Origin of the sequence: Thalassospira sp. CH_XMU1458 (assembly GCF_037027205.1) — a bacterium.
GTDB classification, from domain to species: Bacteria; Pseudomonadota; Alphaproteobacteria; order Rhodospirillales; family Thalassospiraceae; genus Thalassospira; species Thalassospira tepidiphila.
The window spans coordinates 461192-518862 of record NZ_JAYMDW010000003.1; the positions used below are offsets into that span (position 1 = coordinate 461192).

Below are 57671 nucleotides of genomic sequence, written 5' to 3' on the forward strand. Positions count from 1 at the left end.
GCCGAACTTGATACCGGCCCGGCCCCGATGGCAGCGATGCCGATGCCGGTTCCGATGAATGTCTATTTCGGGTTCGACAGTGCCGCCATTGATAGCAAGGCGATGTCTGTTGTGAACGGTATTGTCGAGGCCTATGGCAAATATGATCCGAAAATGATCAGCCTTGTTGCCTATGCTGACCGTGCCGGTGATGCAATGTATAATGACATCCTTGCCAAGTCGCGTGTTGATGCGGTGGTCAAGGCATTGCGTGATGCGGGTGTTCCGGCAAGCAAACTTGCAATCAGCATCAGCGGTGAAGCCAATGTACCGGTTTCAACTGCTGACGGCGTGCCCGAACAGGGCAACCGCGTTGTGACGGTTACTTTCGAAGACGGCATGTAAGCACGTCGAACTAAAAAGGGGATTTCATCCATGCGTCTATTGATTGCACTTCTTCTGCCCTGGTTGCTTTTCTTTACCATCGGGCGTCCGATTGCCGGTGTTATCTGCCTGATCTTGCAGATCACGCTGATTGGTTGGGTTCCGGCAGCAATTTGGGCCGTTTATGCGCTCAGCCAGTATAACACCGACAAGAAAATCAGCAGCGCCATGGGTGGCGGTCAGGAATGATTGAAGCCGTTTGCCAAATGGCAAACAGCAACGATCCCGACAATAGAAGGCAGGCTTTCGAGCCTGCCTTTTTCTTTATCTGAGTAGATCCAGATCCTAGAACGCCGGGCAGATTGCCTAGTGCAGTTTACGGCGTACACCGCCGATAAACCGGCCAATCAGCCGGGAAATGATAAACCGGGTCAGAAAAAACGTCACTGCACTGGCAACAGATGGCCAATACCACGCCTGTATTTCCGGGCGCGTACTTTGATCAACCAGCCCGTAAACGATGGCCGCCAATGCCCCTGCTGCCAGAAAAGCCGTGCGACGCCGATAGCGGGCAATAAAAGGACCGAGGAGCCACATCGCCTAGTGCTGTCCGCCACCGATGTCACGTGCAAGACGGGCGGCAAAATCGTCGGTCATCCCTGATACGTAATCGAGAATGACCAGGTAAAGATCATAAAGCGACGCCCCGATGGGCATGGCATCATTGCCGATCAGTTCGCGGACCCGTCCGGTGCGATAGGAAATGTCGGCTTCTGATTGTGCGTGATGCACATCAAGGGCGGTTTTGCAGAATGTCTCGAGCAAGGTTTCAAGATGGGCAAAGGCGCCGACCTCGATCTGGACCTTGCGACGGTTGAGAATGATCTGTTTCTCGGAAAATGACTTGGCCTGCGCGATCAGGTTATTAAAGGGCCCCTTGGCACATGCCAGTAGATCTCCCTTCCATTCGCCAGCCAGAAGCGCCTCCTCGTTGGCGACAAAGGCATCAACCAGTGCATCAAGAACACCGGCAATGATTTTACCCCGCAGGAAGGAAATCTTGCGGCTGACATTGGGTTCACGGTTGTACTCGGCCGGCAGGTCATCAGTGATGCAGGGCAGCAGCATCTTTTCAAGAATAGCGAAATCGACAAGTTCCAGTTCAACGCCGTCCTCGATATCGATCAGGGCATAACAAACATCATCAGCAGCCTCGACCAGATAGACCAGCGGGTGACGGCAAAAGGCCTGATCGCCGGTGCGGATCAATCCGGTGGCATCGGCGACTTCTTCAAGCAGGCCGAATTCCTTTTGAAAGGCGCCGAATTTCTTTTTCTGTGGAAAAGGACTTCCAGCGGCTGACCACGGATACTTCAAGAAGCTTGCCAAGGTCGCATAGGTCAGGCGCATTCCGCCGTCATACAGACCGGTCCGTTTGTTGGTCAGAAGACGGAAACCCTGGGCATTGCCCTCATAAGTCGTCAGATCGGCAAACTGCGCCTCTGTCAGGCCTTCGGTGAATTTCGGGTTTGCGTCGACAAACCATTGGCGGATGGCATATTCCCCGGCATGACCAAAGGGCGGGTTGCCGATATCATGACAAAGTGCCGCTGCCTGCACGATGGCGGCCATATGGTCGGGCTCAATCGCGTCGGGCAGGCTGCCCTTTTCATGCAGGCGGTTTCCAACCATTAACCCCAAAGACCGGGCAACACAGGATACTTCCAGACTGTGGGTCAGGCGGGTGTGGACATTGTCATTTTCCGGCAGCGGATGAACTTGCGTTTTGCGTTGCAAGCGGCGAAAGGCCGCCGAAAAAATGATCCGGTCATAATCCTTGTGAAAATCGGACCGGCCAAATGTACCCACACTGGAATGACGCGACCCAAGCCGAGCTGGAGATAGCAATTGCTGCCAGTTCATCATCGCTGTCATCGTATTTCGCACCTTCCGGTCGGACTTCAGTTCTTGGATATCTGGGAAGTTTATGCCGGGTTTTGGTAAATAAGCATTTTAAATTCTGCACAAAACCAAAAGAAAACGGCGCATCTGATGATGCGCCGTTTTGCAAAGATCGGGCCTGTGGGGCGATTAAGCGCCCAGACCTTTTTCCATTACAAGATCAAGGCGACGGGCAAAGCTGACCGGATCGGGCAGGGCTTCGCCTTCGAGGATACGGGCCTGATCAAGCAACAGCAGGGCTGCGTCATGAAGGATCGGCGCCTTGGCATCCTTGGTGGCAACGTCAGACAGCTTTTTGATCAGGCTGTGCTTCGGATTGATTTCAAGGATACGCGGGCTGATTTCATCGACACGGTTGTGCTGTTTCATCAGGCGTTCCATGCGCAAATCCATGCCCATCTCATCGGCAATCAGACAACAGGCCGAACTGGTCAGGCGATCTGATTCCCGAACGTCCTTGACCCCGGTGCCAAGGGCAACCTTGATCGCGGCAATCAGGGCACTGACCGATGCCTCGTTTGCGGCATCATCCTTTTTCTCGTCCTTGGCGTCATCCTTGTCATCGGACTTGATGTCGTTCAGGTCGGCACCGCCACGGGTAACCGATTTGAAGTCTTTGCCATCAAACTGGCCAACCGACGGCATCCAGAATTCATCAACCGGATCGGTCAGAAGCAGGACTTCAATTCCCTTGGCAGCAAAGCCTTCAAGTTGCGGGCTGCGTTTAAGGGCGTCGATATCCTCGCCACTGATGTAATAGATCGCCTTCTGGCCGTCTTTCATCCGTTCGACATAGTCGGCCAGCGTCGTCCAGCCGTCACCATGGGTCGAACGGAACCGGGCGAGTTTGAGGATGCGGTCACGGTTGGTCTGATCTTCGTACAAACCTTCCTTGACGACCGAGCCGAAGTTTTCCCAGAAGGTTTCATATCCTTCCGCGTCTTTCTTGGCCGCGGTTTCAAGTTCGGACAGGACCTTTTTGGTCAGGCCGTTCTTGATCTTGGTCAGAAGCGGGTGGTCCTGCAACATCTCGCGCGAGACGTTAAGCGGCAGGTCCTGACTGTCGACCACGCCGGATACGAAACGCAGCCACGGCGGCAACAATTCGTTGGCACCTTCGGTGATGAAGACCTTGCGGACATACAGCTTCAGATGGCCTTTGCGCTGCGGATCATAAAGATCGAACGGGCGCATGGTCGGCAGGTAAAGCAGCCCGGTATATTCAATCGCACCTTCGGCCTGATAGTGGATGGTTTTCCACGGATCATCAAAGGCGTGCGAGGTGTGCTTGTAGAATTCCTTGTACTGTTCTTCGGTGATCTCGCTTTTCGGGCGGGTCCAGAGAGCGGATGCCGCGTTCAGCGTTTCATCACCGTCGCCCTTCATCAGGACCACCGGAATGCCGATATGGTCGGAATAGGTTTTGACGATATGACGCAGACGATGTTCGTCTGTGAATTCCTTGTTGTCGTCGGTCAGATGCAGGGTGATCTGCGTGCCGCGGCCTTCCATTTCGGCCTCGGCAATGGTGTATTCACCCTTGCCGTCAGATGACCATTTCCATGCCTGATCATCGCCGGCCTTGCGGCTGACGACTTCGACCTTGTTTGCGACCATAAAGGCGGAATAAAAACCGACCCCGAACTGACCGATCAGATCGACATCCTTGGCGTTGTCGGATTTCGAAACGGCATCAAGGAACTTCGCGGTACCGGAATTGGCAATGGTGCCCAGGTTTTCGACCAGATCTTCCTTGTTCATCCCGATCCCGTTATCGGCAATCGTCAGAACATTACGGACATTATCTGTCAGAAGGCGCACCTTGAAATCGGCATCGCCAGCGAGCAAATCCGGTTTGGCAATCGCTTCATAGCGTAGCTTGTCGCACGCATCCGAGGCGTTGGAGATCAGCTCGCGCAGGAAGATGTCCTTGTTGGAATAAAGCGAGTGGACAACGATATCGAGCAGTCGGCTAACCTCGGCCTCGAACCGCATTTTTTCTTCCGTCATGACCTCTTTTTTCTCCTTTGTTTCAAGCGTCTGTCAGCCTCCTCCGATATTGGCAGAAGGACCGACACCTTAACGGGGTGAACTTTAGATTCAGGACCTGTTAATTTTGCCGCCATGGTCAATCGGATTTGTACGGGTACGAGGAGAAAAACTGCAGGAAGATTGCCATCTTTCAAAGTTTTACGACAAAGTAGTCCGTGCCAATCCGTTTGATCCGTAGGACAACCATTATGTTTGAGAACTCCTGTGTCAAAACCCTTGTCCGGGGAGCCATCCCGCACAGCGGGCTTTTCCTCGGATTTCTCAAACATAATGGTTGCCATGACGACAAAATTAACAGGTCCTGAATCTAAACCGAGCTTGATATGCGTCAACGCATCTTGCAGCGCAAGTCTTGTATCCTAAGTATAAATATAGAGGCTTTAATAACAGGGGCGCACGCCACAGTCTTGAAGCGTTCCCGAAAGTTCCCGAGCAGCAAAAGTGCTAGGGTAATCGGCAGGGTGCAACGCCCTGTCTTGCGTCCAAGGCTTTACACAGGAGGCCGTACCATGAAGGTTCCCGTTCAAATCACCTACCGTGATGTTGATCAGTCTGATGCGCTGGACGAGCGCATTCGTTTCAAGGTGCAAAAACTGGAAGAAACCTTCGATCGCATGACCAGTTGTCATGTTGTAGTGGAACGCCCGCAGGCATCGCATAACCATGGAAACCGTTTTGCCGTGCATTTCGGCATTAATGTGCCGGGCAAGGAAATCATGGTGAAGCGCGACAGTGCTGACCATGCCCATGAGGATGTCTATATCGCGCTGAAAAACAGTTTTCAGGCTGCACGTCGACAGCTCAAGGAATATGCCGACAAGATGCGCAACCACTAAGGTTACTGAATAGGTTTGAAAAGGCAGGCGGGGCGACCGGATGGTCGCCCCGCTTTGTCGTGTGGTGGCACGAGGTGGTTGGAAAATGTATCAGCCCGACACCGCCGGGGTTGGGGCAGTTAAACAGTGCCGGACTGATACAGGGGTGAAGCGACCGGGGAAGTCGCTTCAGCCACGGAGAGAACGCGCGTTATGCAATCGCCTCAAGAAGATGGTGTTTGCCTTGCGGGTAACGCGCATCGCGTAACGCACCAGCCCACCATTTGAAATCGGTCATCATGTGATGAAGGGCGTTATTCGTACCTTCGAGGTCTTTTGGGCGACCGGTATCATCGAACTTGTCCCAGGCTTGGGCGAAGCTTATGACATCGCGCATGGTCACCGCGTGCAATTCGGCAAAGACAAGACGCAATTGTTCAACCGCGCGCAGGCCACCTGACATGCCGCCATAGGATACAAACCCGACGGGTTTGCGTTTCCATTGGTGTTTGGCGGCATCGATCAGAAGCTTTAGCTCGCCGGTAAAGCTGTGATTGTATTCCGGGGTGACGACGACAAAACCATCGGCCTCAGCCAAGGCAGTGTGAAAATGCGCGACCGCAGGGTGTTCAGCGCCAACATGGGCCGCAGGCAGGTTCAAAACAGCGGGATCAATCGTATCAACCGACAGATCCTGATCGGATTTCAGGGTTTCAACGACCCAGGTCCCGACCGTATCGCAAAAGCGGCCTTCGCGCGCACTGCCATAGATGACGGCGATATTAAATGTCTCTTTCACGGCGTTCTCTCCTTGCCAATTTCGCTTCAATGCGTAAGGTTCTAAAACCTCAACTAATGTTAAGGTCAAGCGCGTTTTGGAACTTTTTCAAATCAGGCAAGGGGAGCAGGGAAAATGGCAGAAAAAGGCGTGTTGCAGCGCTATCTGAGTGTTGGAGAAGTCGCAAGTCGTTGCGGTATTGCCGTTTCGGCGGTGCATTTTTATGAACGCAAAGGTTTGATCAGCTCGATCCGGACCGACGGCAACCAGCGCCGTTTTCATCGTGGCGTGTTGCGCAAGCTTGCCATCATCAAGGTCGCGCAGAAAACAGGTATTCCGCTGTCGGAAATCGGTGCGGCGCTCGATAAACTGCCCCCCAATACCGTGCCGACCATCAAAGACTGGGAAAAGCTTTCCTCGCAATGGCGCGATGATTTGAACGAACGGATCGAACAATTGACCCGTTTGCGCGATCAGCTGGGCAAATGCATCGGTTGTGGTTGCCTGTCGATTTCCGCATGCCCGCTATACAACCCCGGAGACACCCTTGGCAGTGATGGCCCGGGGGCAAGATTGCTTGAACTCACGGAAGAATAGGCGGGTTTGCGTGGTATCAGCGGTTTGGGCCGCGATACGCCAGTTTGATGCGCCTTGCGACGGCAGGCAGAAAGCTTGACATGGCGCTGGTTCGCGTGTTGAAAGGCCCAATGATTGCGATGGCCCGGATCATTGGGCTGTCGATTGGAAAAGTTTGATGCAGATTTCAACCCGAACCGGTCCTCGTATCCTTGCCATATTGGGGCCGACCAACACCGGCAAGACCCATCTCGCCATGGAACGGATGTTGGCACATACGACCGGGATGATCGGGTTCCCGTTACGGCTTCTGGCGCGCGAAAACTATGACCGCGCGGTCGCCAAGGTCGGCAAGGGCGCGGTGGCATTGATCACCGGCGAAGAACGTATTCTTCCGAAAACAGCGCGCTATTTCCTGTGCACGGTCGAGGCCATGCCGGTCGCCAAGCAGGTCGACTTCCTGGCGATTGATGAAATCCAGATGTGTGCGGACCCGGAACGCGGTCACGTCTTTACCGACCGGCTTTTGCATGCGCGGGGACGCCATGAAACCATGTTCATGGGGGCGGAAACCATTCGTCCGGTGATCCGTAAGCTGGTTGATAATGTCGAATTTGATCGCCGGGAGCGGTTTTCGACTCTGACCTATAACGGGGCCAAGAAAATCCAGCGCCTGCCAGCCCAGTCGGCGGTGGTGACGTTTTCAGCCCAGGAAGTTTACGCCGTTGCCGAACTGGTGCGCCGTCAAAAGGGCGGGGCGGCTGTGGTGCTTGGCGCACTAAGCCCGCGCACGCGTAACGCCCAGGTCGAGATGTTCCAGAATGGCGAGGTCGAACATCTGATTGCGACGGACGCAATCGGCATGGGGTTAAACCTTGATCTCAACCACGTGGCCTTTGCCGCGATGAGCAAGTTTGACGGCAAGTTCAATCGTGGCCTGACCGCGGCTGAAACCGCGCAGATTGCCGGTCGTGCCGGACGTCACATGAATGATGGCACGTTCGGGGTGACGGGAAATCTTTCGGGGATTGATCCCGACATTATCGAACAAATCGAAGAACACGAGTTCGAGCCGCTTGCAAAAGTGTTCTGGCGCAACGCGCGACTTGATTTTCGCACCGTGGATGCGCTGCAAAAATCGCTGCGCCGGCGGTCGGATGATCCGACCCTTATTTTGGCGCGCGAACCGGTTGATGAGATCATGCTTGATCATCTGGCGCGCAACGAGGATGTCGCACGCATCGCAACCGCCCCGGATCGGGTGCAATTATTGTGGGAAATCTGCCAGATTCCCGACTTCAGAAATATCCATACCGATGCCCATCCGAGGCTGCTAACATCTATCTATCGCTATCTTGCGAAACCCGGAAGCAAACTGCCCATTGACTGGTTGGGCGAACAAATCTTGCGTCTGGATCGTTATGATGGTGATATTGACCAGTTGTCATCACGTTTGGCAGGTATTCGCGTCTGGACATATGTATCGCATAAGCATCACTGGCTCGAAGATGCCAATCATTGGCAGGAACGCACGCGGGCCATTGAGGACAAGCTCTCAGATGTGCTACATGAACGCCTGACCCAAAGGTTCGTTGACAGACGGACCTCGGTTTTATTGAAAAGTCTCAAGGACAAGTCTGAACTCATGTCTACCATCACTGCGAATGGTGAAGTACAGGTCGAAGGTGAATTTGTCGGCCGTCTTGACGGATTCCGTTTCATTGCTGATGAAACCGATGCTGCTTTTGAAGGCAAGGCGATTGCCAGTGCCGCACGTCGCGCGTTGAGTGGCGAAATCGCCCAACGTGTTAAACAACTTGAAACTGACGAAGACGACAAGTTCGCAGTAAACGGCCAGCTTCAGGTGCTGTGGAACGGTTCGCCGGTTGGTGTACTGAAAAAAGGGGAGACGGTTCTGTCACCCGAAGTTCAGGTCATCGACAGCGAGTTCTTTGACGGTCCGACCCGCGAACGGGTACGCACCCGTCTGCAGAATTTCATCAATTCCCATATCGAAACGCGCCTTAAAATGCTGACCCGTCTGCGCGACTGTCAGCTGTCCGGGCCGATTCGCGGACTTTTGTTCCAGTTGAACGAAGGTCTGGGCTGTGTGCCGCGTTCGGAACTCGAAAGTCTGGTCAAGGACCTGTCGGACGAAGACCGCAAGGCACTTGCCAAGCTTGGCGTGCGTCTGGGTGTTGAAACCGTCCATGTGCTTGATGCGCTCAAACCGGACCCGGTTGAGCTGCGCGGCATTCTGTGGGCGGTTGCACGTGAACTTGACGCCCTTCCGGAACTGCCGCCGGCAGGCCGGACATCGGTTCCCAATGACCGTGCGAATTCCAAGGGCTTCTATCTGGCTGCCGGTTACATGCCGGTTGGCCCGCTTGCCGCGCGTGTCGACATGCTTGAACGTTTTGCCGCCCTTCTGCGTCAGAAGGCGCGTGAAAACGATGGCAAGGTGCGCCCGGATCCTGATCTGCTGTCGCTTTTGGGCTGCACAGTCGAACAGGCCGAAGGTGTGTTCACCGCCCTTGGCTGGCGCGCCGAGGTAACCAAGGTCAAGAAATCCGAGCTTGAAGCCAAGGAAGCCGAGAAAAAGGCCGAAGAAGCTGCCAAGGCAGCAAAGCCTGAAGCGGGCAAAGCCGAAGCTGAAACCGCAGAGGTTTCCGAGGCGGCTGCAACCGACGCCAAGGCTGATGCCCCGGCTGAGGAACCAGCAGCACCGGCAGAAGCAAAGGCAGAACCGGCAGAGGTTGCTGCCGATGCGTCGGCAGAAGCAACTTCGGAAACGCCGGCGGTTGAAACCGATGCCGATGGTGACGAGCTGGTCGAAGTCAAATACTTCGTCCGTGTTGATCGTCGCAAACGCGGTGGCGGACAGAACCGTGGTCAGCGCGGCCCGCGTCAGGAAGCCCGTGGCGGCGGCAAAGGTGGCCCGAAAGGCAAGGGCGGCAATCGTCCGAACCAGGGTGGCAAAGGTGGCCGCGGTGGCAAGCCCGGTGGTGGCCGCAATCAGGCGCCGGAAAAAGCCAACCAGATCAATGAAGATTCGCCGTTTGCCAAGCTTAAGGAAATGCTTGAAGCCAAGGGCTGATTGTTTCAGATATCATGTATCGAGCGGCGACCCTTGTGGGTCGCCGTTCTGCTTTCCAACTGTATAATATCCCGTTGATTTCAGGAAATCGGTGGCCGTGAAGGAACAGGCAGAGAAGCTTCGTATTGATAAATGGCTTTGGCATGCGCGGTTTTACAAAACCAGATCGCTTGCCAGCAAGGCATGCCAAGCCGGGCATATTGTTCTGAATGGTCAGTCGGTTTCCAAGGCCAGCGTCACGGTGGTTGCCGGTGATCGCCTGCAATTCTTTCAGGGGCCGCACCTGCGCGTTGTCGAGGTTGTCGCCCTTGGTGAACGACGCGGCCCAGCGCCGGAGGCCCAGGCGCTTTATGCTGATCATTCCCCGCCACGAACACCCAAAAAAGAAGTGGCGTCCGATATCCGTACCGCACCCTTGGCCGAACGCGATGCGGGGGCAGGGCGCCCGACAAAGGCAGAACGTCGCGCACTTGATCGTTTGCGCGGTGATGGCAGTAATGAATAATATATACTGGTATCGCTAATATATATCCGATAACTGACCCGCGCCCGTTTACACGGGGCGGAATGGATCACATCAGGTTGTAATCCCGGCACGATTTTCTTGCTTTGGCTGGTGCGATCCGGTATGCATACTATCTGATTGTATATATCCCCTACTTTGGGGTGGTAGATTTTTGTGAAGATCTGGAGCTCGCCTGCGTGATGAGACGTCGGTCTCGATTGAATATCGGTACATTGTCGCACTTGCGCACCGGCCGTTTCGCACTGTTGATCACAGCGTTGGTGATCAACCTGCTGACGCTTGCCCTGCCAATTACCCTTTTGCAAGTCTATGACCGTGTCCTGCCACACAGTTCCATCCCGACACTGACCCTTTTGATTTTCGGGGTGCTGGGGGCGCTTGTGCTTGAGGCGATCCTGCGTCTTGGCCGGGCTTATATCTCCTCGCTCTCGGCGGCGAAGTTTGAACATTACAGTTCCCAGCAGGCGGTCGGACATTTGCTGTCGGCAAGCTTGACCGACTATGGCAAAACCGCACCGGGTCTTCATCTGCAACGCCTTAACAGCCTGAATATGCTGCGCGACTTCTATTCCGGGCAGGCGATTGGTGCGGTGGTCGATCTGCCGTTCATTGTTTTGTTCCTGGCCCTGATTGCCGTGATTGGCGGTCAATTGGTGCTTGTGCCGCTGGGCATTCTTGCAGCCTTCCTTTTGACGGCGATGTTTCTGGGCCGCCAGTTGCGTGGCGCACTTGATGATCGCAGTCAGTCGGATGAACGTCGCTATAACTTCATCATCGAAACCCTGACGGGCATTCACACCATCAAATCGATGGCGATGGAAAACCTGATGATCCGCCGTCATGACCAGCTCCAGGCACAATGTTCGGGTGATGACCTGCGGGCCGCGCGCTCGGCCCACACAGCGGTCAATGCCAGCGCGACCTTTTCGATGCTGACCATGGTACTGGTGGCAGCCGTCGGCAGTGTTTTTGTAATTAACGGGACGTTGACAGTGGGTGGGCTTGCAGCCTGCACGATGTTGTCGGGCCGTTCGATCCAGCCGCTTCAGCGGGCCATGACCCTGTGGACGCAGTTCCAGAACATTCGCGTTGCGCGCCAGCGGGTCAACGAGCTTTTTGAAATCGAAGAAGAAGACCAGCTTGGGGCGGCGGAAATGCCGTTGCTTGATGGCAAGATCGAATTGCGCAATGTCGCGTTTTCCCATGCGGATGGCAAAAAGATCTTCGAAAACCTTGATCTGTTGGTGGAGCCGGGCGATTCCATCGCCATTACCGGCGACAACGGTACTGGCAAAACCACACTTTTGTGGCTTCTGATGGGGGCCTTGCGCCCGGATCGGGGGGAAGTGCTTTTGGATGGCAAGGACCCGGCCGATTACACCGCCGAATCCACCCGTCGTCAGATCGCCTATCTGCCGCAGCATGGCGTGATGTTCAAAGGCACGATCCTTGAAAACATCACCGGGTTTCGCAAGGAAATCGGTGTCGACCGCGTGATCGAGATTGCGCGGCGTCTGGGACTTGATGACATCGTCATGCGCATGCCCGAAGGCTATGACACCGAAGTTGGTGGTCAGGCGTCCGAAACCCTGCCGCGTGGTGTAAAACAGCGCATCGCGGTTGCCCGTGCCCTGATTGATTACCCCCGCATTGTCCTGTTTGACGAAGCCAACAGTTCGCTTGATATGGCGGGTGACAACATCATGACCAGCCTGATGGTGGAACTTAAAAAGCATTGCACGCTGGTGATGGTGTCACATCGCCCATCCCTGATTGCCATGGCCAACAAGCAATACCGTCTGATCGACAAGCATCTTGTGCCTGTTTTGCGTCGCACCAATAAAACTGCCGATCCGGCCAAAAACACCGGCGCCCGGGCCGCAGCGGGGTCGAAGGCATGATGAAAAAGCTCGAAAACATGGACTATGCGATGAACTATCGGATGGGGCTGGAAAGCACCGATGCGCTGTCCGATTTCGACGCATGTGTCTGGCCGCTGCTTCAGGCGCTGGGCTGGCGCGGATTGCCCCGTCAGGTCGCAGAGGCGCTGCCACATATGGATCAGGCGCTTGATCTGACTGATTTCCGCAATGTCATGGCGCATCTGAACTATCAGTCGCGCGAAATCGACGCGACGCTTGACCTGATCGACGAACGCCTGATGCCGTGCCTGTTTGTCCCGGACGAGGGAACGGCCCTTGTCGTGATCCGGCCTGAAGAAAATGGTGTGCGCGTCTTTGACGGTGGCACGGATCGGGAAATGGTCATCAGGCTGTCGGCCCTTCCGGGCAAGATTTATCAGTTTTCGGCGGCGGATCGCCGTGAACGTTATCTGGAAGATGACAAGCGCGGCTGGTTTGGGGGGATTGCCGACCGGTTTTCGGGGCTGCTTCATCAGTTGCTGGCGATGACGTTTGTTTTGAATATCCTGGCACTGGCGACCCCGATCTTCGTCATGGGCATCTATGACCGTGTCATCGGCACGCGGTCGATCCCGATGTTGATCCAGTTTTCCATCGGGATTGGCATCGTCCTGATCCTGAGCTGGGTTTTGCGCACACTGCGCAGTCAGATCGTCAGTCACTTTGGTGCGCGCCTTGATACGCTTGTCAGTGGTGCCATTTTCGAACGGCTGTTGTCCTTGCCACCGGCCTTCACCGAACGTGCGCCGGTTGGTGTACAGATTTCGCGTATTCGCGACTTTGAAAGCGTGCGTGAATTCTTTACCGGGCCGATGGCACTGGTGATGATGGAAATGCCGTTCGTGCCGCTGTTCCTGATTGTCATGTTCTATCTTGGCGGCTGGCTGGCATTGATCCCGATTGCATTGATCGGTGTGTTCGCACTGATCGGCATCGTTGCATTTCCGATTGTCGCACGCCGTGTTTCCGAACTTGGTCGTCATGGTGCCAACCGTCAGGAATTCCTGGTCGAGACCGTCGGCAAGATGTCGGCGCTGAAATACACCGCATCCGAGCAACGCTGGTTGGCACGCTTTCGCGATATTTCTGCTGATACGGCCTATTCCGGCTATCGGGTGGCGATGGTCAATAACGTCATCAATACATTGGCCCAGGTACTGATGATTACGTCTGGTGCGCTTGTGCTTGCCTTCGGCGCGCAGCGGGTGATGGAAGCCCAAATGAGCGTCGGTGCGCTGGTGGCATCGATGATGCTGGCCTGGCGGGTTCTTGGCCCGATCAATCAGGCGTTTCTTGGCATGCCGCGGCTGGCGCAGTTGCGCGGCAGTGTGCGCCAGATCAACCGGCTGATGACCATTGCGCCCGAAGGGGACCTTGTCCCGCGTTCGGTCGAACAGCATCGCTTTGACGGGGCGGTGACATTTTCACGGGTCAGTTTCCGCTATAGTGCGGATTCCGATCCGGCCCTGGTCGGGGTCAATTTCGATATCAAACCAGGCCAGGTGGTTGCCGTGGTCGGTGCGAACGGTGCGGGGAAATCATCGCTGATCAAGCTGATTGCCGGCATGTATCAGCCGCAGGCAGGGGCTGTTTTGATTGATGGCGCGGATATCCGTCAGATGGACCCGCAAACCCTGCGTCAGGCCATCTCCTATGTGCCGCAGGATATCGAATTTTTCCGGGGGTCGATTGCGCAAAACCTGCGTCTGGCCAATCCGGTCGCAACCGATGATGATCTGCGCATGGCCTGTATGTCAGCAGGGATCCTTGATGACGTTGAAGCCCTTCCCAACGGGTTCAAGACCCGTGTTGGTGATCAGCACTCATCGCGCTTCTCGGCCAGTTTCCTGCAACGACTTGCGCTGGCGCGTGCGTTTGTGCGCGAAGCGCCGATCATTTTGTTTGATGAACCCACCAATGGTCTCGACCAGCGGGCCGACCGTGCCTTCCAAAGCACGATCAATCGCCTGCGGGGCGGTTCGACCATTTTCCTGATTACCCATCGACCAAGTCATCTGGATTTGGCGGACCGCATTCTTGTGCTTGAAGGCGGCCAGTTGCGCGGCGACGGGCCGCCCGAACGGATCAAGCAGCAAGTGATAGACGGAGGCTACCTATGAGTGAAGCAGCAGTTCAGGATACTGCGATCCAGCGGTTCCGGCGATCCCGGCGCATGGCGCGGTATTTGTCGCATGCGGTCCTGCTTGAAGAAGGCGGGATTTCCGTCTTTGTGCGTTCTGCGATGGTGATGCTCTCGGTCGGCTTCCTTGCCTTGATTGCATGGTCTGCAACCACCGAAATCAAGGAAACTGCGATCACATTCGGGCAGGTCATGCCAACAAGTGCGGTCAACAAGATCCAGCATCTTGAAGGCGGCATCATTGAACAGATCATGGTGCGCGACGGTGACCTTGTGGAGCAAGGGCAGGTTCTGATCCGTCTCAAGGCTGACGGGGCGCAGGCGGAACTGTCCCAGACCGAAACAAAGCTTGGCAACTTGCAGCTTGAAGCCGAACGTTACCGCGCCCTGGCCGAGGGCCGCGAACCGGATTTCACCACCCTGATGGTGCAATATCCCGAACTTGCGCAGAATCAGGATGAAATTTATCGCATCCAGACCGAGCTTGATGCCAACCAAAGCGAAATCCTTGAGGTCCAAATCAAGGAACGTAATGCCGAACTGGCCCAACTGAGCGAGCAGGAAGCAACCCTTCGCAAATCGGTTGATCTGCTGAGCCAGGAAGTCACCATGCGCCGTTCGCTCTATGAGCAGGGGCTTAATTCCAAGGTGCTGTTTCTCAATATTCAGCGCGAACTGAACGAGGCCCAAGGCAACCTTTCGGGCGTGATTGCCGAAAAGGCGCGGGCGCGCGAAACCATCGCCGAGGCAAACTTGCGCCTGAACGAACTTGAAAAAACGCAACGCGAAGAGGCCATTACCGAACTTGGCCGTCTGGGTGGCGAAATTGCTCAGGCCCGCGAAGCGCTTCGCAAATTGCGGGACCGTGTGAACCGGCTTGAAATCATTGCGCCCACGCGGGGCTATATCAAAGGCCTTCAGTTTACCACGATTGGCGGGGTGATTGCGCCTGCACAGGTGGTGATGGAGCTGGTGCCGGTTGATGATGTTTTGATCGCCGAAACCCGGATTTCGACCGAGGATATCGGCCATGTTCACCTTGGGCAGCCGGTAACGGTCAAGGTCAGTGCGTTTGATTTCATCCGCTATGGCGGGATTCAGGGTGAATTGGTATCGATATCGGCCTCTACTTTTGTTGATGAAGATGGACGTCCGTATTATAAGGGTAAAGTTGCGCTGGAAGCCGATGCTGTCGGCGAAGGTGCTTCAGCTCAGAAGATCATACCCGGTATGACGGTTCAGGCCGACATCCAGACCGGGGAGCGTACCCTTCTTCAATATCTGTTGAAGCCGGTTTATGTCTCGCTTGATCAAGCGTTTAGCGAACGCTGAGCTATTCTGGTCCCGCTGGAAATGATCTCATTTCTACTGCCTGGCCGTACATTTCACTGGTTAAAGCCAGTGTTTCTATACTAATGTATAGAGGTGTAGGTTGGGGCTATCCCGTCCTGCACTTTACGGAGAATGGGTTAGATGGCGGACGACGCGCGCGATACTGAAAATTCCCGCTCTGAAGATGGTCGGAGTGATCTTGACCACCAGGCCTCGACAGAGGATCTGGAGCGTTCGCTTGGTCAGGATGGCGAAAGTGATGAACTGGTCGAATTGCATGACGACCAGGACAGTTCCGCGCGTCCGCAGGAACAGGAACTGGGATCGGTTCACTACGGTACCCAGATCCGAAATCCGCAAGGCGAAGAACAACAGGCTTTCCAGCGCCGAAATGCCGCAGCCCAGCGCCAGGAAAGTGCGCAGGCCAGAGAGGCCACCGAACAACAGACCATTTCCCTGAACGAAGCGGCCGAGATCGAAAACAATCTCGATACCGGCGCTGACACATTCCAAAGCAATCCTGGATCAGACGGGGCAGATAACCTTTCCCTGCGATCGGAACCGAGTACGGTTGATTTGCCGGAAATCCCGCTTGCGACCAATGATACCAATGCGCTGCGCGGTGACCGCGAAGGACCCGGCGCGGGCACGGACGAAGGTCTTCGGCCCGATTTCATTCCCCCCGTTGAACAGCCACCGGCGCCAGAAGCCTTAGGTGCGGAAGGCGAACTTGAAGAAGACGAGCTCCTTCTTGAGGATGAACTTGATACCGAGGACGAGTTCGAGGTCGAAGACCCCAAGGTCGCGGATGCGCCGTCTCTGAGTGCGGATGATGTCACCGGTGCGGAAGACAGTGCCATTGCCCTTGATCTGTCGGCATCGCTTAATGACCTTGATGGCGGCAGTGAAACGCTCACCATCACGATTTCCGGTTTGCCTGACGGGGCTGTTCTTTCGGCTGGTACGGATAATGGCGATGGTACCTGGACCCTCACGCCGGGACAGCTGAGCGGTTTGACCCTGACGCCGCCGGACAATTTCAGCGGATCGATTGATCTCGACATATCGGCAACCAGTCGCGAAGCCAATGGCAGTGTTGCGACAACAAATGCCAGCTTTACCGTCGACGTCACCGGTGTCGCGGACGGCGCAACACTTGATGTGTCCGATGCCAGTGGTACTGAAGACAGCGCGATCGCGCTTGATATCGATACCGAACTTCTGGATGGCAGCGAAAACCTTGCGATCACCATTGAAGGTGTGCCGGATGGTGCCACGCTTTCTGCCGGGACGGATAATGGGGATGGCACCTGGACGCTGAGTTCGGATCAACTCGAAGGCCTGAGCATCACGCCTGCGGAAGACTTCAGCGGCGAAATCGATCTTTCGGTTCTGGTGTCGACCACCGATGGTGATGATACCGCCGTTGTGATGCAAAATCTCACTGTTGACGTCGAAGGCGTCGCCGATACACCGACGCTGGATATCAGTGATGCATCAGGCAACGAAGATGGTGCGATTGCGCTGAATATCGACGCAGGTTTGACGGACAGTTCTGAAACTTTGAGCGTAACCATCGCCGGTGTTCCGGATGGTGCGACCTTGTCAGCAGGCACCGATAATGGCGATGGCACATGGACATTGAGTTCCGACCAGCTTGATGGTTTGACGATTACCCCGCCGGAAGACTTTAGTGGTTCTTTCGATCTCGGCGTGACTGCAACTTCTGCGGATGGCGAAGACGTCGCGACCACGACCGGTTCTATTACGGTTGATGTGGCTGGCGTTGCAGATGCTCCGACGCTGGATGTCAGCAACGCTGCGGGCAACGAAGATTCGGCGATTGCACTTAATATCGATGCAGGTTTGACGGACAGTTCCGAGACCCTGACGGTCACCATCTCTGGCGTTCCGGAAGGTGCAACTTTGTCGGCTGGCGCTGATAATGGCGACGGCACATGGACGCTGAGCTCGGATCAGCTTGAAGGTCTGTCGATCACCCCGCCTGAGGACTTCAGTGGTTCGTTTGATCTTGGGGTTACTGCAACCTCGGCTGACGGTTCGGATGTTGCAACCACCACCGACAGCATCACAGTTGATGTGAGCGGCGTTGCCGATGCGCCGACGCTGGACGTCAGCAATGCTGCTGGCAGCGAAGATTCTGCGATCGCGCTTGATGTCGACGCGGGTCTTGCCGATTCCAGTGAAACGCTGACGGTGACGATCTCTGGCGTTCCGGATGGTGCTGTATTGTCTGCTGGCACCGATAATGGCGATGGTGCCTGGACGCTGAGCTCGGATCAGCTTGAAGGTCTGACGATCACGCCGCCTGAGGATTTCAGTGGATCATTTGACCTTGGTGTGACGGCAACTTCGGCAGATGGCGAAGACGTTGCGACCGCGACCGGTTCGATCACGGTGGATGTAACTGGCGTTGCCGATGCGCCGACGTTGGATGTGAACGACGCCTCGGGGAATGAAGATTCGGCCATCGCGCTCGACTTTGATGCGAGTTTGACGGACAGCTCTGAAATTTTGAGCGTAACCATCTCTGGCGTACCGGACGGGGCGACCTTGTCGGCTGGTGCCGATAATGGTGATGGTACATGGACGCTAAGCTCCGAGCAGCTTTCAGGTTTGACGATCACGCCGCCCGAGAACTTCAGCGGTTCATTTGATCTCGGCGTGACGGCAACTTCTGCGGATGGCGAGGAAGTTGCCACGACGACGGGCAGCATCACGGTTGATGTCGCGGGCGTTGCTGATGCGCCGACGCTGGACGTCAGCAATGCTGCTGGCAGTGAAGATACGGCGATCACGCTCAATCTTGATACAGGTCTTACGGACAGCTCTGAGACACTCACAGTTACAATAAGTGGCGTTCCGGAGGGTGCTGCCTTGTCGGCTGGTGCTGATAATGGCGACGGCACATGGACATTGAGTTCTGACCAGCTTGATGGTTTGACGATTACCCCGCCTGAGGACTTTAGCGGATCGTTTGATCTGGGTGTGACGGCGACTTCGGCAGATGGATCGGATGTTGCGACAACTACCGGTTCAATCACTGTTGATGTTGCGGGTGTCGCGGATGCGCCAACGCTGGATGTTTCGGATGCTTCGGGCAACGAAGATAATGCTATTACGCTGGATATTGATGCGGGTCTTGCCGATTCCAGTGAAACGCTGACGGTTACGATCTCTGGCGTTCCGGACGGCGCGACCTTGTCGGCTGGTGCCGACAACGGTGACGGGACTTGGACATTGAATTCGGATCAGCTGGCAGGTCTCACAATCACACCGCCCGAAGATTTCAGCGGCTCGTTTGATCTGGGCGTGACGGCAACCTCGGCTGACGGCGAAGATGTTGCAACTACCACCGACAGCATCACAGTTGAAGTCGCGGGCGTTGCGGATGCACCGACGTTGGACGTCAGTAATGCTGCTGGCAACGAAGACAGCGCCATTGCACTGAATATCGATGCTGGGCTTACCGATAGCTCTGAGACGCTCATGGTTACGATCAGTGGCGTTCCGGAAGGTGCAACCTTGTCAGCAGGCACCGATAATGGCGATGGCACATGGTCGCTGGAGCCGGGCCAGCTTGAAGGTCTGACGATAACGCCGCCTGAAGATTTCAGCGGATCATTTGACCTTGGTGTGACGGCAACTTCGGCAGATGGCGAAGACGTTGCGACCGCCACTGGTTCGATCACGGTGGATGTTGCGGGTGTGGCAGATGACCCGACCTTGGATGTCTCCGACGCCAGCGGCGATGAAGACAGTGCCATTGCCTTGAACATTGAAGCTGGTTTGGCGGATTCGAGTGAAACGCTGACCATAACGATTAGCGGTGTGCCAGAAGGTGCGACGCTGTCGGCTGGGACAGATAATGGTGATGGCACCTGGACTCTGAGCGGTGATCAACTCGAAGGCCTCAGCGTTACGCCACCGTCTGATTTCAGTGGCAGTTTTGATCTCGAAATTACCGCGAGCACGCAGGACGGAATTGATATCGCATCGGTTACCGACACCGTCATGGTTGACGTTGCCGGTGTTGCCGATGCGCCGACGCTGGATGTCGCGAATGCAAGCGGTTCTGAAGATAGTGCGATTGCACTCGATATCGATGCTGGCCTCACGGATTCAAGTGAATCACTGACCGTGACCATCAGTGGCGTTCCAGAAGATTCCGCCTTGTCGGCTGGTACTAATAATGGTGACGGCACGTGGACGCTGAACTCGGATCAGCTTGATGGTCTGACGATCACGCCGCCGGAGGACTTTAGTGGGTCGTTTGATCTTGGGGTTACTGCAACCTCGGCTGACGGTTCGGATGTTGCAACCACCACCGACAGCATCACAGTTGATGTAACGGGTGTTGCCGATGATCCGACCTTGGATGTTTCCGACGCCAGCGGCAATGAAGACAGCGCCATTGCACTGGACATCGATGCTGGGCTTACCGATAGCTCTGAGACGCTCACTGTTACGATCAGTGGCGTTCCGGATGGTTCAACCTTGTCGGCTGGCGCTGATAATGGCGACGGTACTTGGACACTGAGTTCTGATCAGCTTTCAGGTTTGACGATCACGCCACCTGAGGACTTTAGTGGTTCATTTGATCTTGGGGTTACTGCAACCTCGGCTGACGGTTCGGATGTTGCAACCACCACCGACAGCATTACAGTTGATGTGAGCGGCGTTGCAGATGCGCCGACGCTGGACGTCAGCAATGCATCTGGCAACGAAGATTCGGCGATCGCACTCAATCTTGATGCAGGTCTTACGGACAGTTCTGAAACGCTGACGGTGACGATCTCTGGCGTTCCGGAAGGTGCAACCTTGTCGGCTGGTACGAACAATGGCGATGGCACATGGTCGCTGGAGCCGGGCCAGCTTGACGGTTTGACGATCACGCCGCCGGAGGACTTTAGTGGGTCGTTTGATCTGGGCGTGACGGCAATGTCGGCTGACGGCGAAGACGTTGCGACCACCACCGGTTCGATCACGGTTGATGTTGCTGGTGTTGCGGATGCACCGACGCTGGATGTCAGCAATGCTGCTGGCAGCGAAGATTCTGCGATTGGGCTTGATGTTGAAGCGGGTCTTGCCGATTCGAGTGAAACTCTGACGGTGACGATTTCCGGCGTTCCGGAAGGTGCATCGCTGTCTGCCGGGACCGATAATGGTGACGGCACGTGGACTCTGAGCTCGGATCAGCTGGCAGGTCTCTCAATCACACCGCCTGAGGACTTTAGCGGCTCGTTTGACCTCGGCGTGACGGCAACGTCGGCGGACGGCGAAGACGTCGCAACGACGACTGCTTCTATCACGGTGGATGTAACTGGCGTTGCCGATGCGCCGACACTGGATGTCGCAAATGCAAGCGGCTCTGAAGATAGTGCGATCGCACTCGATATCGATGCGGGCCTTGCTGATTCAAGTGAATCACTGACCGTGACCATCAGTGGCGTTCCAGAAGGTTCCGCCTTGTCGGCTGGAACCGATAATGGTGACGGCACATGGACGCTAAGCTCTGAGCAACTTGCAGGTTTGACGATCACGCCGCCTGAGGACTTTAGTGGGTCGTTTGATCTTGGGGTGACGGCAACTTCTGCGGATGGCGAAGACGTAGCGACCGCGACCGGTTCTATTACTGTTGACGTGACTGGCGTTGCAGATGCTCCGACGCTGGATGTCAGTAATGCTGCTGGCAACGAAGATTCGGCGATCGCACTTAATCTTGATGCCGGTCTTACGGACAGTTCTGAAGCGCTGACGGTTACGATCTCCAGCGTTCCGGAAGGTGCAACTTTGTCGGCTGGCGCTGATAATGGCGACGGCACCTGGTCGTTGAGCTCTGAGCAGCTTGCAGGTTTGACGATCACCCCGCCGGAAGATTTCAGCGGCTCGTTCGATTTGCGTGTTACGGCGACCTCCGCCGATGGTGAGGATATTGCAAGTGTAAGTGACACGATCACGGTCGATGTTGCCGGGGTTGCGGATGCGCCGACATTGGATGTGTCGGATGCGTCGGGTTCGGAAGACAGTGATATTGCACTTGATATCGAGGCGGGGCTTTCGGATGCATCGGAAGTGCTGTCAGTGACAATTTCGGGTGTGCCCGAAGGTGCGCGCCTGTCTGCGGGTAACGATAACGGCGATGGGACCTGGAGTTTGGCAGCGGCAGACCTTGCAGGGCTGACACTGACACCGGCAGAGGATTATTCCGGCGCGTTCGATCTGGATGTCACTGTGACCTCGACCGATGGCACAGATACCTCGACGATTAGCGATACCATTACAGTGGATGTTGGCGGTGTGGCGGATACGCCAAGCCTTGATGTGTCCGATATCTCCGGCAATGAAGACACGGACATCGCGCTTGCCATCGATGCAGGCTTGAGTGACAGCTCCGAAACCATGACGATTACGGTGTCCGGCGTGCCAGACGGGGCGAGCCTTTCGGCCGGTACCAACAATGGCGATGGTACCTGGACCCTGAGTGCTGGCGACCTTGAGGGGCTGACAATTACGCCTGCGGATGACTATTCCGGCGCGTTTGACCTTGAAGTCACCGTGACCTCGACCGATGGCAGCGATACCAGCAGTGTGAGTGATACGATCACGGTGAATGTCGCGGGCGTGGCGGATACACCGACCCTTGAAGTCGAAGACGCAAGTGGCGATGAAGGAACCGCCGTTGCGCTTGATATTGATGCGGCGGTCACGGATGCGAGCGAGACTTTAACGGTTACCGTCAGTGGCGTGCCTGAGGGTGCGACCTTGTCGGCCGGTACCAATAATGGCGACGGTACCTGGACGCTGACATCCGCACAACTGTCGGGCCTGACCATTTCAGCGGCCAGCGATTATGCCGGCACGTTTGAGCTGACCGTTTCGGTCCAGTCGCGCGATGGCGACGATACCGCAACCACCACAGCCATTCTTGAAGTGACCTTTGATCCCGTTCAGGACGGCGATGAAGTCATCTGGGACCCGAACGATGATGGCGTGATTGAAACCGGATCCGGGAACGACACGGTCGGCGGCAATGACGGGGATGACACCATCAGCACCAATGCCGGGAACGACACGATCTGGGCCGGCAACGGTGATGACGTGATCTATGCCGGAGATGGCGATGACAGTGTTACCGGTGATGGCGGTAACGATACGATCTATGGCGGTGGTGGCGATGATACCCTGCACGGTGGAGAGGGCCGCAACACCATCGATGGCGGTACTGGCAATGACTATATTACGGGCGGCAGCGACCGCGACACGATCAGGTCCAGTGCAGGTGACAACATTGTTTATGCCAGCGAAGGCAACAACTATATCGAAACCGGTGCCGGTAATGACAGCCTCTATGCCGGAAGTGGTGATGACACCATTCTGGGCGGTGATGGCGATAACTATGTCAGTGCGGGCGAAGGTCGGAACGACATCACGACCGGATCGGGGGATGACAGCATCCTGGCCGGGAGCGGCAACGACACCATCAGTGCCGGGGATGGCGACAACTATATAAATGTCGGCGAAGGCAAAAACACCATCGCATCCGGGATCGGTGATGACACCATCATGACCGGATCGGGCGACGATGTGATTGATGCCGGTGATGGCAATAACACCATTACCGCCGGCGAAGGCCGCAATACCATCGACACCGGCAGTGGGGATGACAGCATCACCACCGGAAGCGACAAGGACACCATTTCGGCCGGTGACGGCAATGACAGCATTGATGCCGGGAGCGGCCACAACACCGTCTGGGGCGGTGGTGGCGATGACTCGATCCACGGCGCCTGGGGGGATGACACCTTCTATGGTGGCGATGGCAACGATATCCTGAATGCTGATGGCGGTGACAACGTGTTCGACGGCGGTGCCGGAGACGACACCCTGAGCGCCGGTTGGGGCGAAGACACGTTCTATGGCGGGGCGGGTAACGACTATCTTGATGGCGGTGGTGATGACGACAGCCTTGATGGTGGTGACGGCAATGACAGCCTTCTGGGCGGTGCTGGCGATGACATGCTTCTTGGTGGGGCTGGCAACGACATCTTGCTGGGCGGTGAGGGGGATGACACCCTGATCGGCGGCATTGGCGATGACAGTCTTTATGGCGGGGGTGGGTCGGACCTGTTCATCTTCAACATGGGCGATGGCAATGATCATGTGGATGGCGGTGCCAACGGATGGACCACCGACACCATTGAATTGCACGGGGCCGGTGGAAGCAATATCGACTCGAGCGACTGGACCCTTGTCCTTGATGAGGGCGAGATTACCAAAAGCAAGGGACACTCCCTTGAACTCAGCACCGATTCGTCCGGAACAATCGTGTTTTCTGACGGTTCCGAGTTGACATTCTCCAATGTCGAACGTATCGAGTGGTGACGAATTCGCATTTCGGATGCCGTCGGGACGAAATCCCGGCGGCATTGCCGGTTTTCTGGGGGTAAATGCCGTGTCACGAGTTGACAGCTCTGGTGTGAAGCCCTATACAGCGGACCTCGAATTTTATCGGATTACCTTATTTAGAACGGAGTAAGTGCAGTGAAGCGCACCTACCAGCCAAGCAAACTCGTACGGAAACGCCGCCACGGCTTCCGTTCCCGCAGCGCGACCGTCGGTGGCCGCCGTGTGCTGACCGCACGCCGCGCCAAGGGCCGCAAGCGTCTGTCGGCCTAATGTCGTGACCGTTTCGGTGGAACGCCTTAAAAAGCGGGCGGAGTTTCTCCGTGTTGCGGGCACCCGCCGGAAATGGGTTACACAGGGATTGATCCTGCAGGGCGCACCGCGGCCGGGGATCAAACCGGACACAGAATACGCCGGTGAAGACCGACTCGTACGAGTCGGGTTTACCGTCACCAAAAAGGTGGGAAAGGCCGTCGTCCGCAATCGCGTTCGGCGGCGTTTGCGTGCTGTGGCAGAGCAATTGATGAGCGAACACGCATTGCCCGGTTGGGACTATGTAGTGATCGGTCGTGCGCAGACCATTGATCGGCCTTTTGACAAGCTGATTGATGATATGCGTTTTGCCCTGCGTCGGGTTCCTGATGCCAAGCCGTCTGCGCCTGATGCGCGTCGTCCGAAAAAAGGACGCGCCAACAGCAAGTCAGCCGGCTCGACGAAGGCAGGAGGCCCGGGAAAATGACATTCATGCGTGCTCCCGGTTTTTTTGCCCGTCTTCTTCAAGTCGCAGTTCGCGGCTATCAGCTGTTTTTGTCGCCATATATCGGGTGGTCGTGCCGTTATCAGCCGACCTGTTCGGCTTTTATGCTCGAAGCATTGGCCCGTCATGGTGCATTAAAAGGCGGCTGGATGGGATTTAAACGGATAATGCGTTGCCATCCATGGGGTGGTCATGGTTATGATCCCGTGCCCGGATGTGGCTGTGAACAGAACAAAGCGTCGTCGGATGGTGAAAACCGGTCCCCGGCGCTTTCGTCATGTAAATAGAATATGCGGTCGGCACCTGCTGGCTGAAAAAAGCGGAAAGAGGCGATGAACGAACAACGTAACCTGTGGGTAGCAATTGCATCAGCAGTTGTGATTCTTATCGGGTGGCAATTCTTCTTTGCGCCCGAGCCTGGTCCTCAGGTTCGTGAAGCGCAGGTTCGCGAACAGCTTAATGCGGACGGAACCAACGCGCCGCAGGTATCCGGTCCGGCCGTACCGGGTGGTCAACCCGCTGTTCCGGCTGTTAAGCGCGAAGACGCGCTGGCCAAATCGCCACGAATCAAGATTGATACCCCGCGCGTCGAAGGTTCGATTCGTCTTGTCGGTGGTGTGATCGACGACATTCAGCTTCAGGATTATCGCGAAACCGAAGAACCTGACAGCCCGCTGATCCACGTTCTGAACCCGACTGGCAGCAACGATGCCTATTTTGCGGAGTTCGGCTGGGTCGGTGCGAAAAGCGGTATGGCGCTGCCAAGCAGCGACACCCAGTGGACCGCTGATAAAAAATTGCTGACACCAGACAGCCCGGTCACCCTGACCTGGGATAACGGTGAAGGCCTGACCTTCAAACGTGAAATCGCGATTGACGAGAACTATCTGTTCACCGTCAACCAGTCGGTGGTCAACAATACCGGCGGCGATGTCGTTCTGTATCCCTATGGCCTGATTTCGCGCAAGAACAAGCCGCAGACTGCAGGGTTCTATATCCTGCACGAAGGTCCGCTTGGCGTGATCGACGGTACGCTCACCGAGATCGACTATGACGATCTGGCTGATGACGGTGCGATCGAACAGAAAACCACCGGTGGCTGGCTTGGCATTACCGACAAATATTGGCTGGTTGCGCTGGCACCTTCCTCGGACGAGGAAATGACCACGCGCTTTAGCCACCATGTTGCGGAAAACGCCGACAAGTATCAGACCGATTACCTTGGTGCCCCGCGCACGATTGCGGCCGGCAGTGAAGGTGCTGCTGAAACGCGCCTGTTTGCCGGTGCCAAGGAAGTGACCCTGCTTGATACCTATGCCGAGGATTACGGGATCACCAACTTCGATCTCGCGATTGACTTTGGCTGGTTCTACTTCCTGACCAAGCCGTTCTTCCTGTTCTTGCAGTATCTCTATCATCTGGTTGGCAACTTTGGCGTCTCGATCCTGATCATCACGGTCATCATCAAGGCGATCATGTTCCCGCTGGCCAACAAGTCGTACAAATCGATGAGTGCGATGAAAAAGCTGCAGCCGCAAATCACCGAGATGCGCGAGAAGTTCAAGGACGACCGTCAGCGTCAGCAGCAGGAAATGATGGCGCTTTACAAGCGTGAGAAAATCAACCCGGCTTCTGGCTGCCTGCCAATTGTTGTTCAGATCCCGGTCTTCTTTGCGCTGTATAAAGTTCTGTTTGTCAGCATCGAAATGCGCCATGCGCCGTTCTTTGGCTGGATTCAGGATTTGTCAGCACCCGACCCGACCTCGCTGTTTAACCTGTTTGGTTTGATCCCGTGGGATCCGCCGCAGATGCTGATGATCGGTGTCTGGCCGTTGATCATGGGTGTTACCATGTATCTGCAGCAGAAACTGAACCCGGCGCCGGCTGATCCGACCCAGGCGAAGATCATGATGTTCCTGCCGTTCATCTTTACCTTCATGCTGGCAAGCTTCCCGGCAGGTCTGGTGATTTACTGGGCGTGGAACAACCTGCTGTCCATCGCACAGCAGCGCTACATCATGTACAAGATGGGGATTTAATCCCCATCTACCCTTCACGGGTTGACCTTCCCTTCGGGGAGCATCCCCGACCGATCGGGGAAGGAAAGACTATGACACAAGAAAACCTGCCGTCGGCAACTTCAATACCGACGCATGAAGACTCAGTGATCGAAGCCGGGCGGAAGCTTTTTAGCCGCCCGGTTAACTTCGTTCTTGGCGTCGCACAGCTCGAACAACTGCCGCCGGAAGACAAAACAGAAATCTGTTTTGCCGGGCGTTCAAACGTCGGTAAGTCCAGCCTGATCAACGCGATCACCGGCCGTAAGGACATTGCGCGCACGTCAAACACGCCGGGCCGGACCCAGCAGTTGAACTATTTCGATCTTGATGGTGCGTGCTATATCGTGGACTTGCCGGGCTATGGCTTTGCCCAGGCACCCAAGGATATCGTTGATACCTGGCATGCTTTGATCAAACAATATCTGCGCGGGCGTGTAACGCTGCGCCGTGTGTTTGTTTTGATTGATTCCAGACACGGCTTCAAGAAGGCTGATCTGGATATGATGAAGCTGCTTGATGAGGCTGCTGTGCCTTATCAGGTTGTGCTGACCAAGGCAGACAAGTTAAAAAAGGGACAGCTTGAAAAACGCATCAAGGAAGTGGTCGACGGGTTGATCAAACACCCGGCAGCCCTGCCGCAGATTTTTGCGACTTCAAGCGAGAAGAATACCGGCCTTGCCGAATTGCGGGCAGAAATATCCACTCTGCTTTGATCCCGGCAGGCACATAAAGCGACAATATGGGGAAGTGACATGAACGACCAAACCCGTTCTGAAGAAGACCAATCGGAAGCCAGCGCCTATCGCATGCTGGCACGTGCTCAGGTGCTTTCCGAGGCTCTTCCCTTTATGCGCCGCTTTAACGGGCAGAAAATAGTCGTCAAATATGGCGGCCATGCCATGGGTGATCCTGAACTGGCGCGGCTGTTTGCCCAGGACATGGTGCTGCTCAAACAGGTCGGCATGAACCCGATTGTTGTGCATGGCGGCGGACCGCAGATCGGTCAGATGCTCAAGCAGCTTAATATCCAGTCGGAATTCGTTGATGGCCTGCGTGTCACCGATCAGCAGACCATCGATGTTGTCGAAATGGTTCTGGCCGGCAAGATCAACAAGGAAATCGTATCAAACATCAATGCCGCAGGCGGCGTTGGCGTTGGTCTGTGCGGCAAGGATGCCAACCTGATTACCGCGCGCAAACTGACGCGGACCAAACGCGATCCGGAAAGCAATATCGAAAAGGTCCTTGATCTTGGCTTTGTCGGAGAACCGGTGAAGGTTGATCCGCACGTTCTTGATTGCTTTATCGACACCGACATTATTCCGGTGATCTCGCCAATCGGCGTCGGTGAAGATGGTCAGACCTATAATATCAACGCCGATACGGCTGCCGGTGCGATTGCAAAGGCCGTTGGTGCCAGCCGTCTTTACATGCTGACCGACGTAAAAGGGATTCTTGATCAGAACAAGAACCTTGTACGGGACGCCGACACCGCCCACATCAATGCAATGATTGCGGATGGCACCATTCAGGGCGGCATGATTCCCAAAACCGAAACCTGCATGGATGCCGTTGAAAACGGGGTCGAAGCCGCCGTGATCGTTGATGGTCGCGCACCACATGCAGTTCTGCTGGAGCTGTTCACCGAACGCGGTGCAGGCACAATGATCAGAGGTAACTAAAGGTCGATATTAGACCACCACTTTAGGTTAGTTTATTTCGACCTATATCTGGCTCCGAAGGGCAATTTGGAGTATGTTGAGGCAAATCGGTATGCATCAAGCGCATAACGCATTGTCTTTGCGAATGAAAACAAGCCCGGAGCACCCGTTGTGACCACAGCGGAAAAACAGATTTCCCGTCATTGGGATTTTGCGGATGCGACCCTTAAGGCGTTGCGCGAGCGCGGCCTGCGCCCGACACCCGAACTTTATCATGTTTGGTTTGTCTATTTTGCCGAGGAAAACCCCGAAATCCTGCGCGTCATCGATGCTGTGCAGGCCAGCGGGGAACCCTTGGCCGAGGACACGCTTCTTCAGTTGTATTACCGCTATATCTTTGACCGTCAGGCCGCAGACTTCCTGCAGCGCGGGATGGAAGACTTTTCCGAGCTTGTTGAAAGCAGCGATGAATGTCTGACAACCGCGCGAAGCGGTTTTCAGGATTATGGTGCGCTGCTGACGCGATCTCTTGAGACGCTCAAGGATCATCAGCATGTCAGCCCGGTTCTGAGCGAGATCATCGAGAAGACCGACGAGATGCAACACACGGTCGAAGGCCTGCATCAGCGCCTTGATCAGTATCTTGGCAACGTCGAACGGTTGCAACGCGAACTCGAAGAAACCCGCGAACGATCCTATACCGACGGCCTGACGCGTGTTTCCAACCGGATGTATTTTGAAGAACAGCTCAACCTGCTTGTTGCAGAGCACGACTCGTCAAAACATCCCGAGCCATTCTGTGTGATGATTGTCGACCTTGACCAGTTCAAGGCGATCAATGACCGGTTTGGTCACCGCATCGGGGATGAAATCCTTGTCCTGATTGCGTCGATGTTGAAGGCCAATATCAAGGGGCGCGATGTTGTCGCGCGCTATGGCGGTGACGAGTTTGCCATTCTGCTGCCGCAGACGCCGCTGGTCGATGCCATGTCACTGGCCGACGATATGAGCAAACGCATTGCCGAACGTGAAATCAAGGCAAAGCAATCGGGCGTCTCGTTTGGTCAGATGACCATATCGATTGGTGTTGCGGAATATGTCGCCAAGGAAGGCGGCGCGAAACTGATCGACCGGGCCGACGGCGCGCTTTACCGGGCCAAAAAAGAAGGCCGTAACCGCAATTTCGCGGCGTAAGCAGCCTTTTCCAACCTTTGATATCAGTGACAGACGATGATTTGCGCGCCCGATGCATGTGTGCCATGAGGGCCGCGGACTTGCATTGAAGCGTTCAAAAGCGTATGTAACCAGCGCCCGGCAAGGATCAATGTCCTTGCCGGGCGTTCCGCACTTGCAGCATCCTTTTTGAATTGCGCTGGCGGAATAATTCCCAAAACCGAACTTTGGATCGCAGAAGTCCGAGCATGAAAGAGCCACGCGTCGTCACATTTGGTTGTCGCCTTAACACCTATGAATCCGAGGTGATGCGCGACCATGCCAAAAGTGCCGGACTTGATGATGCCATCATCATCAATACCTGTGCTGTCACGACCGAGGCGGAGCGTCAGGCGCGTCAAAGCATCCGCCGTCTGCGCCGCGAAAACCCGGACGCCAAAATCTTCGTTACCGGCTGTGCTGTTCAGGTCAATCCCGACAAGTTCGCCAATATGGGCGAGATCGACCGAATCTTTGGCAACGACGCCAAGATGAAGGCCGAAACGTTTCTGATGCCCGAACATGAACGCGTCGTGGTCAACGACATCATGTCGGTAGAAGAAACCGCAAGCCATCTTGTATCGGGCTTTGAGGGCCGTGCGCGCGCCTTTGTGCAGGTCCAGAATGGCTGTGACCATCGCTGCACGTTCTGCATCATTCCTTATGGTCGTGGTAATTCGCGCAGTGTGCCGATGGGGGAAATCGTCACCCAGGTCCGTGAACTGGTGGCCAACGGTTATGGCGAAGTGGTTCTGACCGGGGTTGATATCACATCTTATGGCCATGATTTGCCGGGCAAGCCGACACTGGGGCAGATGTCGCGCCGGTTACTGGCACAAGTGCCGGAACTGCCGCGCCTGCGCATTTCATCAATTGACCCGGTTGAGGTGGACGAAGACCTGTTTCGTCTGATCGAAACCGAACCACGCCTGATGCCGCATATGCATATCAGTTTGCAGGCAGGCGACGACATGGTGCTTAAGCGCATGAAGCGCCGCCATCTGCGCCAAGACGTTGTCGATTTCTGTAAAAAGGTCCGGGAACTGCGCCCGGATGTGACGTTCGGGGCCGATATCATTGCCGGTTTCCCGACCGAAACCGATGAAATGGCCGAAAACACCCTGCGTCTGGTTGATGAATGCGGCCTGATTTACCTGCATGTCTTCCCGTATTCCTCGCGCCCGGGAACACCCGCGGCCAAGATGCCGCAAGTGCCCAAGGACCTGCGCAAGGAACGGGCAAGTGCCCTTCGCGAAGCGGGCGAGATACAGCTGAACAAGTTCCTGCAATCGCGCATCGGCATGACCGAAAATGTGTTGGTTGAAAAGGAAAATACCGGCCATACGGAGCATTTTGCTCCCGTTCTGCTGGATCGCGTGATAGAAGCGGGCACGATAGCAAAGGCCAAAGTCACCGGCCTTGAAGATGGAAAACTGATAGCGGAGCTTGCGGGATGAGTGAAGAGGGGAAAAAAAGCTGGTTTAGCCGCCTGAAAGACGGGCTGAAACGGTCCTCCTCAAAACTGACCACCGGCATTTCCGATATCTTTACCAAGCGCCGTCTTGATGATGACGCGCTTGAAGAATTCGAAGACCTTCTGATCACATCCGACCTTGGCGTGACAACTGCCGCAAAGCTGAGCGCGGAACTATCCAAGACCCGGTTTGACAAGGAAGTCGATTCCGCCGAAATCCAGGAATTCATCGCAGAAGAAGTTGCCAAGATCCTTGAACCGGTCGCACAGCCGCTGGTGATTGATGCCAGCAAGAAACCGCATGTGGTGCTGGTGGTTGGTGTGAACGGATCGGGCAAAACCACAACCATCGGCAAGCTTGCCAAGACCTATAAGGATCAGGGCCTCAAGGTCATGATGGCCGCGGGCGATACGTTCCGTGCGGCCGCGGTCGAGCAACTTAAAGTCTGGGGTGAGCGCACCGATTGCCCGGTGATTGCGCGCGACACGGGGGCCGATGCCGCAGGCCTTGCCTTTGATGCGATCGAACAGGCTCAGCGCGAAGGTTATGACTTGTTGCTGATTGATACGGCCGGTCGTCTGCAAAACAAGGCCCATCTGATGGACGAGCTTAAAAAGATCGTCCGCGTGATCAAAAAGCGCGATGAAACGGCACCGCATGACACGCTTCTGGTGCTGGATGCCACCACGGGTCAGAACGCGCATTCACAGGTCGAGACCTTTGGTCAGGCAACCAATGTGTCGGGTCTTATCGTCACCAAGCTTGATGGTACGGCAAAGGGCGGCGTCGTTGTCGCGCTGGCCGAAAAATTCGGCAAGCCGGTGCATGCGATTGGTGTGGGTGAATCTGCTGAAGATCTGCGCCCGTTCGAGGCCAAATCCTTTGCCAGAAGTCTTGCCGGTCTGGAAGACTAACCAAGAGATACAAAATAAAGCCCAAAAAAAAGACCGCCATTTGGCGGTCTTTTTGTATCTCAGAGATCCTTGGCGATACAATCCAGCGTTTTGGAAAAATCGACCATTTCCGTTGCCAGCCCGTCGAGGGCCTTTGAGACCTCAGTCGGTTGGTTGTCCAACGAGATCGCGTGTATTTCCGTTGTCAAGGTGTCCGCACGTGCTTTCAGGCCATTGGCGAGGCGTGTGTCGGCATTGCCTAGCAACCAGCCCATGACCTTGTCGCGGAGCTCCTCAAGGTTCTGAAGGTCCGGGTCGGGGGAGGCGGCATTGATCCCGAAGGGACGCACGCCCAGTTCAAGCTGGCGGGCATGGCTGCGCAAATGGCCCGCCGCGTCATGGCAAAGCGATTTGAGCGCGCTGTTCTGTGCGACAGGGTAAATCGCCTCAAGACGTACGGCGAAATCAATGGTGTCGCGCATGACGTCATTAATCTCGTTCTGCTGGGGCAATGTTTTGGTTTTTGCCTCGCCGTCATTGATAACCTCGTCGACGAAACTGTTGGGGGCAAAGACCGGCAGAACCGCCGCACGGATGGCAAATTTGGCTGGAAGTTTGCCGATGATTTCGCCGTCGGCCAGAATCGGCGCACCGTCTTCGCCATCGACCTTGATCGTGTCGCACTGAATTGACGTCGCATAGCTGCTTTCATCGACAGAGCCAAACAACAGCTCGGCTGCGATATCAAGGCCGCTGAGCGTGTCGACACTGTCGCGAATGGCAAACATGTGCAAAAGACCGTCTTCCGGGCTTTTGGTTTCGCTCGGTCGCAATCCACCGCCAAAATATCGGCCATTGGTGATGGTGACCTGACGCAGCTTCATGGCTTGTGGTTCTTCTTCGCCGCACGTGATGGTCAGATCAAGCGGATCCATTTCATGCCAGCTTTGCCAGTTGGCAACCGCATAGCTGATAGCCCCCAAGGTGCGTTTTAGGTCGGGATTGATGCGTTTGCGTGCATCGGCTGGGACGCCAATGCTGGCCGCATTGACAAAGCTTTTGTCATTCACGCTGCCGATATCAAGCATTCTGATCTGACCGTGGATTGATGCGCGCGCCGCATCAATCAGATCGTCGGGCAATGTCAGGGTGCGGGCAAAATCGTTTGCCGTGCCAAGCGGCACCGGGATCAGAACGACCTTTTGCGAAATCACGGTATCAAGGACCGCATTAATGGTGCCATCACCGCCGCCAACCGCGACGATATCGCCCGGGGCACAGGTAGTGCTGATCTGTTCCTTGATGACGTCGGGGTTATCGCACAGCGTCAGCTCGGTCTTGTAACCGGCATCTTCGAACACATTGCGCAGCGGCTGTGCGCCGTTATCGCGCCACTCGTCGGGGAGTTTCGACTTCGTCAGCAGCAAGTGGACCTTGCCAGTCAGATCAGAGCTTTTCATCACGCTGTACCGTTGGTTTGGGGGCACAAAAAAGAACCGGCACCCGAAGGCGCCGGTTCATCATATCATATTGGCATGATTACGAGATCGTTGCACGCAGCATCCATGCTGCTTCTTCGTGAACACCGATCCGCTCGGTCAGCATGTCGGCGGTTTTCACATCATCAACTTCCTCGGCGGCAGCCACCCCGTCACGGAGCAGGCGGGCCATTTTTTCGTGATCCTCGACCAGTTCCTTGACCATATCTTCGGTCGAAAGAAGTTTGGTCTGATCCTTGATGGACGAGTTTTCCATCATTTCGCTGAGACCCGTTGGCGCCGTAAAGCCGATGGCGCGGATGCGTTCCGCCATATCGTCAATCGCGGTGTTGAGGTCCTCGTAATGCTCTTCGGTCATGTTGTGGAGCGAATAGAAAGCCGGACCCACCACATTCCAGTGAACACCACGAACTTTGGCATACAGTACATGCGACGAGCCAACGATCTTGGTCAGCATTTTCGCCAGTTCGCGACGATCCTTGCGGTCCACGCCGGTCTCGACGGGAACTTCCTTCGCAACGGTCTGCATACTGCTATGTGCCATAACTAAAACTCCTTTTGTTTACAGCGTGCCCGTGAAATCGGATTGCGCATTCTTTATTGCGCTGTACCCCGTTTCGTTTTGTGGGCGCTTGCAGATGAAACGTGCATTCCGCCAGAAGGTTCCAGAAAATAAAATCAACACAATTGGAACATTCTTTCGCACCATCCGTTGTGAATGGTAAGCAGCGTGCAAGTAATTGTGCTGTGTTTATTAAATAAGGAGGTTGTGATGTTGAACAAGAATATGCTGATGATCGGTACTGTACTTATGTCTGTTTCTGTAATGGCGCCGGCTTACGCCGGGTCCGATAGCTCGGACACCATGGCGACTGACGATGCAGTGAAGTCCGACGTCAATGAGTTGGGCAACGAAATTGCAGCCCAATATGAAGAAGCCAAAGATTTTACGTTCGAGCAGAAAGAAGACTTCCTTGCGTGGGTTGATGCCAAATCCAAACAGCTTGGCGAACAGTACGACGAAGTTTCTGCCGAAGTTAAAGATGACAGCGAAGATGCTGTCGAAGAAATGGCTGAAGCCTGGGACAGCGCAAGCGATGAGCTGAGCGATGCACTGGAAAATGCCAAGGAAGCATCTGCGGAAACCTGGGAAGATGTAAAGGCCAACACTGTAAATGCGCTTGAAGATGCGCAGAAGGCCATCTCGGATACTCAGACCGCCGAATAAGACGTCACAACCTGAACTCGGCGGATGACGTCCGAGGTTAGCAGCCCGCCCGGCTTCGGGCGGGCTGCTTTTATTTTGGGGCAGGACCGCCAACAAGGATCAGAACATGTCGGGCGATAATCAAAAAACAGGAATGCGCATAAAAAACGGGTTGGGATATGCCAAGTCCCGCCTCGCCAAACTTGCAGAGGGACGCAAGGGACTAGGCGGTATATCTGTCGCGTCATTTCTTGAAACGACAATCATCCCGATTCCGATCGAAGTCATCGTTGCCCCGATCATGGCGGCATCGCGGACGCGCGGGTTTATTGTGGCATCCGTAACACTGGCGGGCAGTGTGCTTGGTGCGGTGGCGTTATATCTTTTGGCGTGGGTTTTGTTTGATGACCTTGCCCAGCCGCTTATTGATCTGGTCGGCGGGCAGCAGGAATTCGAAGATCTGGAAGGCCGATTTGCCGAAGGTGGATTCTGGGTGGTCTTTGCGATCAGTATTACACCGGTCCCGATGCAGCTTGCTGCCCTGGCCGCAGGGGCGACATCCTATCCGATCTGGTTGTTTCTGATTGCGATCACGGCATCGCGTGCGATCAGATATTACGGATTGTGGTTGCTGGTTTTGGGGTTTGGTGCAGGAATCGCCCGCATTTTCGAGGGGCGCAAACCCGATTTACGGCAAGATGCGACCTGAAACTGGTCCGAAAACACGCCTAAATAAAAAAGACCCGGCAGTTCGCCGGGTCTTTTTTTTGGGAAAATCAAATTTTTTATTCCGTCTCGATGCGGAAATCGGTGGTGCTTTTACCCTCGGTATCGGGGTCATCGACGTCTTCTGCGACGAGGCCACGACGAATGAGCTCGCGGATTGCGGCTGCTCGGGTCGGCATCCGATGATCAAAACGCCAGTCATCGATGAATTTCAATTCATCATCATCAAGCATGATCTGGAGCTTTTCTGTTCTCTTCGACGTAGGCACGTGGGGTTTCCTGTAAATTTCAGAGGTTCTTAAAACCGTCCGAAGTCGTTGAAAATCAAAGCGTTCCAAAATTTTGGAGTAACTTACGTTACCGCTGTTTTCTCCGTAACACAACCATCTTGCTGAATCGACATCACTGAAGTCATGGGCGTAAGTAACGTAAAGTAATTATAATGAGTTCCTAAGGTATATTGAGCATTTTGATTAATGAGAGTTAAGTAAGTCAGTTGATGTGTCTATGTATATTGGGTGACATACTTGTATTGCCTAAGTGAAACATACGATTTTACTTTAAATTTTATTTTCGTTTGTTAGGGTCAGGTCATCCGAACAAGGAGGTTGTGATGTCTGAACAAGTGATGAACGAAATCGAAAACCATGTGCCTGCACTGCGCCGTCATGCATATCGTCTGACTGGCAGCAACGACATGGCTCAGGATCTGGTCCAGGACACGCTGTTGAAAGCCATCAGCAAAAAGGACCAGTTCGAAGAAGGCACCAGCCTCAAGGCTTGGTTGCACCGTATTCTGTTCAACACGTTCATTTCCGGAAAACGTCGTGAAAAAACGCGTGGCCCGCAGGTCGACTGGGATGATCTTGGCGACGTCTATGGCCATGGCAGCAATCAGATGGCGCGTTTGCAGCTTCGTGATGCTGACCGTGTGCTTGAAGATCTGCCGGCCCAGGAGCGCGAGGCGATCATGCTGACCGCTGTTGATGATGTGTCCTATCAGGATGCTGCAGAACAGATGTGTGTCGAGATTGGGACGGTCAAATCCCGTGTTGGCCGTGCACGCCGCAAGCTGCGCGCATCGGTTGGTCGAATCGAAGCCCGTGAACACGCATCACGTTATGTCTCGGAGGCCGCATGATATGAGCCTGGTTCTTGCGATATATGGCAAAGATCACATTCTTGGCTATGTACGCGGGACGCTTGAAGACGACGAAGAAAAACAGGACATCGAGAGCCTGGTCGAGAGTGACCCGCGCGCTGCCAGAATTGTCAAAAAGCTTGAAGTTACCGACTGTGGTGACCAGTGGACATCTGAGGATACTGTGCGCAGACGGCTTAAAAGATTGCAGAGCATAGCGGATAATTCAGATGTCCTGAATTGATGCGGAAGTGAGAAAACTTCATCTTGCATCAAATAGAATTGACATAAATGACCATTGGTCATATAAATACAGAACATCAGGGTTGATCGTCTTTTCCCTCAACGTCTAAGGCCCTTCCCTGAAATTGCCGAAACCGTCCCCCGGTTTCGGCATTTTTTTTGCCCTGTTTTCAGAATACCGGCCGTTTCATGTCGCCCGCTTTGCGTGCAACCCGTGCGGGTTATGACGGTCTCCTCAAAACTGTCATTTGGAATTTTTGAAAATAAACCCGACATATATTTCATAAGTTTCTGAAAATGCCGGGAAAGGTGCGAATTATAAACTTTCCGACACCCACAAATCAGGCGTTTTGACGTCTGGATTGAAAGTGATGGCAAAGTTTTCGGTTGTCAGAAGCCGGGCGAGCGGTGATAAATCTCTCGCTCCAAGGGGTTTTGTCATTGATCCGTCGCTGTTTTATGCTTCGTGATCTGGCAAAAGACCCAAACAACAATAACAAAAAGGAGCAACCAATATGGTTTCAGAAGTCCATGGATCGGTACGCGATCTGTTTGAATTCACGGACGCCGACCGGGCACTTGCGCGCATCAAGGATATATATGCGACCGGTGCCAATGCCGTCCGAGAGGCCTTTAACCGTTTCGGTCAAGGTCAGCAATCTTCCCCGATACGTGCCTATTATCCGTATCTCGGCATTGAAGTGCCGCCGGAAAAGCTGCATGTCGAAAGCACCCTGTCATTTGGCGCACCGCGCGATCCGGGTGTTTATGGAACGACCCTGACCCGGCCCGACCTGTTTGAAGAATATTACCGCGAGCAGATCGAACTTCTGCTCAAAAACCACGACGTTCCGGTCGTGGTGGGGGTGTCGGACCGTCCCATTCCGTTGCCGTTTCTGGTTGAAACCGCAACTGACAGTATCGGTCCGAATGATATCCGCCCGATGCAGCTGATCTTTGATATGCCCGATCTGGCGCGGACCGATGATGACATCGCCAATGGCGTTCATTACGGCGCGAACGCGACCCCGGGGCCAAAGCCATTGTCGCTGTTTTCCGGCGAACGTGTGGATTATTCGCTGGCACGGCTACGTCACTACACGGCAACCGCGCCGGAGCATTTCCAGAAGTTCGTTCTGTTCACCAACTATCAGCGCTATGTCGATGAATTCATCGAATTCGCCAAGGCGCAGCTTGATGACCCGAAAAGCCCCTATGTCGCGTTTGTCGAGCCGGGGCCGAAAGTCAGTGTGCGCAAAAACGCACCAAAGGGCTGGGTTGAAAGCGGTGAAGCGGTCAAACAACTGCCGCAGATGCCGTCCTATCACTTGGTCCGCGAAGATGGTCTTGGTGTCACACTGGTCAATATCGGTGTGGGGCCGTCGAACGCCAAAACGGCAACCGACCATATCGCCGTTCTGCGACCGCATTGCTGGTTGATGCTGGGGCACTGTGCCGGATTGCGGCGCAGTCAGCTTCTGGGTGACTATGTTCTGGCCCACGGTTATGTTCGTGACGATCATGTGCTTGATTCGGACCTGCCGCTTTGGATTCCGGTGCCGCCCATTGCCGAAGTTCAAGTGGCACTGGCAAATTCGGTGACCAAAATCACCGGCCTTAAGGGCCGTGAAATGAAGGCGCGCATGCGCACCGGGACGGTGGCGACCACCGATAACCGGAACTGGGAACTGCGGTATAGTGAACTGTTTGTGCGCCTCAACCAGTCACGCGCGATTGCGGTCGACATGGAAAGTGCCACCATTGCCGCCAACGGCTTCCGGTTCCGTGTGCCGTATGGCACGCTTTTGTGTGTGTCCGACAAACCGGTTCATGGCGAATTGAAGCTTCCCGGCATGGCGAACAATTTCTATCGCCAGCGTATCGGTCAGCATTTGCAGGTTGGTCTGGATACGATTGATACGCTCCGTCAGGACGTCAATCAGCTCCATTCGCGCAAATTGCGGTCCCTGGATGAGCCCGCCTTCCGCTAAGGCGTGAATGATCAAACCAAAACCCCGCCTGCGGCAGATCGCCACAGGCGGGGTTTTGTTATGGAATTGTGACGAATGGCTGTGGCCCCGATTTTGGCTTTGCCGCCTTTGTGCGATTGCGTATGGTCAGGCAAAATCAGGGGTAGGGCAGGAAAATCACATGCCAAACGCAACGCCAGAAAGCAAAACAACAAAAAGTTCCACGGATAACCAAGCACCTTCATTGCCGATTGGCGGTGTTGGCCTTTGGCAAATCTTCCTGATCTTTCTGCGTCTTGGCTTGACCAGTTTTGGCGGGCCGGTTGCGCATATCGGCTATTTCCGCGAAGAGTTCGTTGCGCGCCGCAAATGGCTGAGTGATGCGCGCTACGCCGATCTGGTGGCACTTTGCCAGTTCGTGCCAGGGCCCGCCAGTTCGCAGGTTGGGATGGGCATTGGCATGGCGCTTGGTGGCTTGCGCGGATCGCTGTTCGCCTGGCTCGGATTTACCATGCCATCGGCGATTGTGCTGGCCGCCCTTGGCATGGCGTTTGTCGGATTTGATCTTGGCACGGTCGAGGGGATCATTCGCGGCCTTAAACTGGTGGCGGTCGGGGTTGTCCTTCATGCCCTGCTTGGCATGGCGCGCAGCCTGTGTCCGGATGTTCCGCGTGCCATTCTTGCCGTGTTGGCCGCGGCTATCATGATTGCCAGTGAAACGGTGATGGCCCAGTTTGGCGTCATCCTTGGCGGGGTGCTGGCGGGCTTTTTGCTGCTTCGGGACAAGGTGGGCGCGGATGCCGATCCCTGCCCTGTGCCGCGCTCGGCCAAGGGGGCTGTTGCGGCCCTTTGCGCATTTTTTGCTCTGCTTGTTCTGTTGCCCATTTTGGCAAAGATTGATCCCACCGGACTTTTTGCCTTGATTGACGGCTTTTATCGCAGTGGTGCCCTGGTGTTTGGCGGCGGGCATGTGGTTTTGCCCCTGTTGCAAAATGCCGTGGTCACACCGGGCTGGGTAGATGCCGAGACTTTCCTGGCAGGTTACGGCGCCACCCAGGCTGTACCCGGTCCGATCTTTACCTTTGCCGCCTATTTGGGGGCGGCCCTTCATACCGGGTCTGGTGGTACGGGGCCTTTGGTCAGTGCCATCACGTCCCTTGTGACATTGATCGCGATTTTCCTGCCGGCATGGTTATTGGTGGTTGGCCTTTTGCCGTTCTGGGATCGTGTGCGGCATATCCCCTCCATGCGGGCCGGATTGATGGGGGTGAATGCGGCCGTGGTCGGCCTTTTGGCGGCGGTGTTGTATGACCCGATCTGGACCGGTGCAAATCTTGATATCTTTGATATCGGGTGCGTGATTTTGGTTTTCGCAATCCTGCAATGGCGGATTGCCCCGGTCTGGGCCGTCGTCGGTGCCGGTGCTGTGGTTGGGTATCTGACAGGTCTTTTGTGATTGCACCAACTGTTGCAATCAGCCGTCATTTGCCCCGGTCGTTGTCGCGTCCGATCCGATCGGCGCATCCGCCGGGGTATCTGAAGTCGCCGGGAAAATGGCACTTAGATCGGCAATGAACTGACGCAGCTTGAACGCGCCGGAATTGCGGGTGACGCCGAAACGCGCCACCACCAGATTTCTTGACGGAATGACGGTAAGCGATTGGCCATCATGACCAAGTGCGAAATAGGCGTCTTCGGGGATCTGCGGCACGTCGTTACGGGGTGTTCCATCCTCGTTCCGGCTGCCGGGCAGATCAATCCACCAATGTGCGCCATAAAGGCCATACGGGTCTTCTGCGGCGGGGCTGGTGGAATATCCGACCCATCCCTCGGGCAGCAGGCGCTCCCCCTCCCACACGCCATCTTGCAGGAACAACAGGCCGATCTTCGCCCAGTCGCGTGCGGATGCATGCATGAAGCTTGAGGCAATAAAATAGCCTTCCGGGTCGGTTTCGATCACCGCACTGCTCATGCCAAGTGGACGGAACAGAAGCTCTGTCGGTCGGCTGAGATAGGTTGAGCGTGACCCGCTCAGATTACGGATGGCTGCTGACAGTATGTTGCTTGCCCCGGAATTATAGGCGAAATCACTCCCCGGCGTGTTTTCGAGCGGCATGGATACCGCATAACCTGCCGCCGCAGGTTCGATAAACAGCATCTGCACCACATCCGATAGCGGATTGGCGTAGCTTTCATCGAACTCAAGCCCGCTTCGCATGCGAAGCAGGTCATCGTAATTGATGGTTGCGCGCGGGTCGTTTGGCTCTGCCTGCCATTCGTTGATCAGGACCGGGTCCTGGATGTCGGGCATCATGCCTTCGAACTGCATGCGACCGAGGATGACGTTGAAAACGCTTTTGGTCATCGACCAGCCGGGCAGCGGCGTGTCGGTTGTTATACCCTCGGCATAGCGCTCCGCAACCACCTTGCCGTTATGTAAGATCACAACTGCACGCGTCCGCCGTTCCGGATTCAGGCCCGGCTCATCCATGACGTCAAACAGGATGTTGTTAAGAGCCCGGCGGTCAACATTGGTGGGCGGCGGTGTCGTCAGAAGCGGTCGCGGTGTGACCGGCCTCATCACCGGGGTTGAATTGCGCAATTGGGCGACATGATCCAGATCGTCGGCCAGCGTGCAGCCAAGGTTGGGGCGATAAACGGCAAACCGTTTGCGGAACCCGAAGGCATGCGCGCTGACAGTCTGGTTGCGCAGATCCACATTGGTGGTGATCAGGGATAAAAGGGCATTGTTGTCGGCAAGAACATCAACATCGCGCGCCCGTGTCGATGTCAGGCCATCGACAAAAATGGCGGAGCACATGATCTTGGCGCTATAGGCAGCCCCCACCGGGGCCAGCCAGATGAAGAAGACTGCAAGAACGGAAATGCCGATCAATACCAGTCCGATAAAGATGGCTTTGATCAACTGCATTCCACTTCCCTGAATCTTTTTGATTTGTGTGGGAGGGAAGGGTCGCCTGCTTCGCCGGACAGGTCAAGCCATCGTATCGTATAGTTCTAAGATGAATTTTGTCTAATAGGGGCTGTCACGCCCGGTTTTCGTAATATAATCAGGAAGCCTGCAAAGTAAAAACCACCCAGAACCACAGCCGCCCCGGCCCAGCCATTTTGATCGATCATCGCCCCGGCAAATGGGGGAACAATCACGACAAAAATCTCGGCGAACTGGGCCAGCATGCCCTGCAAGGCGGGCATGGAAAGGCCGTCCTTTGCGATCCTTGGCAAAAGTGCAAAGCAGGTTCCGGCGACCATGCCCTGACAGACATTAAAAATAATCAGCGCGGTGACGCTAAGCGGTAGAGAGGTGCTGACATAGAGGGTCGAAATGGCAGTCGCCATCATCGGCAAAAATATAATCAGAATGGTTCGGCCAGCTACATCACGGCCCAGAACAGTCCCGGCGGCGACACTGCCGACAATATTGCCGGCAATTGCGGTTGTGCCGATGATCCCGGCCGACAGCGTAATGCCAATATCAAGGTTGTCTGCCAGCATGGCCGGCATGAACGCCAAAGCGGCTGATGTCGCACCCGCAAACGCGCCAAAGGTCAGCGCCACCTGAAGGGCGGAACGGGATTTCAAAACACCGACCACCCCGACAACAAGTGATCGCCGCGCCGTTGCGATTTCGGGTTTTTCCATCAGGGCAAGAAGCGGTAGCAAAACCAGAACCGGCAGGGTGCAAACCCCAACAGCGATCCGCCAGTCCATCCATGTCACCGCAGCCGCACTGACCCAGTTGCCAAGGGCAATGCCAACCGGGATAAAGGTGCCCCAGATGCTCATGGCCATGGCGACAAGCTTGGGGTTTGTGAAGGCCGCCATCCAGCTTGGCGCACCGACAACAATCAGAAGATAGCCAACACTGGTGACAATCCGACCAACATATAAAAGGCTGCTCACGCTTGCGGTGGCAAAAATCAGCGCGCCCGCAATCATCATCATACAGCCAAGGACGAGTGACCTCCGCAGCCCGGCTCGTGCCGCCCATACCCCGGCGGGTATGGCACAAAGCGCGCCTGCTGCGGTGATCAGGGAGGCTACCAGTCCGAACTCCGCCTGACTAAGCCCGAAGCTTGCGCGCAAGTCAGGCGCGATCGGGCCAATCAGACCGACCTGCATCGAGGCGGTCAATCCAAGTCCATAAAGAATGATAACGGCGGTGATGGGTGGCATGGATCAGTTCCGGGCAGGACGGTGCACTTGAAGGGACTGATTACCGATATTCTGAGAAGAATGCCACGTATGAAATATGCGCCGGTAAAATATGCGTCGCTGATCCGTATCAGATGTGAACCGGCTTTTGATCAAACCCGGTGGTCAGGCGCACTGCCGTGCCATCAGACAGGAAAAACCGTTCCCAAAGGATATAGGTATCGACAATCCGCAGCGGTGCGCCCTCCCGGCGGGAGTTTTCAAAGGTCAGGTGATCGGTCTGATCCTCGTGCCAGCCAAGGTCATGCAGGCTTTTTTCTGCTGATGCGATTTCCGGGGTAGCAAAGCACCACAACGAGGTGCCAAGCAGCGGCGTGCTGTCACGTTGCCACTCGTTTTCACGCGGGCGCGACAAACAAAGAAGACGGTGCGATCTGTCTTCGATCAGGTGGACACGCTGTGATGACTGCATCACCAGCCGTTTGATCGCCTGATCAAGGCGGAAATTGCGTTTGCGCGTCATCATTTGATGGATCAGGCCATATTGCAGCGGGGCCGGGCTTTGCGCGCCGCTTTCCCACCGTGAAACGGTTGCCTGTGTTACGCCCAGAATATCGGCCAGACGCGATTGTTTGATATCGCTTGCGCGCCGCCACTGGCGCAAAAGGCGACCAAAATCCTTGTCTGGTGAACTATTGGACAGGCGTTTCATGACGATCAACCGGTAGTGCTGGTAGGCAAATCTATCACAGAATTCGGTGTCGGGCAGCTTTGCCGCAATCAGGCGATAAAACGCCCGATATCAATCTGGCAGCGGCCATATTTGCGACTGTCGCACAGATAAAAATCTTCAAGTGCGATTTCCGGATCGCGCGGATCGCGTTCGGCAACAATCAGGGTGTTATCGTCAATCCACCCGGCCTGGGCCAGGGCCGTGATGCTGGGATCGATCAGGTCTTTGCCATAGGGCGGATCGAGAAACACCATGCTGGCGGGCGTGCTGGCGCGCGGTGGCTTGGTGGCATCCGCGCGTCGTGCACTTGCCTGATCGGCAATGCGAAGGGTGTCGATGTTTTGTTCGATGATCGCAATCGCCTTGCGGTCATTGTCAAAGAACACTGCGCGTTCCGCCCCGCGTGAAATGGCTTCAAGGCCAAGCGCACCCGATCCGGCAAAGGCATCAAGGATCACGCCATCATATAGCGGGTTGAAGTCATCCTCATACCAGCGCGATGCGTGTGACAGGATGCTAAACAGGGCTTCGCGCACCCGATCAAGGGTCGGGCGCGTATCGCGCCCTTCCGGTGCGGTCAGAAGCCTGCCACGATGGGTGCCACTGACAATCCGCATTCAGCTTAGTCCTTCTTGCCGCGCGGACGGTTGCCGGACGGCTTGCGGCCGGGCGCACTATGTGTGGTATCGCCGAAACGCCCAGCAGGTTTTCCCGACGGTTTGCCGGTTGGCTTTCCACGACCGCGCCCTTCGATGAAGCCCGGCTTACCTTCGCGGCCGCCAGTGCCCCGTCCGCCATCACGACCACTGTCGCGGCCGCCATCACGCCCACCGGCAGCTTTGCCTTCGGCGCTGTAACGGCCACGGCCCTTGTTGGTCGGGCGCGATGATCCGCGTTCTTCGCGCATATCGCGTTCCTGGCGATCCCCGCCAGAAGCCGGTTTGCCACGGCCACCGGCACGCGGGGCAGCCCCGATGCGCGGGCCTTTCCGTGCAGCACCACCAGACGGACGTTCGCGGGTTTCACGCTGTTGGTCGGCCTCGGCATTCTGGGCTGCGGCGTTCGCGCCACCTTGCGGGCGTTTGCGCTGGGCTGGTTGGCCGAATACGGTGCGCGGGGCTTTCGGGCGCGACGTGCCGCCACGGGCAACCGATTTCTTTTCGGAAACCTTGGAATAGTCGCCCTTGAAGAACGCAGCGAGCTGTTCTTTCATCACCTTGCCGGTGATTTCTTCGCACTCGCCCGGCGCCAGATTGCCCAACTGGAACGGGCCATAGGACACGCGCATCAGGCGCGTGACGGGCCAGCCAAGATGTTCCATGACACGACGAATTTCACGGTTCTTGCCTTCGCGGAGCGTCACTGTCATCCAGGCATTGGTGCCTTTCTGAACATCGACCTCGGCCTGGATGGAGCCGTAATTGATGCCGTCGACCGTAACACCGTCTTCAAGCTGTTTAAGCTTGGCTTCGTCGATCTGACCATGCACGCGCACGCGATAGCGGCGCGCCCAGCCGGTGGCAGGCAGTTCCAGATAACGGGCAAGCTCGCCATCGTTGGTCAGCAACAGCAACCCTTCGGAGTTAAGGTCAAGTCGCCCGACCGAAATCACGCGCGGAACGTAACTTGGCAGATGTTCAAATACCGTGTCGCGTCCCTGTTCATCGCGGTGGCTTGTGACCAGACCGCGCTTTTTAAACAGGCGCCAAAGACGCGGCTTTTCCTTTTCGGGCAGCGGCTTGCCATCAACGATGATTTCATCTTCGTCGGTTACGGTGACGGCCGGGGTATCAAGCTTCTTGCCGTTCAGGCGGACAAGCCCCTCGGCAATCATGCGTTCGGCATCACGCCTGGAACAAACTCCAGATCGCGCAATGCGCTTGGCAATGCGTTCGGGCTTGTTGTCATCCGGGGTGGTGTTCTTGTCGCTCATTTGCGGGCCTCGGAAATCAGGGCGTCGAAAATCTTCGCATCGCCCGAACTGATATGGAATTCGGGATGCCACTGGACCCCGAGACAATAACGATATTTCGGATGCTCAATCCCCTCGATCACGCCATCAGGCGCATAGGAATTAATGATCACATCCGGGCCAACCCCCGCCACCGCCTGATGGTGGGCGGAATTGACCGAAAGACTTTTCACATCGCCAACGATCTTCGCCAGAAGCGTATCGGGTTCGACCGTGACATTATGGCCGGGCTCGTTGCGCGGGTTCGGCTGTTCGTGGGGCAGGCAGTTTTCAACCGTGTCCGGGATATGCTGGATCAGCGACCCGCCCAGAATAACGTTCAAAAGCTGCTGACCACCGCAAATGCCAAGAACCGGCATGTCGCGCTCAAGCGCGCCTTCGGCCATCGCCCATTCAAATTTGGTGCGCCGATCCTTGGTGACAACCGTGTCGTGCTTTTCCGTCGCACCAAACAGGCTCGGATCCACGTCAAACGCGCCACCGGTCACGACCAGCCCGTCAATCAGATCAAGCAGATCGGGAACCAGTTCCACTTCGTGGGGCAAAGGCATCGGAATGCCGCCTGCCTCGGTCACCGCACCGGCATAGTTTTCACGCAGCGCATACCACGGGAATTTGGAATAGCCCCCCGGTTCTTCGGAATCGAGTGTGATACCAATGATCGGCTTGCGCGTGGTCATGATCGAAATAGCCTTGATGCTGGTGACAGGTTCGCGAATAAAGTCACGCGGAAACTACCTGTGTAACCCTTTAAGGGCAACGGCAATTCACGCGGATGGTCCATGCGTTTCTGCGGGCCCTCGCCAGTAAAGCTTCACCAGCAACCCGCCAGATCATCGCTTGACCGATTATCTGCATGGTAGCACTCTGGATCCTAACGCCCTAAAATGAAGTAAAAACAAGATCAGCCATGACAAACGACCTGATTTGTCAGATGGCCCAAGTGGGATGGAAAGATCATGAGTGCAGACAGCTACATGGATATGGCACTTGAAGAAGCCCGTGCTGCCGCGCGCCGGGGCGAAGTGCCCGTCGGTGCCGTTCTTGTCGATGCTGATAGCGGCGAGGTTTTGGCACGCGCCGGAAACCTGACCGAGGAAATGAACGACCCAACAGCACACGCCGAAATCCTCGTCATCCGGGCCGCTGCCGGGGCCAAGGGCGAACCAAGACTTCCCAATTGCGATCTTTACGTCACGCTTGAACCTTGCCCGATGTGCGCGACCGCCATTTCATTTGCCCGTCTGCGCCGGGTTTATTTCGGGGCTTATGATCCGAAGGGTGGTGGCGTTGATCACGGCCCGCGCGTGTTTGAAAGCACAAGCTGCCATCACCGTCCGGAAGTCTATGGTGGCATTGGCGAGGTCGAGGCTACTAAGCTTCTGAAGGATTTCTTTGGCAGCTTGCGCTAGGGATTTGATTGTTCGGTTGGGTGGCGTCGGAACTTAGTTTTCCGGCACTTCACGGAACATCACCATGCCACCGTGATACAGGACATCATTTTCGAAATAGCCATCGGCGGTAAAACCGGTGTCATCCTGATAGGTGATGTAGTTCCCCGAAACCTGATAGTCGCCCTGATAGGCTGACTTTCGTTCGCCACGGGCCTCGTCATAGCGGCCATCGGCACGCAGTTCCTGGCGGATATGACCATCTTTGGTCACCCACATGCCGACATACGGGTGCGGGGCGATTTCAGCGCTTTTGTTCATACCGGCCTCCTGTTGGGGCCATGCTGGTGATGCGAACACCACCAGCACGGAAAGAAAATACAAGGATTGCAGAATGATTTTCATCAGAACGCGGATGCTGTCGGACGGACGATGACTTCGTTGATGTCGACATCTGCTGGCTGATCAAGAGCATAAAGAACCGCCCGCGCAATGGCATCCGGGCTGAGGGCGATCTGGCGGAACTGGGTCAGGAGCTCCTTACTGTTTGGATCGGAAATATCATGGCCCAGTTCGGTCTCGACCACGCCCGGTGAAATGGTGGTGACACGGACATTGGTGCTTTCCTGACGCAGGCCTTCGGAAATCGCCCAGACCGCGTATTTGGTTGCGCAGTAAACCGCGCCACTTGGCACAACCACATGTGCACCGATTGATGCAGTGTTGATGACATGGCCGCCACCTTGTTCCTGAAACAGCGGCAAAACCGCCGCAATGCCGTTCAGAACACCGCGAATATTGACGTTGATCATGTTGTCCCATTCGTCGGTTTTCAGTGCCGACATCGGGGCAAGCGGCATCACGCCGGCATTGTTGAAGATCGCATCCACACGGCCATAAAGGTTGTTTGCGTTGTAAACCAGTGCCTCGACGCTATCGGCATTGGTGACATCCACCGAACGGGCCATGGCACGGCCGCCGGCAGCTTCGATTTCGGTAGCAATCTCATCCAGGCGTTCTGTGCGGCGTGCGCCAAGAACCACATTCGCCCCGCGGGATGCAAGAAGGCGGGCGGTGGCTTCGCCAATGCCGCTGCTGGCCCCGGTGATGATAACGGTCTTGTTTTCGACATGGTTGATCGGGTTCGACATGACATGCTCCTTGGGTTGGTGTGTCGGTGTTTGTTCGTGGCGCTTACTCTGTCGATAAATCCCCGATTGATGAATACACAGAACTCGAATTGGATTGCCTAATCCTCCAAATCGAAGATTGAGTGCTTTGTCCGTGTGTGGGCGCGTGTATAGTGGGCCTTTGGAAAACAAAGGGTTTTACGATGGATAGCTATCAGAAGCTGTGTAGCCTGATTGACAAATACTGCGAGGCGGATGGCGCTGTGCGCACGGCCGTTGAACCGGTCTGGATGTTCCGATCAACCGGCCCGACCCTTAAGGTGCCAACGATCTACAAGCCTTGCCTGTGTCTGATTATCTCAGGCGCAAAGGAAGTCACGCTGGGGGATGAGCTTTATCGCTATGAGCCCGGCCAACTGCTGGCCGCATCGGTCGATTTGCCACTTGTTGGCCATGTGACCCTGGCGGCCGAGGATGCGCCGTATCGCAGCCTGTCACTTGATCTGGATGCGAAGATTCTGGGCGAACTTGTTGCCAATATGGATATCAAGATGGGTGCAGATGGTGAAAGTACGCGCGGGCTTTTCGTCGAAAAAACAACCGAAAGCCTGACGGATGCTGTCTTGCGGGTGGTTGAGCTGCTTGATCGTCCCGATGATGTGCCGGTGATGTTGCCGCTTTTGATGCGCGAAGTGCATTACCGCTTGTTATGTACTGCCAAGGGCGCGGCGATTGCGGGTCTTGCCATCGGCGGCAGCAACATGCAGCGCATCTCGGCCGCCCTTCAGCTGATCAAGGATAATTTCGACAAGCCGCTGAAGGTGGAAGACCTGGCAAATCGCGCCAATATGAGCCCGTCTTCCTTCCATCACCACTTCAAGCAGGTGACAGCCATGAGCCCGCTTCAGTACCAAAAGCGGCTCCGCCTGACCACGGCGCGTCAGATCATGCTGGCTGAAATGAAGGATGCGGCATCCGCGGCCTATGCGGTCGGGTATGAAAGCGCGTCACAGTTCAGTCGCGAATATGCCCGCATGTTTGGCGCACCGCCAATGCGTGACATTTCAGCCATTTTGGGACATTCAACAAGCCTTGGCGCACAGGTTTAAGCGCCGCGCCAGAGACAAAAGGCGCAAAGCACATCAAGCTGCTTCTCGCCAGAGCCCATACGGTTCTGGTGGTTACTTGTATTTCCCAGACTGATAAGAGAAGTCGTTGGTTGGCAGTCCAAGTTCGAGCATTTTGGCTTCAAAGTCCTTGGCAATGTCAGCCATGGTCACAGTGCTCAGCGATGCAATAAAAGTATCGGACGCGGCCTGAAGGGCCTTGGCCGTCGCCGAATTGGCTGCTTGTTCCATCAAACAGCTAGACGTATCATCACCGCATCCTAATGCGAACAGTCTTGGTGCGCCAAGTGCCTCGTAAACATCGGCAAGCGTGATCTCCGATAAAGGTTTTGCCAGAAACCACCCGCCGCCATGTCCTTTCATGGAGGTGACAAGACCCTGTTCGCGCAAACCTGACATCGTGCGGCGAACAACTGCCGCATTGGTGTTGAGCATGCCAGCCAATTGATCCGAGGTTGCTGGATTTGTCATCTCGTTCAGGTGCAGGAGCGCATGCAATACGCGGGGAAGGCGGTTGTCCTGGCGCATTTGGGGCTCCGGTTTGCGGTCAACTGCTGCGAGTGGGTATTCATCCTTCTATTACACGTAACACTAAAAGATACATGAAAATTGACAGGTAAAGCGAATCATGTAACTTGAGTTGATACGTGATTCGCTTTTGTGGATCTCCCCCGCGCCACCCTTTTGGAAGGTTGAGTTGATGAAAATGGAAAAAGATGAACCAGCGATGGCCCCTGTCGAATTTTGGGAAGACCGCTATGAGGCGGCCTCGGCTGAAACAAGTGGTCGCCCTACCACCGTTTTAGAGAAGTTTGTGAAGGATCGCCCTGTTGGGCATGCGCTGGAACTTGGCTGCGGGAAAGGGGATGACGCTGTTTGGCTTGCCAAGCAGGGATGGTTTGTTACTGCTCTCGATATTTCCCAGGCAGCAATCGACATTGCGCGTAAAAATGCCGAGCGCAACAACGTCGCCGAAAAGATCAATTTCAAGGTCTGTGATCTGACAAAGGATTTCCCAGAGGGGGATTATGATCTGGTTACGGCCCAGTTTCTTGAGTCACCCTTTGAGTTTCCCCGCGAGAGGATATTGAACCACGCAGCAAGGCACGTTTGTGCGGCGGGCATGTTATTGGTCACCACGCATGGTTCGGTGCCACCATGGTCGGAGACACAATGGGAAACGGATTTCCCGACACCGGAAGAAGCTTTGGTCGCACTGAACCTTGATCTAACAGATTGGACGCGGATCTTTGTTGAGAATTTCTCGCGCATCGGCCAGAAACCCGGCAGCAAGCCGGGGAAACTGATCGATACGGTGATTGCACTGGAACGAAACCGGTAACCTTTCAGCGCCCAAAAGACGGGTCAGTGCAAATGACATTGCCCTGTCTTTCTTTTGGTCGCGTTTGATTGCCGAGTTAACCTTGCTGCTGGTTACCAACGGCCGGCAGGTGCTGGAACATCCAGGTTTCACTGAGCGGTTCATCACCGCGTTTCAGATACATGCGCAGGTCAACCGGGTCTGTGCCCGCCGCCTTAAGGTCAAAGGCCGCGCGCCAGATGCGGGTATCCATGATCGGTTCGATCTTGGTGCGCACAATCTCCCCGCGCGAGGATGTCACAACCACTTCGGGGAATTCGCCGTAGGCAAGCGTTCCCAGAACCTCACCCTCGAACTCGACCGAAAACTTGATCTCGTCCTTGGGTCGGTTGGTGCCGGGCTCCCCGCCACGTCCCATGCGGGTTGCGGTTGCGGTTGCGAGTTCCTTGACCGGGAACGGGTTATGGGCCTGCCAATACAGGCGGTATTTGAACTGATAAGAATTGCCCGCCTTCGCCGGGCCATTCGGCGCCCAGAAGGCGGCAATGTTATCGTGGATTTCATCGTCGGTCGGGATTTCGATCAACTGAACCGCGCCGTCATTCCACTCGCCCTGCGGTTCGACCCACAGGCTGGGACGGCGGTGATAGCGCACACCATCCAGATAGTTTTTCACATCGCGATCGCGCTGCATCAGACCAAAGCCACGCGGGTTGTTGTCACCAAATGCCGATGCACGGATGGTTTCCGGGTTGTTCAGCTGTCGCCAGATGCGTTCGCCGCCACCGGTCCAAAGCTCCAGCCCGTCGCTGTCATGCACTTCCGGGCGCCAGTCAAAGCGGAACGATTTGTTCTGTTCGGAATACCAGAACATGCTGGTCAGCGGTGCGATACCAAGCCGTTCGATGTCCTTGCGCAAAAACAGATGCTTTTCGACATCCATCGTCACCCCTTCGCCGCGATAAAGCAGGAATTTATACGCCCCCGTGATGCTGGGGCCATCCAGCAGGGCATAAACCGTCACCGGGTCTTCGGGATTTTTGGCCGGTTCGATAAAGAACTGACGGAAATCGGGGAATTCTTCGGGAACCGAGGTCGCGGTATTGACCGCAATGCCGCGTGCCGACAGGCCATACTGGCCTTCATCCCCAATGGCGCGGAAATAGGATGCGCCAAGAAACGCCGCCCAGTCCTGGGTTTTCCAGTCATCGCGCGCCTGATTTTCATGCAGGCGGAAACCGGCAAAGCCGCTATTGGCGGGCAACTGGCGGGCAATGCTGTCTTCGGGCATGTCAAAGTAATCGGGCTTATAGATCACTTCGCGCGCCTGCCCGTTTTCCAGAAGATACATATGCACCGGTTTGGCGAAATACATACCCAGATGGAAGAAGGTCAGCGGATAGGTGCCTGATCCATCGGAAAACGGCGAATGGTCGCGTTTGTAATGCAGCTTGCCATGGGTGTCGTAATCGATCTTGCCGACAATTTCCGGGTTTGGCGCAACGGGTGGCTCATAGGCCGATGCGGCCATGGATTTGGCGCGTGCAATCAGATCGGCAAAATCAAACGGCTGTGCCGAACCCAGATCAAGGCCGTCGACATCTGCCAAAGCATGCTGATAGATCGACATTCCCGGCAGGATAAGACCGGCTGCCGCGATGGATTTCAAAAAGCGTCTGCGTTCAACAGAAGTCGTCATGTTCATCACATTCCTGTGGTTTGAGGTGTCGGGAAAGCATACCCGGCAGTGTGGAGGTAATCGGGATGAAACATGGCAAATTCAAGGTCGTATCAATTGCTTTTTATGCATGGAGCCTTGGCGTTAATGCCGCTGGTGGTCTGCCAATTTCCTTGACCGTGTTTTTGGTTTAATCTAACCGTGACGTGTCGGTATCCGAATATCGGATAAAGGGAATTCGAGATGGGCCGAATATGGGTTCATTAACCGAAGCTGCCCCCGCAACTGTAGGCGGCGAGCATTTTTCTGACCAATGCCACTGGGATCAACCCGGGAAGGCCAGGGAAAATGCGTTGACCCGTAAGCCAGGAGACCTGCCGACACGAAGACGACGGACCGGGCGGGGTGCCCCGGAGAATGTCGGTACGTGTCTTGGCCCAACAGTTTAGCCCAGGTTTTCTAAGCTTTAAGGCCGACATCTTCCGTCATCTCCTGACACTTTTGCCAGTCCATTGACAGCAGTAAAAATGATGTTATGTTATAACATAACATTTGACGGTGCGTTGAAACTGGATCATCCAAAACGGTCCCGGATCAGCGCATCAGCAAGAGGGAACTAAAAGTGATCAATCACGATAAACGTGTACTGGCGGTCGGGGTGTTTGCCGCTGGTCTTATTTCATCTGTTTCATTTGCGTCCGCAACCGAATATCCGCTCAGTATCGAGAACTGCGGGACTATGTTGCAATTTGATGCGGCCCCGGATCGCGTGGTGTCGTTGGGCCAAAGCACGACTGAAATTCTCTATTCGCTGGGCCTGGCCGACAAGGTCAAGGGTACGGGTGTCTGGTTCGGTCCGGTGATGGATGAATTCAAGGACGTCAACGCATCTGTGCCGCGTCTGGCCGACAATGATCCGGGGTTCGAGACCGTTGTCGCGCAAAAGCCGCAACTGGTTGCCACCCAGTATCAGTGGCATGTCGGGCCCAAGGGCACCGTCGGCACCACCGAACAGTTCAACGAGCTGTCGATTCCGGTCTACACCGCACCTGCTGATTGTGTGGGCAAGGACAATGCCGGTGGCGGTGACGGGGTGCGCCACGAAGGCTTCACCATGGATCTGATTTATCGCGAGATTTCCGATCTTGCGCAAATCTTTGATGTCGAAGATCGCGGCGACGCGCTGATTGCCAGCCTGAAGGAACGTCAGGCGAACTCATTGGCGCGTGTGACGGCAAGCGGCCATGACAACGTATCCGCCGTCTTCTGGTTTTCCAGTCCTGAAATCAACAGTGATCCCTATGTGGCGGGCAAGAACGGCGCGGCGGGCTATATCGCCGGTAAACTTGGTGTTCGCAACATCATCGACAGCAATGAAGAATGGCCGACCGTTGGCTGGGAAACCATTGCGCGCGCCAATCCTGATATCATCGTGATTGGCAAGATGGGTCGTCGGCGTTTTCCGGCCGATGACTGGCAGGTCAAGATGGATTTCCTGAAAACCGATCCGGTCGCAAGTCAGATGAAGGCAGTGCGCAATGGCAATATCGTGGTGATGGACGCCCAGTCGATGGATCCGACCATCCGCCTGATCAATGGTATTGAAACACTTGCCGAAGCGGTCGAAAGACTGAGTGCTTCGAACTGACCTGCACTGCCAAAGGCGCCTGATATGCCCGGAGAATTCAATGTTTGAAACAACGCCAGTGCAGCAGCCGGTTCAGCCACCTCGGCAATCGCTGGCGGGGCGGGCATATCTTGTGCGGGCCGGTGTCAGTCTTGGCGCCCTGGTTTTGCTTGTTGGTGTCATCGCGATGGCCGCGGCCAAGGGGGAAACGCACATTCCCCTTGGCACCGTCTTTCAGACCATTGCCAATCATCTTTGGCAGGCGGGCTATGACGTTGATCCGATTGATGCCGGGATCATCTGGAATTACCGGATATCGCGCGCCATGGTGGCGGCGGCCTGCGGGGCGTCCCTTGCGCTGTCCGGCGCAGTGTTGCAGGCACTTTTGCGCAATAGCCTTGCTGATCCTTATTTGCTGGGGATTTCGGCCGGGGCATCGACCGGTGCAGTCAGCGTTGCCATTCTGGGGTTTGGCGCGGGCATGGTTTCCCTGTCACTTGGCGCCTTTGTCGGCGCGCTGGTGGCATTCGGGTTTGTTGCCCTTTTGGCCATTCCGGCCGGGCGCGGGGCCGGTGCGATCATTCTTGCCGGGGTAGCCGGATCACAACTGTTTAACGCGTTAACGTCCTTCATCGTGACCAAGGCCGCCACGGCGGACGAGGCACGCGGGGTAATGTTCTGGCTGCTTGGTAATCTAAGTGGCGTGCGATGGCCTGATGTCTATCTTGCGCTGCCGGTTGCCGTTATCGGCTTGCTGGTTTGCCTTTGGTATTCCCGTGCGCTTGATGCCTTTACCTTTGGTGTGGAGTCGGCAGCATCCCTTGGTGTGCCGGTGCGCCGGGTTTATGTGGTGTTGATTGCCATTGCTGCCTCGATGACCGCAGTGATGGTCAGTATCGTCGGGTCCATCGGCTTTGTCGGGTTGGTCATTCCCCATGCCGCGCGGTTCTTTGTTGGAACACGGCACGGATTTCTGTTGCCGGCATCGGCCCTGATCGGGGCGGTGTTTCTTGTGGCGGCCGATATTGTATCGCGCATCATCCTTGATGGTCAGGTCCTGCCCATCGGGGTTATCACGGCGCTGATCGGTGCACCGGCCTTTGCGATCATCCTGTGTCATGGGCGGGTGTTGCGATGAGCCTTGAATTACGCAATGTCGGCTGGAATGCCGGATTTAAAAAGATCATCAGCGACGTGTCGCTTCACGTGACACGGGGCGAGTTCCTGGGTGTGATTGGGCCAAACGGATCAGGCAAAACCAGCATGATGTCGGTTCTGGGCGGCATTCGTGCGCCGTCGACCGGGCAGGCATTGCTGGGGGACCAACCGATGAAGAAAATCGGTCGGCGCAACCTTGCCCGTCATATCGGCTTTGTCGAACAACAGGCCGATACCATCGACCGCATTACCGTGCGCGATGCCGTCGCCCTTGGCAGAACGCCTTATCTCAGTTTGCTGACACCATGGTCAGGGCACGACGACGCCATCGTGTGCGAAGCCCTTGCCAGTGTTGAAATGGGGCCGTTTGCGGACCGGATGTGGCATACGCTTTCGGGGGGTGAAAAGCAGCGCGTTCACATCGCCCGTGCCTTGGCGCAGCAGCCTGACTTCCTGTTGCTTGATGAACCGACCAACCATCTTGATATCCATCATCAACTGGGCCTGCTGGAACTGGTGCGTGCGCTGCCTGTCACCGTGGTGGCAGCACTCCATGACCTGAACCATGCGGCGATGTTTTGTGACCGGATTGCGATGATGGATGGCGGCAAGCTGATTGCGCTTGGCACGCCCGAACAGATTTTGACATCGCAAAACCTGCGTGATGTTTTCGGGGTTGCCGCCGATATCGAGATTGATGATCAGGGCCGCTGCCATATCCGTTATCACGTCGGAAACCAGAAATCTTCGGCCATTAAAAAAGACCGGGTTGCGTAACCCGGTCTTTTGATTTCGGTAGCTTGGTCTGCTTGCGGCTTAGCCCTGTTCGCGGGCAACCGCGCGCCAGCCGATATCGCGGCGGCAAAAACCACCATCCCAATCAATTGCATCAACCGCCTCATAGGCACGTTTCTGGGTTTCGGTCACCGTCGCACCGCGCGCGGTCACACCAAGGACGCGGCCACCGGTCGCAACCAGTTTGTCACCATCCATCTTGGTGCCGGCATGCAGGACCTTGACCTTGTCCATGGCGTCCGCCGCCGGAACGTTTTTGATCTCGGTCCCTTTTTCGTAGGATCCCGGATACCCCTTCGCCGCCATAACAACGACCATCGCGGTTTCATCGTGCCATTCCGGTTTGACGTTATCGAGCGTGCCGGTGGCTGCCCCGTCCAGGATATCAAGCACGTCTGATTTCAAACGTGTCATCAGGACCTGACATTCCGGATCACCAAACCGAATGTTGTATTCGATCAGTTTCGGATTGCCCGCATCATCAATCATCAAGCCAGCAAACAAAACACCCTTGAACGGGTGGCCTTCGTTGGCCATGCCCTTGACGGTCGGGATGATGATCTGATCCATGACCTTGGCTTCGACCGCATCGGTAAAGACCGGGGCCGGGGAATAAGCCCCCATGCCGCCCGTGTTCGGGCCGGTGTCGCCTTCGCCAACCGCCTTGTGATCCTGGGCTGCAACCAGCGGAATGACGTTTTCGCCATCACACACGGCAAAAAATGAGGCTTCCTCACCTTTGAGGAATTCCTCGATCACGATTTCCGCACCGGCATCGCCAAACTTGCCGCCGACCATGCATTCTTCAATCGCGGCAAAGGCTTCTTCATTTGTCATACAAATGGTCACACCCTTGCCCGCGGCCAGACCATCGGTCTTAACCACAATCGGTGCGCCCTGTTTTTCGACAAACGCCTTGGCGTCCTTGGGATCGGTAAAACGGCCATAGGCGGCGGTCGGGACACCGAACTTTGCCACCATGTCCTTCATGAAGCCCTTGGAACCTTCAAGCTGGGCGGCTGCCTTGGAACAGCCGAATGATTTGATGCCTTGGGCATCCAGCGCATCAACAAGGCCCGCCACCAGCGGGGCTTCGGGGCCGACAACGACCAGATCAACCGCGTTGTCCTTGGCAAATTTTACCAGACCATCAATGTCGCCATCGGAAATCGCAACGCATTCGGCCGAATCCGCGATACCGGCATTGCCCGGTGCACACCACAGTTTGGAAACGCGCGGGCTGCGCGCAATTGCCCAGCACAATGCGTGTTCACGTCCGCCGCCGCCAACGACCAGAACCTTCATGACTTTATCCTTCGACTTGTCCGATTGCTTGATGGTCCATGCGCGATGAACTAGGCTAGACCCAATTGCCACCCCGCAAAATTATTAGGCGGGCTTTTAGCATAAAGTACCCTTGATGACGCAAGATTTGTTCGACCCTTACGCCCCGGTTCCCGAAACGCCTGTAAAATCGGGGAATGCGCCCGAATTTTCGGTTTCCGACCTGTCAAACGCGCTGAAGCGGACCGTGGAGGATGCGTTTTCGTTCGTGCGGGTGCGCGGCGAAATTTCCGGGTTCAAGCGCGCCAGCAGCGGGCATATGTACCTTGCGCTGAAAGACGACAAGGCGGTGATTGATGGCGTGTGCTGGCGCGGGCAGGCGGCCAAGCTTGGCCTTGTCCCCGAAGACGGCATGGAAGTCATCGTTACGGGGCGTCTGACGACA

Annotated in this window: 50 protein-coding genes and 1 riboswitch (2 of these 51 running past the window's edge); of the genes, 32 read left to right on the forward strand and 18 right to left on the reverse strand. The window is 55.6% G+C overall.

All coding sequences use genetic code 11. The features are described 5' to 3' along the window. On the forward strand, positions 1-384 hold the 3' end of the coding sequence (locus WBY09_RS16155; RefSeq protein WP_064782449.1) for an OmpA family protein. It extends 465 nt beyond the left edge of the window; only the last 384 of its 849 coding nucleotides appear in the window; its start codon lies beyond the left edge, outside the window; it ends in the stop codon at positions 382-384. Between the two features lie 30 nt (positions 385-414). Then, positions 415-612: a YqaE/Pmp3 family membrane protein gene (locus WBY09_RS16160; protein ID WP_008890077.1), complete on the forward strand. Its 198-nt coding sequence runs from the start codon at positions 415-417 to the stop codon at positions 610-612. A gap of 117 nt (positions 613-729) precedes the next feature. Here WBY09_RS16160 and WBY09_RS16165 read toward each other — a convergent pair whose 3' ends face one another. The 3 genes from WBY09_RS16165 to htpG form a co-directional block, all read right to left on the reverse strand. Then, positions 730-960, reverse strand: a complete 231-nt coding sequence (locus tag WBY09_RS16165; protein WP_296992618.1) for a hypothetical protein — start codon at positions 958-960, stop codon at positions 730-732. 3 nt (positions 961-963) lie between these two features. Beyond that, the gene (locus WBY09_RS16170; RefSeq protein WP_336233287.1) at positions 964-2298 is read right to left on the reverse strand and encodes a deoxyguanosinetriphosphate triphosphohydrolase; all 1335 of its coding nucleotides are present in this window, start codon (positions 2296-2298) and stop codon (positions 964-966) included. 156 nt (positions 2299-2454) lie between these two features. Then, positions 2455-4335 (reverse strand): molecular chaperone HtpG, encoded by a 1881-nt coding sequence (gene htpG, locus WBY09_RS16175; protein WP_336233288.1) that lies wholly within the window; start codon positions 4333-4335, stop codon positions 2455-2457. Positions 4336-4886: 551 nt separating this feature from the next. Here htpG and WBY09_RS16180 point away from each other — a divergent pair. After that, on the forward strand, positions 4887-5213 hold the full coding sequence (locus tag WBY09_RS16180; RefSeq protein WP_008890082.1) for an HPF/RaiA family ribosome-associated protein: 327 nt from the start codon (positions 4887-4889) through the stop codon (positions 5211-5213). 190 nt (positions 5214-5403) lie between these two features. Here WBY09_RS16180 and WBY09_RS16185 read toward each other — a convergent pair whose 3' ends face one another. Continuing rightward, positions 5404-5991 (reverse strand): NADPH-dependent FMN reductase, encoded by a 588-nt coding sequence (locus WBY09_RS16185; protein WP_336233289.1) that lies wholly within the window; start codon positions 5989-5991, stop codon positions 5404-5406. Between the two features lie 114 nt (positions 5992-6105). On the opposite strand from WBY09_RS16185, the gene soxR reads away from it, so the two are divergent. The 16 genes from soxR (at position 6106) to ftsY (ending at position 32069) form a co-directional block, all read left to right on the forward strand. Continuing rightward, positions 6106-6567, forward strand: a complete 462-nt coding sequence (gene soxR, locus WBY09_RS16190) for a redox-sensitive transcriptional activator SoxR (protein WP_197146768.1) — start codon at positions 6106-6108, stop codon at positions 6565-6567. A 157-nt stretch (positions 6568-6724) separates the two neighbouring features. After that, a complete protein-coding gene (locus WBY09_RS16195; protein WP_336233291.1) occupies positions 6725-9643 on the forward strand; it encodes a helicase-related protein in 2919 nt (972 codons plus the stop codon). 97 nt (positions 9644-9740) lie between these two features. Further along, positions 9741-10148, forward strand: coding sequence for an RNA-binding S4 domain-containing protein (locus WBY09_RS16200; RefSeq protein ID WP_064788983.1), 408 nt, complete (start codon positions 9741-9743; stop codon positions 10146-10148). Between the two features lie 200 nt (positions 10149-10348). Then, positions 10349-12070 carry a peptidase domain-containing ABC transporter gene (locus WBY09_RS16205; RefSeq protein ID WP_336233293.1) on the forward strand — a complete coding sequence of 574 codons (1722 nt, stop codon included), beginning with the start codon at positions 10349-10351 and terminating at the stop codon, positions 12068-12070. Continuing rightward, on the forward strand, positions 12067-14211 hold the full coding sequence (locus WBY09_RS16210) for a peptidase domain-containing ABC transporter (RefSeq protein WP_336233294.1): 2145 nt from the start codon (positions 12067-12069) through the stop codon (positions 14209-14211). The genes WBY09_RS16205 and WBY09_RS16210 overlap by 4 nt, the downstream gene beginning before the upstream one ends. Beyond that, positions 14208-15563, forward strand: coding sequence for an HlyD family type I secretion periplasmic adaptor subunit (locus tag WBY09_RS16215; RefSeq protein ID WP_336233295.1), 1356 nt, complete (start codon positions 14208-14210; stop codon positions 15561-15563). Before WBY09_RS16210 ends, WBY09_RS16215 begins: the two co-directional genes overlap by 4 nt. A gap of 141 nt (positions 15564-15704) precedes the next feature. Then, a complete protein-coding gene (locus WBY09_RS16220) occupies positions 15705-23969 on the forward strand; it encodes an Ig-like domain-containing protein (protein WP_336233296.1) in 8265 nt (2754 codons plus the stop codon). Positions 23970-24128: 159 nt separating this feature from the next. Continuing rightward, on the forward strand, positions 24129-24263 hold the full coding sequence (gene rpmH / locus WBY09_RS16225; RefSeq protein WP_007091264.1) for a 50S ribosomal protein L34: 135 nt from the start codon (positions 24129-24131) through the stop codon (positions 24261-24263). Positions 24264-24267: 4 nt separating this feature from the next. Further along, complete coding sequence (rnpA, locus tag WBY09_RS16230) at positions 24268-24729, forward strand: ribonuclease P protein component (RefSeq protein ID WP_063087288.1); 462 nt, start codon at positions 24268-24270, stop codon at positions 24727-24729. A 5-nt stretch (positions 24730-24734) separates the two neighbouring features. Continuing rightward, entirely contained in the window at positions 24735-25034 is a 300-nt protein-coding gene (gene yidD / locus WBY09_RS16235; protein ID WP_040824357.1) for a membrane protein insertion efficiency factor YidD, read from the forward strand. A 45-nt stretch (positions 25035-25079) separates the two neighbouring features. Beyond that, positions 25080-26786 (forward strand): membrane protein insertase YidC, encoded by a 1707-nt coding sequence (yidC, locus tag WBY09_RS16240; RefSeq protein WP_336233297.1) that lies wholly within the window; start codon positions 25080-25082, stop codon positions 26784-26786. A gap of 71 nt (positions 26787-26857) precedes the next feature. Further along, on the forward strand, positions 26858-27520 hold the full coding sequence (gene yihA / locus WBY09_RS16245) for a ribosome biogenesis GTP-binding protein YihA/YsxC (protein ID WP_197146773.1): 663 nt from the start codon (positions 26858-26860) through the stop codon (positions 27518-27520). A gap of 39 nt (positions 27521-27559) precedes the next feature. Then, complete coding sequence (argB, locus tag WBY09_RS16250) at positions 27560-28489, forward strand: acetylglutamate kinase (protein WP_008891492.1); 930 nt, start codon at positions 27560-27562, stop codon at positions 28487-28489. A 150-nt stretch (positions 28490-28639) separates the two neighbouring features. Beyond that, positions 28640-29662, forward strand: a complete 1023-nt coding sequence (locus WBY09_RS16255; protein ID WP_336233298.1) for a GGDEF domain-containing protein — start codon at positions 28640-28642, stop codon at positions 29660-29662. Between the two features lie 227 nt (positions 29663-29889). Continuing rightward, entirely contained in the window at positions 29890-31137 is a 1248-nt protein-coding gene (gene mtaB / locus WBY09_RS16260; protein ID WP_336233299.1) for a tRNA (N(6)-L-threonylcarbamoyladenosine(37)-C(2))-methylthiotransferase MtaB, read from the forward strand. Next, positions 31134-32069, forward strand: a complete 936-nt coding sequence (gene ftsY / locus WBY09_RS16265) for a signal recognition particle-docking protein FtsY (RefSeq protein WP_008891495.1) — start codon at positions 31134-31136, stop codon at positions 32067-32069. The genes mtaB and ftsY overlap by 4 nt, the downstream gene beginning before the upstream one ends. A gap of 59 nt (positions 32070-32128) precedes the next feature. On the opposite strand, the gene WBY09_RS16270 is transcribed toward ftsY, so the two are convergent. Together WBY09_RS16270 and WBY09_RS16275 are read right to left on the reverse strand one after the other, a co-directional pair. Next, positions 32129-33508, reverse strand: a complete 1380-nt coding sequence (locus tag WBY09_RS16270) for a diacylglycerol/lipid kinase family protein (RefSeq protein ID WP_336233302.1) — start codon at positions 33506-33508, stop codon at positions 32129-32131. Positions 33509-33587: 79 nt separating this feature from the next. After that, entirely contained in the window at positions 33588-34091 is a 504-nt protein-coding gene (locus WBY09_RS16275) for a Dps family protein (RefSeq protein WP_008891497.1), read from the reverse strand. 228 nt (positions 34092-34319) lie between these two features. On the opposite strand from WBY09_RS16275, the gene WBY09_RS16280 reads away from it, so the two are divergent. Then, positions 34320-34775 (forward strand): hypothetical protein, encoded by a 456-nt coding sequence (locus WBY09_RS16280; protein WP_336233303.1) that lies wholly within the window; start codon positions 34320-34322, stop codon positions 34773-34775. A 133-nt stretch (positions 34776-34908) separates the two neighbouring features. Then, positions 34909-35463: a YqaA family protein gene (locus tag WBY09_RS16285; protein ID WP_336233304.1), complete on the forward strand. Its 555-nt coding sequence runs from the start codon at positions 34909-34911 to the stop codon at positions 35461-35463. A gap of 76 nt (positions 35464-35539) precedes the next feature. Here WBY09_RS16285 and WBY09_RS16290 read toward each other — a convergent pair whose 3' ends face one another. Beyond that, on the reverse strand, positions 35540-35749 hold the full coding sequence (locus WBY09_RS16290) for a hypothetical protein (RefSeq protein WP_143588740.1): 210 nt from the start codon (positions 35747-35749) through the stop codon (positions 35540-35542). Between the two features lie 344 nt (positions 35750-36093). On the opposite strand from WBY09_RS16290, the gene WBY09_RS16295 reads away from it, so the two are divergent. From WBY09_RS16295 to chrA, 4 genes are all read left to right on the forward strand, one after another. Further along, positions 36094-36621 carry an RNA polymerase sigma factor gene (locus WBY09_RS16295; protein WP_063087296.1) on the forward strand — a complete coding sequence of 176 codons (528 nt, stop codon included), beginning with the start codon at positions 36094-36096 and terminating at the stop codon, positions 36619-36621. A 1-nt stretch (position 36622) separates the two neighbouring features. After that, on the forward strand, positions 36623-36865 hold the full coding sequence (locus tag WBY09_RS16300; protein ID WP_063087297.1) for a hypothetical protein: 243 nt from the start codon (positions 36623-36625) through the stop codon (positions 36863-36865). A 514-nt stretch (positions 36866-37379) separates the two neighbouring features. Further along, entirely contained in the window at positions 37380-38855 is a 1476-nt protein-coding gene (locus tag WBY09_RS16305; protein WP_336233305.1) for an AMP nucleosidase, read from the forward strand. 160 nt (positions 38856-39015) lie between these two features. Next, positions 39016-40290, forward strand: coding sequence for a chromate efflux transporter (gene chrA, locus WBY09_RS16310; protein ID WP_443082665.1), 1275 nt, complete (start codon positions 39016-39018; stop codon positions 40288-40290). Between the two features lie 18 nt (positions 40291-40308). Here chrA and WBY09_RS16315 read toward each other — a convergent pair whose 3' ends face one another. The 6 genes from WBY09_RS16315 to WBY09_RS16340 all read right to left on the reverse strand — a co-directional run bounded on the left by WBY09_RS16315 (position 40309) and on the right by WBY09_RS16340 (position 46395). Then, on the reverse strand, positions 40309-41766 hold the full coding sequence (locus WBY09_RS16315) for a serine hydrolase domain-containing protein (RefSeq protein ID WP_336233307.1): 1458 nt from the start codon (positions 41764-41766) through the stop codon (positions 40309-40311). A gap of 86 nt (positions 41767-41852) precedes the next feature. Then, complete coding sequence (locus WBY09_RS16320) at positions 41853-43031, reverse strand: MFS transporter (protein ID WP_286791598.1); 1179 nt, start codon at positions 43029-43031, stop codon at positions 41853-41855. 109 nt (positions 43032-43140) lie between these two features. Then, positions 43141-43722, reverse strand: a complete 582-nt coding sequence (locus WBY09_RS16325) for a helix-turn-helix domain-containing protein (protein WP_286791597.1) — start codon at positions 43720-43722, stop codon at positions 43141-43143. Between the two features lie 68 nt (positions 43723-43790). Continuing rightward, positions 43791-44360, reverse strand: coding sequence for a 16S rRNA (guanine(966)-N(2))-methyltransferase RsmD (gene rsmD / locus WBY09_RS16330; protein ID WP_286791596.1), 570 nt, complete (start codon positions 44358-44360; stop codon positions 43791-43793). Between the two features lie 5 nt (positions 44361-44365). Then, positions 44366-45676 (reverse strand): pseudouridine synthase, encoded by a 1311-nt coding sequence (locus WBY09_RS16335; protein WP_336233308.1) that lies wholly within the window; start codon positions 45674-45676, stop codon positions 44366-44368. Then, positions 45673-46395: a gamma-glutamyl-gamma-aminobutyrate hydrolase family protein gene (locus WBY09_RS16340; protein ID WP_064782171.1), complete on the reverse strand. Its 723-nt coding sequence runs from the start codon at positions 46393-46395 to the stop codon at positions 45673-45675. The genes WBY09_RS16335 and WBY09_RS16340 overlap by 4 nt, the downstream gene beginning before the upstream one ends. A gap of 279 nt (positions 46396-46674) precedes the next feature. Between WBY09_RS16340 and WBY09_RS16345 the strand changes: the two genes are divergently transcribed. Beyond that, positions 46675-47127, forward strand: coding sequence for a nucleoside deaminase (locus tag WBY09_RS16345; protein WP_064782170.1), 453 nt, complete (start codon positions 46675-46677; stop codon positions 47125-47127). Between the two features lie 33 nt (positions 47128-47160). On the opposite strand, the gene WBY09_RS16350 is transcribed toward WBY09_RS16345, so the two are convergent. Both WBY09_RS16350 and WBY09_RS16355 read right to left on the reverse strand, forming a co-directional pair. After that, the gene (locus WBY09_RS16350; protein WP_252724065.1) at positions 47161-47427 is read right to left on the reverse strand and encodes an Atu4866 domain-containing protein; all 267 of its coding nucleotides are present in this window, start codon (positions 47425-47427) and stop codon (positions 47161-47163) included. Positions 47428-47510: 83 nt separating this feature from the next. Further along, complete coding sequence (locus tag WBY09_RS16355; protein WP_443082666.1) at positions 47511-48257, reverse strand: SDR family oxidoreductase; 747 nt, start codon at positions 48255-48257, stop codon at positions 47511-47513. Positions 48258-48439: 182 nt separating this feature from the next. On the opposite strand from WBY09_RS16355, the gene WBY09_RS16360 reads away from it, so the two are divergent. Next, the gene (locus WBY09_RS16360; RefSeq protein ID WP_336233309.1) at positions 48440-49345 is read left to right on the forward strand and encodes an AraC family transcriptional regulator; all 906 of its coding nucleotides are present in this window, start codon (positions 48440-48442) and stop codon (positions 49343-49345) included. A gap of 72 nt (positions 49346-49417) precedes the next feature. Here the strand turns inward: WBY09_RS16360 and WBY09_RS16365 are convergent, their stop codons facing one another. Next, positions 49418-49891 carry an RrF2 family transcriptional regulator gene (locus WBY09_RS16365; protein ID WP_008891515.1) on the reverse strand — a complete coding sequence of 158 codons (474 nt, stop codon included), beginning with the start codon at positions 49889-49891 and terminating at the stop codon, positions 49418-49420. A 172-nt stretch (positions 49892-50063) separates the two neighbouring features. Here WBY09_RS16365 and WBY09_RS16370 point away from each other — a divergent pair, with 172 nt between their 5' ends. Next, positions 50064-50705 (forward strand): class I SAM-dependent methyltransferase, encoded by a 642-nt coding sequence (locus WBY09_RS16370; protein ID WP_197146790.1) that lies wholly within the window; start codon positions 50064-50066, stop codon positions 50703-50705. Between the two features lie 76 nt (positions 50706-50781). Here the strand turns inward: WBY09_RS16370 and WBY09_RS16375 are convergent, their stop codons facing one another. Further along, on the reverse strand, positions 50782-52383 hold the full coding sequence (locus WBY09_RS16375) for a glucan biosynthesis protein (protein ID WP_336233310.1): 1602 nt from the start codon (positions 52381-52383) through the stop codon (positions 50782-50784). Between the two features lie 172 nt (positions 52384-52555). Beyond that, positions 52556-52758: riboswitch (cobalamin riboswitch) on the forward strand. Between the two features lie 226 nt (positions 52759-52984). Here WBY09_RS16375 and WBY09_RS16380 point away from each other — a divergent pair. Genes WBY09_RS16380 through WBY09_RS16390 form a run of 3 tightly spaced genes read left to right on the forward strand, consistent with a single transcriptional unit; the run spans position 52985 to position 55924 of the window. Continuing rightward, positions 52985-54010 carry an ABC transporter substrate-binding protein gene (locus WBY09_RS16380; RefSeq protein WP_336233311.1) on the forward strand — a complete coding sequence of 342 codons (1026 nt, stop codon included), beginning with the start codon at positions 52985-52987 and terminating at the stop codon, positions 54008-54010. 40 nt (positions 54011-54050) lie between these two features. After that, positions 54051-55127 carry a FecCD family ABC transporter permease gene (locus tag WBY09_RS16385; RefSeq protein WP_287450817.1) on the forward strand — a complete coding sequence of 359 codons (1077 nt, stop codon included), beginning with the start codon at positions 54051-54053 and terminating at the stop codon, positions 55125-55127. Next, on the forward strand, positions 55124-55924 hold the full coding sequence (locus WBY09_RS16390; RefSeq protein WP_197146793.1) for an ABC transporter ATP-binding protein: 801 nt from the start codon (positions 55124-55126) through the stop codon (positions 55922-55924). The genes WBY09_RS16385 and WBY09_RS16390 overlap by 4 nt, the downstream gene beginning before the upstream one ends. Positions 55925-55963: 39 nt before the next feature. On the opposite strand, the gene purD is transcribed toward WBY09_RS16390, so the two are convergent. Beyond that, entirely contained in the window at positions 55964-57247 is a 1284-nt protein-coding gene (purD, locus tag WBY09_RS16395; protein WP_197146794.1) for a phosphoribosylamine--glycine ligase, read from the reverse strand. Positions 57248-57362: 115 nt separating this feature from the next. Here purD and xseA point away from each other — a divergent pair, with 115 nt between their 5' ends. Then, on the forward strand, positions 57363-57671 hold the 5' portion of the coding sequence (gene xseA / locus WBY09_RS16400; RefSeq protein ID WP_336233312.1) for an exodeoxyribonuclease VII large subunit. It continues 1368 nt past the right edge of the window; 309 of the gene's 1677 nt are visible here — the first part of the coding sequence; the start codon lies at positions 57363-57365; its stop codon lies beyond the right edge, outside the window.

Coding starts and splice junctions, on each gene's coding strand:
- WBY09_RS16160 (WP_008890077.1), top strand. CDS start 415: ATGCGTCTATTGATTGCACTTCTTCTGCCCTGGTTGCTTTTCTTTACC.
- WBY09_RS16165 (WP_296992618.1), bottom strand. CDS start 960: ATGTGGCTCCTCGGTCCTTTTATTGCCCGCTATCGGCGTCGCACGGCT.
- WBY09_RS16170 (WP_336233287.1), bottom strand. CDS start 2,298: ATGACAGCGATGATGAACTGGCAGCAATTGCTATCTCCAGCTCGGCTT.
- htpG (WP_336233288.1), bottom strand. CDS start 4,335: ATGACGGAAGAAAAAATGCGGTTCGAGGCCGAGGTTAGCCGACTGCTC.
- WBY09_RS16180 (WP_008890082.1), top strand. CDS start 4,887: ATGAAGGTTCCCGTTCAAATCACCTACCGTGATGTTGATCAGTCTGAT.
- soxR (WP_197146768.1), top strand. CDS start 6,106: ATGGCAGAAAAAGGCGTGTTGCAGCGCTATCTGAGTGTTGGAGAAGTC.
- WBY09_RS16195 (WP_336233291.1), top strand. CDS start 6,725: ATGCAGATTTCAACCCGAACCGGTCCTCGTATCCTTGCCATATTGGGG.
- WBY09_RS16205 (WP_336233293.1), top strand. CDS start 10,349: ATGAGACGTCGGTCTCGATTGAATATCGGTACATTGTCGCACTTGCGC.
- WBY09_RS16210 (WP_336233294.1), top strand. CDS start 12,067: ATGATGAAAAAGCTCGAAAACATGGACTATGCGATGAACTATCGGATG.
- WBY09_RS16215 (WP_336233295.1), top strand. CDS start 14,208: ATGAGTGAAGCAGCAGTTCAGGATACTGCGATCCAGCGGTTCCGGCGA.
- WBY09_RS16220 (WP_336233296.1), top strand. CDS start 15,705: ATGGCGGACGACGCGCGCGATACTGAAAATTCCCGCTCTGAAGATGGT.
- yidD (WP_040824357.1), top strand. CDS start 24,735: ATGCGTGCTCCCGGTTTTTTTGCCCGTCTTCTTCAAGTCGCAGTTCGC.
- yidC (WP_336233297.1), top strand. CDS start 25,080: ATGAACGAACAACGTAACCTGTGGGTAGCAATTGCATCAGCAGTTGTG.
- yihA (WP_197146773.1), top strand. CDS start 26,858: ATGACACAAGAAAACCTGCCGTCGGCAACTTCAATACCGACGCATGAA.
- argB (WP_008891492.1), top strand. CDS start 27,560: ATGAACGACCAAACCCGTTCTGAAGAAGACCAATCGGAAGCCAGCGCC.
- mtaB (WP_336233299.1), top strand. CDS start 29,890: ATGAAAGAGCCACGCGTCGTCACATTTGGTTGTCGCCTTAACACCTAT.
- ftsY (WP_008891495.1), top strand. CDS start 31,134: ATGAGTGAAGAGGGGAAAAAAAGCTGGTTTAGCCGCCTGAAAGACGGG.
- WBY09_RS16270 (WP_336233302.1), bottom strand. CDS start 33,508: ATGAAAAGCTCTGATCTGACTGGCAAGGTCCACTTGCTGCTGACGAAG.
- WBY09_RS16275 (WP_008891497.1), bottom strand. CDS start 34,091: ATGGCACATAGCAGTATGCAGACCGTTGCGAAGGAAGTTCCCGTCGAG.
- WBY09_RS16280 (WP_336233303.1), top strand. CDS start 34,320: ATGTTGAACAAGAATATGCTGATGATCGGTACTGTACTTATGTCTGTT.
- WBY09_RS16285 (WP_336233304.1), top strand. CDS start 34,909: ATGCGCATAAAAAACGGGTTGGGATATGCCAAGTCCCGCCTCGCCAAA.
- WBY09_RS16295 (WP_063087296.1), top strand. CDS start 36,094: ATGTCTGAACAAGTGATGAACGAAATCGAAAACCATGTGCCTGCACTG.
- WBY09_RS16300 (WP_063087297.1), top strand. CDS start 36,623: ATGAGCCTGGTTCTTGCGATATATGGCAAAGATCACATTCTTGGCTAT.
- WBY09_RS16305 (WP_336233305.1), top strand. CDS start 37,380: ATGGTTTCAGAAGTCCATGGATCGGTACGCGATCTGTTTGAATTCACG.
- chrA (WP_443082665.1), top strand. CDS start 39,016: ATGCCAAACGCAACGCCAGAAAGCAAAACAACAAAAAGTTCCACGGAT.
- WBY09_RS16315 (WP_336233307.1), bottom strand. CDS start 41,766: ATGCAGTTGATCAAAGCCATCTTTATCGGACTGGTATTGATCGGCATT.
- WBY09_RS16320 (WP_286791598.1), bottom strand. CDS start 43,031: ATGCCACCCATCACCGCCGTTATCATTCTTTATGGACTTGGATTGACC.
- WBY09_RS16325 (WP_286791597.1), bottom strand. CDS start 43,722: ATGAAACGCCTGTCCAATAGTTCACCAGACAAGGATTTTGGTCGCCTT.
- rsmD (WP_286791596.1), bottom strand. CDS start 44,360: ATGCGGATTGTCAGTGGCACCCATCGTGGCAGGCTTCTGACCGCACCG.
- WBY09_RS16335 (WP_336233308.1), bottom strand. CDS start 45,676: ATGAGCGACAAGAACACCACCCCGGATGACAACAAGCCCGAACGCATT.
- WBY09_RS16340 (WP_064782171.1), bottom strand. CDS start 46,395: ATGACCACGCGCAAGCCGATCATTGGTATCACACTCGATTCCGAAGAA.
- WBY09_RS16345 (WP_064782170.1), top strand. CDS start 46,675: ATGAGTGCAGACAGCTACATGGATATGGCACTTGAAGAAGCCCGTGCT.
- WBY09_RS16350 (WP_252724065.1), bottom strand. CDS start 47,427: ATGAACAAAAGCGCTGAAATCGCCCCGCACCCGTATGTCGGCATGTGG.
- WBY09_RS16355 (WP_443082666.1), bottom strand. CDS start 48,257: ATGTCGAACCCGATCAACCATGTCGAAAACAAGACCGTTATCATCACC.
- WBY09_RS16360 (WP_336233309.1), top strand. CDS start 48,440: ATGGATAGCTATCAGAAGCTGTGTAGCCTGATTGACAAATACTGCGAG.
- WBY09_RS16365 (WP_008891515.1), bottom strand. CDS start 49,891: ATGCGCCAGGACAACCGCCTTCCCCGCGTATTGCATGCGCTCCTGCAC.
- WBY09_RS16370 (WP_197146790.1), top strand. CDS start 50,064: ATGAAAATGGAAAAAGATGAACCAGCGATGGCCCCTGTCGAATTTTGG.
- WBY09_RS16375 (WP_336233310.1), bottom strand. CDS start 52,383: ATGACGACTTCTGTTGAACGCAGACGCTTTTTGAAATCCATCGCGGCA.
- WBY09_RS16385 (WP_287450817.1), top strand. CDS start 54,051: ATGTTTGAAACAACGCCAGTGCAGCAGCCGGTTCAGCCACCTCGGCAA.
- WBY09_RS16390 (WP_197146793.1), top strand. CDS start 55,124: ATGAGCCTTGAATTACGCAATGTCGGCTGGAATGCCGGATTTAAAAAG.
- purD (WP_197146794.1), bottom strand. CDS start 57,247: ATGAAGGTTCTGGTCGTTGGCGGCGGCGGACGTGAACACGCATTGTGC.